Genomic DNA, 57,671 nt, shown 5'->3' with positions numbered 1-57,671 from the left:
CAGGCTCACCTATGCCGGGCTGAACGATCCCGGGGCGCAGCAATCCGCCCTGGCCTTCCAATCGATGCTCGAGGCCGTCGGGTTCACCGTCGATATCGTCTACGCCAACAGCATCAACGACCTCGTGAAACGAATGTATGTCCAGCACGACTACGACATCGGCTACGCCGGGTTCAACATTCTGGACGAATCGCCGTTCATCCGCATGTACGGCAACCTCAGCAGCGCCTCCACGTCGAATGTGCTCGGCTACGCCAACCCGGACATGGACGATCTGCTGCTTCGGTTGCAGACCGCACCGTCGGACGAGGCGCGGCTCGGCGTCGTCGAGGACATCCAGTCGCTGGTGAACACCACCGCCCCGATGGTGGTGGTCGGCTCCGGCAAGTACTTCGTCCCATGGAGTGAGAGTGTGAGTGGCGTCACTCCGAGCGCCGACGGCATCATGCTGTTCGGCGATGCGTGGATCGACCCGAATCACTCGTCGTAGCACCCCCGTTCAGTCGGCCTCGCGCAGCGATGCCCGACCGGATCTCAGGAAGGAGGCGGTGCGACGATGGCCAGGACAGTCCTCGACAAGGTGGTCGAGCTGATTATCGTGCTCTTCGTCGTCAGTCTCGGCACGTTCGCTCTCGTATCGTTCATTCCCGGGGATCCGTCTGTCGCGATACTGGGCGAGGGGCGCACACCGGAGGAATACGCGCAGGCCCGTGCGGAGATGGGGCTGGACGACCCCTTCCTGACGCGGTACTGGGACTGGCTGTCGGGTGCCCTGCGCGGTGACCTCGGCCGGTCGATGGTTCCGCCGCAGGGACCGGTGACAGACAGCATCGGTGCAGCCCTGCCGGTGAGTGTGCAGCTGGCAGTCATGGGCCTGGTGATCGCGCTGGTCGTTGCGGTGCCGCTGGCCATGTATTCGGCGCGCCACCAGGGCGGCTGGATCGATCGCGCGATCAGCGCCGGCACCTTCGGTGTGCTGTCGGTCCCCAGCTTCCTGTCGGGTCTGCTGCTGATCATGGTGATGGTCAACTACCTCGGGTGGTTCCCGCGCTCGCAGTGGGTGCGGGTCTCCGAGGGGCTGGGGCAGAACCTCTATCATGCGATCCTGCCCGCGATCGCCATCAGCTTGCTCGAGATGGCGATGTTCACCCGGATCCTGCGCAGCGATCTGGTGACGACGCTGAAGGAGAACTTCGTCCTCGTCGCCAAGGCGAAGGGTATGTCGAATACCAGACTGCTGTTCAGCGACGCACTCCGCCCGTCGTCGTTCTCCTTGATCACGATGCTCGGCATCGCGGTCGGGTCGATGATCGGCAGTACCGTCATCGTCGAGACCCTCTTCTCGTTGCCCGGTATGGGGTCATTGATCGTCCGCTCGGCTCAGCAGGGCGATATGCCGATGGTCCAGGGCACGGTCCTGGTCATCGCCGTCATCTATGTCGTGGCCAACAGCGTCATCGATCTCTCCTACGGATATCTCGACCCAAGGAGCCGGCGAGCCCATGTCTGAGCTGATCACTTCCGGGACGACGGCCGACGTCGAGGTGCCGGCTGTCACCGGCCGCGTTCTCGACGATGCGAACGCGGAGAAGCAGGCGAACGCGCCGGATAGTGCCGAACGCCGTAACCTGTACCGCATCGGCGTGATCCTCACCGCCGCCGGCCTGGTCGCCGTCGGCGTGGGCCTGGCGCCCATGCTGATCATGGGGGTACGGGTCGTCCTCTTTCTCGTCGGCCTGGTCGCGCTCTACATGGGTGTGCGGCGACTGGGGCTGGCCCGCTTCGGCTCCGACTTCGACCTGACATTCATTCTGTCCTGCGCGTGGCTGACGGTTTTGATCGCTGCTGCCTTACTGGCCCCGCTGCTGCCGCTGGCCGAACACGAGGACACCACCAAGACGCTCGGGGCGGACAGCTATGCCGCGCCGAGCCTGTTCTCGAATCATCCCTTGGGTACCAACAACTTCGGACTCGACATGCTCGCGCGATCGGTCTACGGTGCCCGGTCTTCGCTCATCGTCGCGGTAGCGGCCGTGCTGATCGGGATGATCGTGGGCGGCGCGATCGGCATCATCGCGGGCTACTTCGGTGGCAAGATCGACCGGATCGTCGGCGTCCTGACGAACTCGCTGCTCGCGATTCCGGCGCTGATCCTGTTGATCGCGCTCGCCTCGGTCCTCGAGCCGAACCTGCGCAATATCTCCTTCGCCCTGGCGGTCCTCGCGGTTCCGAGCATGCTCCGGATCGCCCGAGCCAACACGCTGGTGCTTGCGCAACGCGAGTTCGTCTTGGCGGCACGCGCGATGGGGGCCACCAAGTGGCGGGTGATGGTGCGGGAGATCGCGCCCAACGTCGCGCTGCCCCTCGCGTCGCTCGGCATGGTGATGATCTCGGTGATGATCGTCGCGGAGGCGTCGCTGAGCTTCCTCGGGCTCGGCATCGCGCCGCCGACCCCGACGTGGGGGAACATGATCTCGGAAGGGCAAGGCAACGTTTTCGAGAAGCACCCGTACATCGTGCTGGTGCCCGGCGTATTCCTGTTCCTGACGGTCTTCTCGTTCAACATGGTCGGTGAGAAGGCGCAGCAGCGCACCCGCGGAACCCGCGAGGTGAAACTGTGACCGGCGAACCACTTCTGACCGTGTACGGGGTGTCCACGAGTTTCCGCACGAAGCGGGGCCGGCTCCGCGCCGTCGACGGGGTTTCCCTCCGGCTCGCCGCCGGCGAGACCCTCGGCCTGGTCGGCGAATCAGGATCCGGCAAAACCGTTCTGGGACAGACCATCATGGGCCTGGTATCGCAGGACGGCAGCACCACCGTCACCGGCCGGGTGCGCTTCCTGGGGCACGATATGCAGGCGCTGACCCGGAAACAGCAGCAGCAGCTGTGGGGAAACGATATCGCGATGGTGTTCCAGGACCCGATGTCGGCGCTCAACCCGTTCAAGCGGATCGGGACGCACATCACCGAATCCTTACGCGCGCACCTCGGCCTGAACAAGGTCCAGGCGCGGGAACGCGCGATCGAACTGCTGCGCAAGGTCCGTATCCCCGAACCGGCGCGGCGGATCGACCAGTATCCGCACGAACTGTCCGGCGGTATGCGGCAGCGTGTGGTCATCGCGATGGCATTGGCCTGCGATCCCAAGCTGACCATCGCGGACGAGCCGACGACCGCACTGGACGTCACCGTGCAGAAGCAGATCCTGGAGCTGCTCGACTCCCTGCGCACCGAAATGGGCATGGCCGGGATCCTCGTCAGCCACGACCTGGGAGTCGTTGCGGGGCAGACAGATCGGGTGGCCGTGATGTATGCGGGGCAAATCGTCGAGACGGCGCCGACCCGGCAGCTGTTCGCCAACCCCAAGCACCCGTACACACAGGCACTGCTGGCGGCGGTGCCACGGCTCGAACAGCAACCGCATTCGCCCCTCGAATCCATAGAGGGGGGTCTGCCGGATATGACGAAGTCCCCGAAGGGGTGCTCGTTCGCATCGCGCTGCAAGTACGCGCAGTCCGAATGCCGGGAGCTGGCACCGTCTCTCACCGCCGCGCCGGACGCCGGCGATGCTCCCCACCCGCACGAGGTGGCCTGTTATTTCCCGTTGGGCGATGGCGGTGCCACCGGCCTCGGAGTACCCCGCGCCGGGCGCGCCCGCGAGCGTGAGCTGGAAGTGGAGAGCATCTGATGGCCGGTAGTGGAATTGCCCATCTGCGCCGCGAGGCCACGCCTGTGCTGTCCGTCGAGAACCTGATCGTGGAGTTCCCGGCCGGGCGGGGCCGGACGGTGCACGCGGTGTCCGGCATCAGCTTCGACCTGCTCGCGGGCGAGACCCTCGGCATCGTGGGCGAATCCGGCTGCGGGAAGTCCACCGTCGGGCGCGCCGTCCTGCAGTTGCCCGCTCCGAAGTCGGGCAGTGTGGAGATCGACGGCGTCGAGCTGACGACTCTGAGTCCGTCCGCGCTGCGATCGATCCGGGCGAAGATGCAGATGATCATGCAGGACCCGATCTCGTCGCTGAACCCGCGCCGCAAGGTCAAACATCTGGTGACCGAGGGGGCCCGGATGTGGGGAAAGCACAACAAGGAACGGATCGACGACCTCGGCCGGGACCTGCTGCGGTCGGTCGGGCTGGACCCCGACGTGGTGTGGGACCGGCTGCCCGGTGAGTTGTCGGGCGGCCAGTGCCAGCGTGTGTGCATCGCCCGCGCGATGATGCTCGAGCCCAAGGTGCTCATCTGCGACGAACCGGTGTCCAGCCTCGACGTATCGGTTCAGGCGCAGATTCTCAACCTGCTCGAACAGACGAAGGCCGAGTTCGAGCTGACGATGATCTTCATCGCGCACAATATGGCGGTCGTGAAGAACGTCAGCGACCGGGTGATGGTGATGTACCTGGGCAAGGTCTGCGAGGTCTCGCCCTCGTCGAACCTGGAGAACGCGGCGCGGCACCCGTATTCGCGCCTGCTGCTGGCGTCGATCCCCGACCCCGAACGGCATCGTGGTGCCCCGGGGGATGCCGAGCAGATCGAGGGCGACCTGCCGTCGCCGCTGAATCCGCCGTCGGGCTGCCGGTTCCGGACGCGATGCCCCCTCGCCACCGATCGCTGTGCGGCCCAGGAGCCGCAACTGCGGGCGGTCGATGCGAACCACTTCGTCGCCTGTCACCACGTCTGACCCCGGCCCCGACACCCATCTCCGAGGAGACCTGCATGGATTCCCTGTTCGACGACAACGATATGACCGGGCTGGCCGCCGCGATCGGCCGCGGTGACGTATCGGCCCGAGAGGTCGTCGAGTTCTCCCTGGCACGTCTGGAGGAACGCAACCCGGCCGTCAACGCCGTCGTCGCCACCCGTGGCGAGGAGGCGCTGGCCGAGGTCGACGCCGGGCTGCCCGGCGGCCCGCTACGCGGAATACCCTTCCTGATCAAGGATCTGCACGCCGACGTTGCGGGCATGCCGACCACCAACGGTTCGCGACTGTTCGCCGGCCGAGTCGCGCAGCGCGACAGCGAACTGGTGTCTCGCTATCGGCGCGCCGGGCTCGTCGTCATCGGCAAAACCAACACCCCCGAGTTCGGTCAGAACGCCAGCACCGAACCGGTACTGTTCGGGCCGACCCGCAACCCGCGCCGCCTCACCCACGGGGTGGGTGGTTCGTCGGGCGGCTCGGCGGCCGCGGTCGCGGTCGGCATCACGCCGGCCGCGCATGCCAGTGACGGCGGCGGCTCCATCCGGATCCCGGCGTCCGCCAACGGGCTCGTCGGTCTCAAACCGTCCCGCGGGCGGATGCCCGTCCGCACGCCGCTGGCCGCGCCGCTGGGGGTCGAACATGCGATCACCCGGAGCGTGCGGGACTCCGCGCTACTGCTCGACCTGACCTCCGGCCCCGCGGCGGGAGCGTCCATCGGCATCGCGCCGCCGGTGCGGCCCTACGTCGACGAGATCGGCGCCGATCCCGGCACCCTCCGGATCGGAATGGTCACGACCATGCCGAACGGTGAAGCGGTGCACGCCGATTGCGCTGCTGCGGCGGCCGGCGCCGCCGCGATGCTCGAGAAGCTGGGCCACCGCGTCGAGGCCGCGAATCTCCGGTTCCCGCAGGACGCCCTCCTGGCTACGATGCAGTATCTGATGGCCGCTCCGATGTCGGTGCAGATCGACCACCGCCTGGCCGAACTCGGCCGTGGCCTGAGCGACGACGACCTCGAGACGATGCCGCGCGTGCAGTACGAGCGCTGCAAATCCCGGTCCGTCACCGACCTGTCCTTCGCCTACTCGGAACTCGACCGCGCCGCACGGGAGATCGGTCAGTTCTTCGCCGGCTACGACGTGCTGCTCACCCCGACCCTCGGTAAACCCACGCCCCCGCTGGGATTGCTCGACGCCATGGATGTCGACGCGATATGGCAGCACGGCGGCATCTACGGCGCCCTGACCAGCCCGTTCAACACCGGCGGCCAGCCCGCGATCTCCCTTCCGCTGGGCGAGGATTCGACCGGGCTACCGCTCGGCACGCAACTCGTCGCCGCACACGGCCGGGAGGACCTGCTGCTCCGGGTCGCCTCCCAGCTCGAGGCGGCATACCCGTGGAGCACCGCCCCGGTCTGGCCGGCGACTGTCGAATAGGGTCGGTCTCACCGCCCGATCCACGGTGTCCACCATATGGTCCGAGCGCGGTGAGCGCGGCGGCCGACAGCTGGAAAACTGGATAGGTGAGGTCCTCGCTCATCCTGGTGCGCCATGCCCGGTCCGTACCGCCCACGCCGGACGGGCCCGGCGATTATCAGCGGCCGTTGACCGACAGCGGTAAGGCGCAGGCCGCCGGGCTCGCTGATGATCTCGCTGCCCGCGAGCCCCGGGTGATCGTGTCCAGCCCGTATCTGCGTGCTGTACAAACCCTTGAACCGGCCGCCCGGATTCTCGGCATGCCGATCCGCACCGACCCGCAGCTACAGGAGTGGGATTCGGGAATCGTGCCGGGTCCCGGCTACGAGCGCTACTACGAGGAAAGTTGGGCGTACCCGCGGCGGGCACACCCGGGAGGTGAAAGCCTGCACGACCTCACCGAGCGCGCGATCCGCACCCTGACCGGCCTTCTCGTCGACTGTGCCGGACGTCCTGCCCTCGTCGGTAGCCACGGCACATTCATATCCCGCGCGCTGCTCGGGTTCGGCTGCCCCGGCATCGACTGGGATTTCCACCGCGCGATGCCGATGCCGGCGATCTACCACCTGGAAATCGGCGCCCGCAGCGTCCGGGCTGCCGGGCCCGGCCTATGATCCTACGGCCGCCGCCGCCTTCTCTGTCGATGTGTCCTGTGTTTCACCTTCAACGATTACGCCGCGAACAGTAGACCCGGATCAGGAGAGTGGTGATCCGACGGATTCGCTGAACCCGGACTCGGCGTCGCTGTGCCGGGCTCCCCATTTATGCGGTGAGGATGGTTCTCGACGATGCGCAGCGGCAAGCCGCGAACGCGAATCACGTGCACAAGCCCGTTCCACCTACCTGGTGCTGCTCGAAGACGCACTAGGCTGTGCCGGTGGCAGTTGAACGAACTGCGGTCGAATCGGCCGCCGATGGACGCAAGTCTGAGATCCTGTCCGCGGCTGCTGAACTGTTCGCCGCCCGCGGGATCGATGCGACATCGGTGCGCGAGATCGGCGACAAAGTCGGACTCAACCCGGGCGCCCTCTACCACTATTTTCCATCCAAGAACGCCATTGCCAACGAACTCATCACCGGTTACCTGACGGATCTGCTGGCCGACTACCGGGCAGCAGGCCTCGACGAACTCGAGCCCCGGGCCCGGCTGAAGGCAATCGTCGACGTCTCCCTCGCCACGGGGGCCGCGCATCCCGGCGCCACGAAGGTGTATCACACGGAGTTCGCGAATCTGCGTATGCTGCAGGACTACGCGAAAGCCCGCGAGCTCACCAACAGTATCCAGCGACTCTGGCTCGATGCCATCGAGGCGGGCAAGGACGCCGGAGTCCTCCGGACCGACATTCCGTCCAAGGTCTTCCATCGCTTCCTGCGTGACGCCGTGTGGTTCAGTGTCTACTGGCGTAAAGCCGACGACCCGCTCGACGAACTGTCAGAACACTGCATCTCCCTGTTCCTCGACGGTATGGCGTTGCGGCACCAGTAGCGAAACCCCGTCTTTCACCCCGCCACAGTTCGACAGCATCGCGTCGGGTATCCAGCCGGCCCGCCGACGTCCAGCGCGTCGCTGCGACCCGGCGACCCGGCTCGACGCGCGGCGTCCGCAGTCTCCGGCACCACTTTGGTATCACGTGCCCGTACCTGGCTATTGAACGATCATTCAATTGCTGTTTCCGAGCTGGGAATTTTCAACCTATTTGGGCCAAAAGGTTGCAAAACCGGAGCGTTTGAACGATCATTCAAATCACCGCTCGAGCGGGCGTAGCGAGAAACAGGAAGGACCTGGAATCCGATGATCCCGGTCAATGCACACGGTCTGGACCTCGATTTCGGACGGCTGCACCACGTAGGCATCGTTGTCGACGACATCGAGGCGGCCGCCGAGCACTTCGCCGAGGTCTACGGGGTTTCGGTCGCCCTGGCCGACGAGTCGGAGTATCGCTGCCGGATCGACGGCGTGGCGCATACGACTGTCCAGCGGCTGGGGCTGACGGTGGACGGCCCACCTCATATCGAGCTCCTGCGCACGGTGCCCGGATCATCCGTATGGCAGCCGGCTCCGGGGGTTCACCACCTGGGTTTCGTGGTCGACGATCTGGCGTGCGCCTCCGCGGAACTCGCACGGCGTGGATCACCGCTGTGGGTGGGTGGTCTGCACGGCGACAAGTGTCCGTTCGGCACCGCGTATCACCGGGACCGGTTCGGCGTGACGATCGAACTACTCGATCGCCGCACCGAGGCACGCCTGGCTGCGCGATTCTTCGGTGAATGAACGACTCGGCGCGAGGCCGTCGACCGGCGGCGTCGAATACATCGAGACTGGTGGTGATGAAAGCGTGAGAATGCAGGGAAAGGTCGTACTGGTCACCGGTGCCGCCCAGAGCCAGGGCCGCAATCATGCGGTCGAGATGGCGAAAGAGGGGGCCGACGTCATCGCGGTCGATTCGTGCCGTCAGCTCGACATCGTTCCCTACCGCATGGGTACCGAGGACGCGCTGGCCGAGACCGCGCGCATGATCGAGGCCACCGGTCGTCGCGTCTGTACGGCGCGAGTCGACGTCCGGGACCGTCTCGGCCTCGAGCGGGCGATCGAGGACGGTGTCGCGCAGCTGGGTGGACTGGACATCGTGGTCGCCAACGCCTCGATCTGCACCGTGCAACCGCACCACGAGGTGACCGACGAGATCTGGCAGACCACCATCGATGTCAACCTGACCGGCGTGTGGAACACCTGCGCGGCATCGATCCCACACCTGGACGCCAACGGCGGCGGGAGCATCGTCATCACCGGATCGACGGGCAGCACCGTCGGCCTGCCCTTCTACACGCCGTATGTCGCGGCGAAACATGCCCTGACCGGCCTGTGCCGCTCGCTCGCACTAGAGCTGTCCCAGAGCAATATCCGGGTGAACATGATCAACCCCACAGGGGTGGACACCCCACAGGGCCACTCGAAGGTGCTCCCGCAACTGCTCCAGGATCGACCCGATCTCGCGCCGATCTTCGCCAACTCGTTGCCGGTCGAGCGCATCGAGGTATCCGACGTCACCCATGCGCTGATGTATCTGGCCTCCGACGACGCCCGCTATGTCACCGGCATCGCACTTCCGGTGGACGCCGGTTCGACCATCCGCTGAACCCTCGCAGGCCGCCCAGCCGGCGCGCCCTCATCGAAGGAGAGAAATGACCAGGGTCATCTATGCCCGCAGTGTCCACGACGAGCGTGAAGTCCAGGCATGTCTGGAGGTACTCCGCGGTGGACCGTACGCGATGAAAATCGGCAAGAACGTCGCCGAGATGGAGCGCAAGGTCGCCGAGCTCTACGGTAAGAAGCTGGGGCTGATGTGCAACTCGGGTTCCTCGGCGCTCTACCTGGCACTGGAGTTGCTCGATCTGCCGAGGGGTTCGGAAGTGATCACCTCCCCGCTGACCTTCTCGACCGACGTGTCGCCGATCGTCCGGGGCGGATGGATCCCCGTATTCGTCGACGTCGAGCCCGACACCTACAACGTCGACGTCACAAAGATCGAAGCACTGGTCACGGACAAGACCAAGGCGATCCTGCTGCCGAATCTCGCCGGCAACGCCCCGGACTGGGACGCCATTCGCGATATCGCCGACCGCCACGGGCTGAAGGTGATCGAGGATTCCTGCGACTGCATCGGCACCACCCTGCGTGGCACCAAAACGGGTAGTCGCTCCGATATCACCGTCACCAGCTTCGCGATGTCGCACATCATCACCTGCGCGGGCAACGGCGGGATGGTGTGCCTGGACGACGAGGCACTGCGCGACAAGGGTCTCATGTTGCGCCGTTGGGGTCGCCGCTCCGAGCCGCACCTGTTCGGATCGCAAGCGGCCCGAACCGGTCGTGTCTTCCGCGAGGACCTCGACGGTGTCGCCTACGACAACGACTTCATCTTCGATGTGCTGCCCTGGAACTTCGAGCCGTCAGAGCTCGGCGCGGCATTCGGGCTGGTGCAGCTGAGCAAGCTGGACATCAATTACCAGCGCCGGCACGAAATCTTCGACGCGTTCTCCGCCGCGTTCGGTGCCTACCCGGAACTGTTCCGGCTGCCCAAGCCACTGGCCGGCTTTCATACCGCGTGGCTGTGCTATCCGGTCACGATCCGCGAAGACGCCGGCTTCGAGCGCGCGGACCTCCAGCAGTCACTCGAGAGCGCAGGTATCGACACCCGGACTGTGTGGAGCGGCAACGTGACTCGCCACCCGATGATGCGCAACGTCGAATACCGAATTCCTGCCGATGGCCTGCCCTACGCCGACGAGGTCTTCGAACGCGGTATGACGCTGGGCATGAGCCACGGAATGAGCGACGAGGAACTCGATCATGTCGTGGCCAGCATTCATGCCTTTGCCGCCCGGCACGTGTCTGCGCGTAACTGAGGTAGGGGCGCGGCCGCTGACGGTCCGACATCGCGTCGGCGGCCGTTGAGCCAATTCACGACAGCTCCGACGGGAGGACTTTCTCATGACAGCACGACACGCGGTGGTGACCGGCGGCTCGAGTGGAATCGGCGCGGCTGTCGTCGAACGGCTCATCGAACGGGGTCTGATGGTCAGCGTGTTCGACCTGACCAGGCCTGAAGATCCACGCGACGACGTGCGGTACTTCGAGGTGGACGTGACCGACCGGGACGCGGTGCAGACCTCGACGGCCGAGGCCGCCGCGCGCGGGATCGATCCCGATGCTCTGGTGACCAGCCACGGAATTCGGGGAGCGTTCGCGCCCGCGCTGGATCTGGATCCGGACCGGGTTCGGCGCGTCTTCGACGTCCACGTGATGGGAACGCTCCTGGTGGCGACCGCATTCGCGCGGCCGCTGCTGGCCCGCCATGCTTCGGGCTCGATCGTGACGGTGTCCTCGACCACCGCCTACGGCGGGTGGGAGCGGCAGGCCGACTACGGGACGGCCAAGGCCGCGGTCGGGCAGCTGACCCAGAACCTGGCGATCGAGTGGGCTCCCCGCATCCGGGTCAACAGTGTCGCGCCCGGACACACCTCGACGCCGATGGTCCAGGAGATGATCGACCAGGGCTACGACATCTCCCGGATCGAGCAGCGCAGTCCGCTCGGACGCCTCTGCCGCCCGGCTGAGATGGCTCTATCGATCGAGCATCTGCTGCTCGACGCCAGCTTCGTCACGGGGGTGCGCATGCCCGTCGACGGCGGATGGACGGCCGTCGGAAAATGAGCACTCGCGCACCGCGCAGCCTCGGTGATCTCCGGCTGCCGGCCATCGGGTTCGGATCCATGACGATCACTCAGCTCCCGGGCTACGACGTGGAACGCGGGCGGCGAACCGTGCACGCAGCGCTCGACGCCGGCATCCGGCTCTTCGACACCGCCGACGTCTACGGGCCCGCCGGCGGCGGCGACGGCGTCAACGAGCGCGCGCTCATCGATGCCCTGCGGAGCCGGCCGGGCTCGCTCGACGATGTCATCGTCGCTACCAAGGGCGGACACCTCAGGTTCCCCGAAACCGACACGTGGTGGGTCGACGGCAGCTACCGGCATCTGCGTAAGGCGTGCATCGCATCGATCGGCCGGCTCGGCCTGGACCCGCTGCCGCTGTACCAGCATCACCGCCCCGATCCGAAGTTGCCGTACGAGGAGTCGATACTCGCACTCCGCGCGCTATGGGAAGAAGGTCTGGTGATGCGGGTCGGTATCTCGAACGTCGATGCCGGGCAGATCGACACGGCGCATCAGATCCTCGGCGACGCCCTGGTGTCGGTCCAGAACGAGTACTCGCCCGCGTGCCGGACCGCGGAAGCGGAGATCCGGGCATGTGAGGAACGTGGACTGGCCTTCCTGTCGTGGGCCCCGTTCGGCGGGATGCGGCACGCCAAAGCACTCGGCGGCACGGGATCACCCTTCGAGGCGATCGCCACCCGGCGTGGGGTCAGTGTCCACCGGGTGGCCCTGGCCTGGCAGCTCCACCGATCTCCGGTGGTGATACCCATCCCCGGCGCCTCGCGACCGGAGTCCGTCGTCGATTCGTTCGCTGCGACGGAACTGAGCCTGGATCCCGAGGAGCTCGCTGCGCTCGATCAACCCCGGCAGGCGTGACGCGGGGCCGAGCCGAACGCGAACACCACCGGCCATGCGAACAGATCCGCCGTTGTGACGGCAGCACACAGCTGTCGCGGAAGGAAACACGATCATGAGCAGGAAGATGCATCTCGCGCTGTTTGCACAGGGCGTCGGGGTCGCGCAATCGGTGTGGCGCTCGCCTCGCACCAGTCCGGAACGCATGCATGGCCTCGCCCACTGGGCGGAGGTCGCGGCGACCGCCGAACGTGGCCGCTTCGACGCGATTTTCGTCGCCGATGCGTTGAATCTTTCACCGGCGATCGCCACCGACGCGACCGACCGCCCCGATCCCGTCGCAGTACTGTCCGCACTCTCGGCCGTCACCGGGCGAATCGGATTGATCGGCACGAGTTCGACGACATACAACGACCCGTTCACCGTCGCCCGCCAGTTCGCGACCCTCGACCATCTCAGTAACGGCCGAGCCGGCTGGAACGTGGTGACCACGGCCATCCCGGCTGCGGCGCAGAACTACGGGTCGGCACGGCTGCCCGACCACGAGGACCGCTACGCACGTGGCGAAGAGTTCGTCGACGTCGTCAAAGCCCTCTGGGACGGGTGGGACGCCGACGCTGTCGTCGCCGATCGTGAATCCGGCAGGTGGACCGACGGGACCAAGATTCACCGCATCGATCACCACGGCGACTTCTTCGACGTCGCAGGGCCGCTGACCATTCCACGGTCACCTCAGGGACAGATTCCGCTGGCCCAGGCCGGGTCCTCTCCGACCGGTATGAAACTGGGCGCCCGCGTCGCCGACCTCGTGTTCACCACCCAGCACAGCCTGGACGAGGCCATAGATTTCGCGAACGGCATGCGCGCGCTGACGGCAGCGGCGGGACGCCCCGAAAACGCGGTCAGAGTCTTGCCCGGCATCACGCCGATCATCGGCGAGACCGACAAGGCGGCCCGCGATCTCGCCGTCGAACTGGGCTCGCTCATCGACGAGCAGACCACACTGAAATTCCTGAATCAGGCCTTCGGCGATATCGACCTCACCCGCTTCGACCTCGACGAACCATTCCCCGACCTTCGTGAATCGCTGCCGGGCAACGCGGGGGTTTCCCGCCCGAAGTTGTTCACCGAGATCGCGCTTCGCGAAGGGCTGACCGTCCGTCGGCTCGCCCAGCGCATCGGTCTCAGCATCGGTCATCGCACCGTCGTCGGCTCCGCCGATACGGTCGCCGACGATCTGCAGCGATGGTTCGACAGCGGTGCCGCGGACGGATTCATCGTCCTGCCCGCCGATCTGCCGGTGGGCCTCGAGGACTTCGTCGACAACGTCGTACCCAGGCTGCAGAGGCGGGGACTACTGCGGACGCACTATGCCGGGCACACCCTCCGCGACCACATCGATGAATGCTGAGTTCAGATGAAGAAAAGCGAATACACCGCGAGTTCCCCGGCCAGGCCCAGCCGAGTCGGTTCGTCGGACGAGGCTGCGGAAAAACGCAGACAGCTGCGCCGGGTAGCGCTGTCGAGTCTGCTCGGCACGGTCATCGAGTACTACGACTTCCTGCTGTACGGCACGATGGCGGCTCTCGTCTTCGGCACGCTGTACTTCCCCAGCTCGAGCGGGGCAGTGTCGACGATCGCAGCCTTCGGTACCCTGGCCGCGGGGTACGTCGCCCGCCCGGTGGGCGGTATTCTCTTCGGCCACTTCGGTGACAAACTGGGCCGGAAGTCGACGTTGATCGTCTCGATGACGCTCATGGGCACAGCCAGCTTCCTCATCGGAGTTCTGCCCACCTACGACCGGATCGGGGTGCTCGCCCCGATCCTGCTCGTGACGCTGCGTGTAGTTCAGGGCGTCGCGGTCGGCGGTGAATGGGGCGGGGCTGCCCTGATGGTCATCGAAAGTGCCGAGTCGCACCGGCGGGGCACGTGGGCAGGCATCATGCAGATGGGCTCGCCACTGGGGGCACTGTCCTCGACGGCCGTAGTGGCGCTGGTGACAACACTTCCCGACGACAGTTTCTACTCCTGGGGCTGGCGGGTGCCCTTCCTGCTCAGCGCGTTGCTGCTCGCCGTCGGCCTGTACGTGCGTCTGAGCGTGGTGGAGAGCCCCGTGTTCCGGGAGGCGAGCGAACACGCGCCGCTCGAGACGAAGAAGAGGATCCCGGCGCTCGAGGTGCTGCGGCGACCACGCTCGCTCATCCTGGCCTGCGCTGTCGGCATCGGACCGTTCGCGCTCACGGCGCTGGTCAGTTCGCAGATCCTGGCCTACACGAAGGGCATCGGTTACGAATCATCCGATGTAGTCCGCACGCTGATGCTGACTTCCGGACTGGTACCGCTGCTCTTCATCCCGCTGTTCTCGGCGCTGTCCGACCGGCTCGGCAGGCGCCCGGTGAGCCTGCTCGGTGCAGTCGGGGCCATCGCGTTCGCCTTCCCGCTCTACGCGATGGTCGACACCGGGTCACTCATTTTGTTGACCGCCGGCCTGGCATTCGCCCAGGTGCTCCAGGCCGCGATGTACGCGCCGCTCGCACCCATGTTGTCGGAGATGTTCGGAACCGGCGTCCGCTACACGGGGGTGTCCATGGGATACCAGCTCGCCAGCCTCATCGGCGCCGGCTTCACCCCGCTCATCGCCACCTCGCTGGTAGCCGCCAGTGACGGTTCGAGCCGGCCGCTGAGTATTCTCATCATCGTCGGAGCGGCCATCACCCTCCTCGCCCTCTCGCGGCTCTCCGAGAGTCGTGGAAGGGATCTCACCGCCCGCATTTCCTCGTCCAAGGTGTGATCCGGGCTCGTGGTCCGGCTTCCCCTGCTCCGCCTTTCGCGCAGCAGGATCACGGACTGCGCCGGATCCGGGAAGAAGTTGTCACGGCGTCGGTCCGCGAGATGGGGTGGCTCCATGCACCCGGATCCCGAGTAGGTCCAAGGCGAATCCGGCGTACTCGGCAGCGATCTGTTCGGGTGTTGCGGGCCCTTCGAGCCGGAACCATTGGGGTAGTGACGTGCACATTGTCGTGATGGCACGGCCCGCCACCCGGGCTCGGGTGGTGGTCAGGTTCTCCTCGTTCAGGGCGGTGTCGATGTCCTCGTCGAGGATGTACTGGAGTTCGTTGCGGGAGTGGGTGATCCGCTGCCGATTGTCCTGGGTCAAGCTGCGCATCTCGCTGGCTCCGATGAAGGCGAGTTCGCGGCGGTGGGTGTGGTACAGGGCGAGCGCTTCGACGACGTGGGATACGCGGGCTCGTCCGGTGTCCGCCTCGCGTCGTGCCGCGCGCACCCGCCAGTGCAATTCGTCCATGGTCAGGTCGAGTGCGCGGACCAGCAGTTGTTGTTTGTCGCGGTAGTGGTGGTAGACGCCGGGCACGCTCATGCCGGCGCGGCGTGCGATCGAACGCATGGTGGCACCGTGGTAGCCGGTTTCGACGAACGAGGAGATAGCGGCGGCGAGTACCGGGTCGATATCCAGGGGCGGGAACTTCCGCCAGTCGTTGTCCGGCTCGGCGTCCGGTTCGGTCATGGTTTCGCGCCGGCCGCTCGGCCGGGGAGTGCCATCGGGAGCGGGCGATTCCTGTTCGCTGACCAGCCAGGCCACGGTGGTGCCGAGAACGGCCGCCAGTGCGCGCAGTCGCGGGATGGATATGCCGGTCTTGTCGTTCTCCACGGCACTGAGGGTGGCGGGGCTGATCTCCAGCCGCTGTGCGGCCGCCCGCAGCGAGAGGCCGGCCGCGATCCTGGCCTGCCGCACTCTCGCTCCCGCGCTGTGCCGATCCTCATTCGGGTCATGCATGGAGTTCAGCTTATCTGAACAGTCGGCTTATGGTCTGACCGGTAATTGACAGCGCCAATCGAGGCATGCCACTCTGCTGGCATGGTGGTGGCCGAGCGATCGTTCGGCAAACGAGATGGAGGAGCCTGTGGCGATTGATCTGTCCCTTCCCGGCGAAGTGCAAGCGCTCGTCGATCGGACCCGTAGCTTCATCCGCGAACACGTCGTTCCGCTCGAGGACGCGCACGACGGTGATATCGCCGCGGCCGGTGGTGACGAGTTCCGGGTGGAGTTGCAGCGGGCGGCCCGGGACGCGGGAGTGTTCGCGCCACACGCGCCGGTCGAGTACGGCGGGCACGGCCTGGGGATGTCGGATCGGGCGCCGGTCTTCGAGGAGGCGGGGTACTCCCTGTTCGGGCCGACAGCGCTGAATATCGCCGCGCCGGACGAGGGCAATGTGCATATGCTCGCGCATATCGCGAACCCGGAGCAGAAACAGCAGTATCTCGCGCCGCTCGCGCACGGCGAGGTGCGGTCGGCGTTCGCGATGACCGAGCCGGCACCCGGCGCCGGGTCGGATCCTTCCGCGCTGGCCACTCGTGCGGTCCGGGCCGAGGGCGGTTGGCGGATCAACGGCACCAAGTGGTTCATCACCGGCGCGGACGGTGCGGGTTTCTTCATCATCATGGCGCGCACTTCCGGCGAGCCGGGGGAGCGGGGCGGTGCGACGATGTTCTTGGCCCCGGCCGATACCCCGGGCATCCGGGTGGGGCGTCATCTCGACACTCTCGACCGGTCGATGGTCGGCGGCCATTGCGAGGTGTTCTTCGAAGATCTGCTGGTTCCGGACGATGCGGTCCTGGGCGAGGTCGACCGCGGTTTCGAATATGCGCAGGTGCGCCTGGGCCCGGCGCGGATGACGCATGTGATGCGGTGGCTCGGTGCCGCCCGCCGGGGCCATGATGTGGCGGTGGCCCAGGTGGCCAGGCGCGAGGGATTCGGTTCGAAACTCGGGGATCTCGGCATGATTCAGAAGATGGTCGCCGATAACGAGATAGATATCGCCGCCACCCGCGCGCTGCTGACCCGCGCCTGCTGGGAACTCGATAGCGGCGAACCCGCCGCTGATGCCACCTCGATCGCGAAGACCTTTGCCGCCGAGGCGATCTTCCGGATCGTCGACCGCAGTATGCAGATGTGCGGGGGTCTCGGGGTTTCCGGTGACCTGCCGCTGGCGCGGCTCTCGCGCGAGGTGCGCCCGTTCCGCATCTACGACGGGCCCTCGGAGGTGCACCGGTGGGCGATCGCCAAACGCACGGTCGGCGCCGCCAAACGCGCACTGCGGGACAGCGAATGAACCTGCCCGGTATGGATGTCGCCGCGCTCGAGCGGTTCCTGCGTGAGCAGGGTATCGAGGTGCGCGGTGAACTGCACGTGGAACTGATCAGCGGTGGCCGCTCGAATCTGACCTTCCGCGCGGCCGACGACGTCTCGCGGTGGGTGGTGCGCCGCCCGCCGGTGTCCGGGCTCACCCCGTCGGCCCACGATATGGCACGCGAATACACGGTGACCGACGCGCTCCAGCAATCCGCGGTGCCCGTGGCGAGAACGATCGCATTCGATGCGGAAGGCACCGTGCTCGGGGCGCCGATGACGATCGTCGAATTCGTCGACGGGGCCGTGATCCGTGATCAGGACGATCTCGCGGCGCTCAGCGACGAGCAGGTCGGGGCCGGTGTCACCGAGCTGGTGCGAGTGCTCGCCGAGTTGCACGCGGTGGATCCCGCGGCGGTGGGCTTGGAGAAGTTCGGTCGCCCGGCCGGATTCCTCACCCGCCAGGTCAACCTCTGGGCCGCTCAATGGGAACGGGTCAAGACCCGCGATCTCGCCGATGTCGCGGCCCTGCACGCGGCGCTGGTGGAGGCGGTGCCATCGGAATCGGCGGCGTCGATCGTGCACGGCGACTATCGCATCGACAACACCATCCTCGACGCGGCCGACCCCGGCCGAGTCCGCGCCGTGGTCGACTGGGAACTGTCCACTCTCGGGGATCCGCTCACCGATGCCGCGCTGATGTGTGTGTACCGGACGCCGATCTTCGACCTGGTCCTCGGCTCCCGGGCCGCCTGGACCAGCGACCGGATGCCCGCACCCGACGTGCTCGCCCAGGCCTACGCCACCGCCTCGGGTCGCGACCTCGGCCATTGGGGCTTCTACCTCGCCCTCGCCAATTTCAAGCTCGGCGTGATCGGCGAAGGGATCACCCACCGGGCACGACACGGTTCCGCCGCGGGTTCGGCCGCCGGACGAGCGGCCGAAGCCACCCCGGAGTTCATGGCGGCCGGATTGCGCGCACTGAAAGGAGGCGGGAAATGACCGGCGGCACCCCGAAAACCGCACTCATCACCGGCGCGACCCGCGGAATCGGCCTCGGTACAGCGACACTGCTGGCTCGGCAGGGCTACGCGCTGACCCTCACCGCACGCGATTCCGAACGCCTCGACGCGGTCGGTATCGAGCTGCGCGCGGCCGGCGCCGCCGATATCGTGACGGTCGCGGCGGATATGGCCGACAGTTCCGGGATCGAACGGGTGTTGGCCGCACATGCGCAGCGCTTCGACGCCATGTCCGCGCTCATCCTCAACGCCGGAGTCGGTACCGCAGGCCCACTCGCCGATGCCTCGATGCGCCGCTTCGACAAAACCCTCTCCGTGAACCTGCGCGCCCCGGTGCAGCTCATCCAAGGTGCGCTGCCGATGCTGCGGGCCGGTGCGGCGACGGACCGCGAACACGGCGCAAGGGTGATCGCACTCGCGTCGATGGCCGGGGTGTACGCCGAGTCCGGATTGGCGATTTACGGTGCGGCGAAGGCGGCGCTCATCTCGCTCATCGCGACCCTGAACGCCGAGGAATCACCCAACGGTGTCACGGCCACCACCATCGCACCCGGCTACGTGGACACCGAGATGAGCGCATGGATTCACGACCGCATCCCACCCGAACGGATGCTGGCCGTCAGCGACGTCGTCGAGATGGTCGACGCGCTGCTGCGGCTGTCCGCCCGCGCGGTGGTACCGAATATCGTGATGTCCCGCGCTGGAACCGACGGCTACCACGCATAGTACGACCGCTTCTCGCCAATTCTATGAGCACCGGATTGCGGAACGCCTGCGCTTCGAGGAGGCGAGGCCGGCTGACCGCCGCCACCCAGATCGATGCCACCTATCCTTGCTGTCCTTCTCAGCCGGGGCGCGTCCTCTGGCCATCTCCGCACTTTCCCGAGACGCCCACCATGATCGGCGGGCAGCGAAATCCCGCGGCGCTTATGCGTGAAACCGCGACGGTGCCGTATGAAAGGCGCGGGTGAAGGCGTAGGAGAACGCGGCCGGTGTGGCATAGCCGAGCTGTCCGGCGACCTCGGTGACGCTCTGGTGGCGCAGGAGCGGTACGGCGGCGAGGAGCCGGGCGCGGGCGCGCCATGCGGCGGGACTCATTCCGCTCTCTTCACGAAACCGGCGCGTGAAGGTCCGTTCGCTCATCCCGGCATCGCGTGCCCATTCAGCGTTGCCGACAGCGAGGCCAGGGCCGGCGAGGTAGCGTCGGCACAACTGGGCAAAGGGCGCCGCTTGCGGGAGCGGGATGTGCAGGGGTACTTCTGCGAGCCGGGACAGCTCATGCAGGATCATCTCCAGCAGCACCCCGTCACGGTCGCCCAGTCCGCCGCGGGGGTCGATGTCGGCCGCGGCCAGTAACAGTTCCCGCAGAAGGGACCCGACCTCGACGACCCGGCATTCGTCCGGCCACCACGGAACGGCTGCGGGGGCGATGTAGAGGCTGTTCGTCTCCACGTCGAGCATCCGCACCTGATGCCGCGTGCCCGGCGGGATCAGCACCGCTCGCTCGCCGGGAACGGTCCATGCGCCGTGGTCGGTCTCGACCAGCATCGTTCCCGTCGCTGCGTAGAGGAACTGCGCACGACGGTGCTCATGCCAGACCAGCAAGTGGCCCGGTGGATACACAGTGGCGATCGGCAACACGGCCACCGGCAGTGCATCGACCTCCGCGAGCGTCATGTTCCGCACGGATTCAGGCTAATGGCCGAAACTCGATGCTATGGGCCCGGCACTCGAATGCGGGTGACGCAACTGTTCGCTGGGATGGGTTCAGTGACAATTCTTGTGCTTGTCCTTATCGGCGCGCTCACCGGCCTGACCACGGTGCTGTTCGGCTTCGGTGGCGGGTTCGTCACCGTCCCCGTGATCGTCTGGGCCGATGCGGCTATCGGCTCCGCCGCGGGCACGGTGGCGGTGGCAACGTCGGCGATCGTCATGGTTGTCAACGCGGCGGTCGCCACTGCAGCCACACCCCGCCCGATCCTCGCTCGTCTCCGTAGCCGGGGCTCGCTCCTGGGCTTGCTCGCCATGGGCGGGCTCTCCGGTGCCGTGCTCGCACTGGCGGTCCCGGTAGAAGTGAGTTCCTGGGGATTCGTGGTCTACGTTGCGGTCACGATCATCGACGTGCTCGTTCGCCCCGGGTTCCTTCGCTCTGCCGGCACCGCTGACGACGATGTCTCGCGGCCCGCGATCCCGACCACACTCGGCGCGCCGATCGGCACGATCGCGTCGTTCCTCGGTGTCGGCGGCAGTGTGATGACCGTCCCGCTCCTGCGTCGCAACGGTCTCCCGATGGGCCAGGCTGTAGCGCTCGCGAACCCGCTGACTCTCGCGATCAGTATCCCCGCTGCCGTCGTGTTCCTCGCCGCCCGCCACGCGGCGGACATCCACGGTGCGGTGTTCGTGGTCGGGATCGTCGATCTCGGCGCCGCAGCGTTGCTCCTTGCGGGGGCGGTCCCGATCATCGTGGTGCTGCGTCGGCACCCTCCGAGCATCCCTGACCGGGTGCATGCCTGGGTCTATATCGGTCTGCTCGCCGTCGTGCTGACGGCAATGCTCCTCCCGCTGATCTGAGCAGCGACCGGCCCGTGCCCGTTCGAGGCGAGCAGCCCGATCCGACCTCGACCGTATGGTCCACCGCCTCGCCTTCCCGGCGTCTTGCCGGCCGAGTTGTGTGGCACGCGTCGACGTGGCCTCCGCGCGGGGGCTGTCTACTGCAGAAGTGATACAGGCGGGTGTGGGCTTCTCTGGGTTGGTGCTCTGTGGCGTTCGGGAGTTGCGCTCAGCATTCGAATCGACAAAGTGATGCTTGACCCGACAGGGTGATGTCTGTAACTTCGGTGAGACCTGGATCACTCCTCCGGTGGGGGTGGTCCCAGGGAGGCACGCGGCGGACGCGCTGTCTCGCCGCGTAGATCTGTCAGCCGTCCCCGGTCGAATGCCGTGGATGCCGCTGCCGGTCGGGTCTTTCGTCACTGCCAACTCGGGAGCCACCGATGTCCACGGAGTACTTTGAATCCCCATTACCATCCGCACGAACGATGCGACGGGTCACGTGGGCTGCCGCCGCAGGCAATACGATCGAGACCTACGACTACGCCGTCTACGGGTTTCTGGCCGTCGTCCTGGCGAAGCTCTTCTTCCCGAACACCCAGCCCGGCATTGCGCTGCTGTCCACATTCGCAGTCTTCGGCGTCGCTTTTCTTGTGCGGCCGCTCGGTTCCTTGCTGTTCGGCACAATCGCCGACCGTTTCGGGCGGCGCACCTCACTACTCGGCACACTCGCGCTTGTCACGGGTGCGACCACGATGATCGGGTTGCTGCCCACGGTCGACTCGATCGGGATCTGGGCCCCGGTTCTGCTGGTCCTCATGCGCCTGTTGCAGGGTTTGGCGGCGGGAGGGGAGTACAGCACTGCCATGGTCTACGCTGCCGAGTTCACCCCGCAGAACCGGCGCGGCGCGATGACCAGTCGCGTCCAGCTCGGCAGCGTGGTCAGCTTGCTGCTGGCCGCGGGGGCGATACTGCTGCTCAACACCGTTCTTACCGCTGAGGCGATGACCGCGTGGGGCTGGCGAATTCCGTTTCTGCTCGCGCTGCCGATGGGCTTGTTCGGTATCTACATTCGTACCCGGCTCGAAGAGTCGCCGGAGTTCCAGGCGATGGCGAAGGCCGGTGAGGTCCCGTCCTCACCTGCGAAGGAAGCCTTTGCCCGACACTGGAATTTGATCATACTGGTCTTCGGGGTCGCGGCTTTTCAGCAGATCGGATATTACGTCGCCTTCACCTACGCCCAGTCCTACATCATCGAGCTGGGCTTTACGCACAGCCAGGCCACGCTCGCAACGGCAATCAGCATCGCAGTTGCTGTCGTGCTTGTCGCGGTCGGTGGACCTATCGCTGATCGGGTGGGCCGGTGGCCGATGCTCCTGGGGCTTTCCGGCGCGATGATCGTGGTCGTATATCCACTTTTCACCGGCCTCTCCTCGGCTGAGAGCGTGCCGGTACTCATTCTGATGACGGTGGCACTGGGTATTCTGCCGGCGCTGTATACGTCGGTAGCTCCGGCGACCTATATCGAGATCCTGCCCGCCGAGGTGCGCGGCACGATCTTCGCGGTCGGGTTCGCCTTGGCTGCCGCATTATTGGGCGGGCCTGCCCTTTACATCAGTCAATTCCTCATCGAAACAACGGGCGACGAGCGCGCGCCGGCCTTCTTCGTGATGCTCGGTGCGGTGCTCAGCCTGGTTGCGGCGCTGGCGGTCCGCCGCCGGCGGCCGACGGTGCTGCTCGCTGACCGAATGCCCACTGCCGTGCTGTCCGACCGTGCGTCAGAGGGGACGTCCTGATGGCCGTGGTGCTCGGCTACGAGGCGATTGCCCAGGTGGCCACGACCGCGACGCCGATCTCACGCCAGATGAGCCTTCAGTTCGCGGTAGCTGCCGCACTGGTCGACGGGCGGCTCGAGCCGAGCCGGTACGAGGGACCGATCGAGAGCCGGCTTGCTGAGCTTGCCGCGCGGACGCGGGTGGTGGTCGGGCAGGCCGGGGCAGTCAGTTCTGAACGAGTGGACCTCGCACCTGCGGGCGTCCTCGACAAATTTCCAGGGAAGGCGATCCGGTGCGCGCCGCGGTCCTGAGTCGCACCGGTGGGCCCGGGATCTTGGATGTGATAGAGGTGCCCCGCCCCGGCCCGGGGCCGGGACAGGTGCTCGTACAGGTAACCGCCTGTGGGATCTGCGGTCACGATCAGGCCGACCGGGCAGGCCTGCTGAAGATCCCGCTACCCGCGGTGCTGGGTCACGAGATCTCCGGCATCGTCACGGACGTCGGTATCGGGGTGACCCGGTTCGTCCCCGGTGACCGGGTCGCGGGCAAGCAATTCGGAACTTGCGGGCACTGCTCATCCTGCCGTGACGGTGATGAGCTGCGCTGCCCGGAGCGTACTTTCACCTACGGCGGATACGCCGAGTACGCGGTGCTGCGTGAGACTTCCCTGCTCGCTGTGCCGCCCGAGGTCGATCTCGTCGCCGCGTCGGTGGTGGCCTGTGCGGTCGGCACCGGTTTGCAGGCGCTGCGCAACCGCGCCGCGGTGCGGCCAGGGGAGACAGTGCTGGTCACGGGCGCGGGTGGCGGATTGGGGCTGCACGGACTGCAGATCGCGGCGGCACTCGGTGCCCGTCCGGTCGCGCTGACCGGCGACGCCGAGAAGGCCGCATCGCTTCGCGAGCTCGGTGCGGATGAGGTCATCACGACGGGGGACACCGCGTGGCAGGAGATCCTCGGCGTCACCGACGGTCGGGGAGCCGACGTCGTCCTCGACAACGTGGGACATCCAGAGGTCTTCCGACAAGCCTTCCGCGCGCTCGCAGACCGCGGCCGCTATGTCCTGACCGGGCAGGTCGGCGCCTCCCCGCTACGAGTACACCCTGCTTTCGTTTTCGCCAAGGATGCGGTGATCACCGGGTCCGGCTCGACCTCGATGGACGCATTCACCGAAGCGCTTGCGATGGTCGCGGCGGGCCGGATCACCCCATTGGTGGCCCGGTACCCGCTCGACGATGTAGGTCGCGCGTTCCGCGATCTCGACAACCGCCGGGTGACCGGACGCGCGGTCCTGATTCCGGCCACGGGGGCGCCGTGATCGAAAAGGCCGGTCGCCCCGGGTTCGGTCCGCACGGCACGGCGCGCACCGAACCCGGGGCTGTCGGGTCGCGATTTCTCGGCCCGGCGGCGATCCAGTCGAGGCGGGGTTACGCGGGCGCAGTCGGAATGAGGTCGCGTGCCTCTCGCACTTTCCGGTGATACTCCGCGACGCTGTCCAGCTTGATGTGTTCGTATCCCCGGATTTCCTGAGGCATAGTCAGAATGGCCTCGATGTGGTCGGCATTTTCCGGTGTGGCGAGCGGTACTATTTCCGCGGTGAGTGCCGTGAATTCCTCGATCAGTGCTCGCTCGACCTTCCGCACATGGGCGTAGCCGAAGAAATCGAGCCGAGTGCCCCGGAGCCCGCGGCTGCGGCGCAGAATGTGCAGCGCGAGCTTGAACCACGGCCCGAGCGAGAGTTTGTTCTTCAGTCCCATCGCGCGGAAAACAGGCGGATGGAGCTTGTATCGGTAGGTCGCGTCGTCACCGAATTGTTCACGCACCGCCCGGTCGAATTCGGGATCCAGGTAGTGACGTGCTGTCTCGTATTCGTCCTTATAAGCCATCAGTTTGAACATCGACTCCACGGACGCCGCGGTCAGCGCGCCCGGAGTCCCCAGTGCTCGAGCTTCTCGAGCCGCAGTGCTGTCGACGAAGGCGACGAAGGCGAGTGCGTATGCGACATTCTGGTAGTCCGCGAGGTCGGCCGCCAGGAATCCGACACGATCCTTCAATGCTTCGCTGATGCCGTCGAGCCCGGTGAGTGCCCGGCGCAATTCATCCCAGTCGCCGGCCTTTCGGGACTTCTTCGGCCGGGGTTCCGCAATCGTGCCGGTGTTCGGTTCGAGCACATGTCTGCGACCGACTGCGATCGCCCTCCGGTTCGCGGCCACCGCGACTCCGTTGAGTTCGATTGCCTTCTCGATCGACGCCAGAGGGATCGGCAGGGCACCGGCTTGCAGCGCTATCCCTATGAGCACCATGTTGGCCAACTGGTCGGTTCCGAATTCGCGGTGTGCGATATCGCGCGCGTCGGCGTAGACCGAGTCGTCTGCGCGGCTGATTGCGTCGAGAGATCGCCGGATCGATTCCACCGAGGGAAAGTCGGTGCCCGGTTGGAGGATCATCGAGCCCGTGGGCACCTGTGCCGTCGAGATCACCGCGATCGTTCGCCCGCCGGCCGCGGCGGTCGAATTTTTTTCGTCGGCTGCCACCAGCAGATCGCAGCCGAGGTACAGATCGCATTCACCGTCGGCGAGTTTGTTGGTTCCGGTGATCGGGTCGGCCGAGAATTTCAGATCGGAGACGACCGCGCCCCCCTTCTGTGCCAGCCCCAGTTGATCGAGGCCGCGGACATGCAGGCCCGCGAGCGCGCCCGCGGTCGCGAGAATCTGCGCCGCGGTGACCACTCCAGTGCCCCCGACACCGGTGATCCGTACGTTGAATGCCTCCGGGCTCACCTTCGGTGCCGGTTCAGGCAGTTCGGGTATACCCGGCTCGGGGGTTTTCTTTCGCGAGGAGGTGCCGGGTTCGACAGCGACGAACGACGGGCAGTCGCCGTCGAGGCAGGAGTAGTCCTTGTTGCAAGACGCTTGATCGATGCGGGTCTTTCGCCCGAACGCGGTCTCGACGGGCTGCACTGACATGCAATTCGACTTCTGCCCACAATCCCCGCAGCCCTCGCACAACCGTTCGTTGATGAATGCGCGCGTCGATGGCTCCGCGACAAGTCCGCGTTTGCGTTTGCGCCGCAACTCGGTTGCACATTCCTGGTCGTGGATGAGTACTGTCACCCCTGGTGTTGCGGCCAGCTTCTCCTGGATCGGGATCAGCTCTGCCCGGTCGAGCACCTTCACCGAACGAGGCAGCTTGATCTTGCGGTACTTCCCGATCTGGTCGGTGGTGATCACGACACGAGAGACTCCTTCGGCCAGCAGCTCCTGGACGATCTGGGGGACGGACATCTTTCCCACGGCCGTCTGTCCGCCGGTCATGGCCACGGCATCGTTGTAGAGCAGCTTGTAGGTGATATTCACCCCGGCAGCCACCGCGGCGCGGATAGCAAGGCTCCCGGAATGGTGGAATGTGCCGTCACCGAGATTCTGGAACATATGTTTATCGCTGACGAATGGTTCCATCCCGATCCATGTCGCGCCCTCGCCGCCCATCTGGCTGAGGGAGGCGATATCGCCCACACGATCTTCGGGCATCAGCTTGGCCAGTGTGTGGCAGCCGATACCGGCGCCGACTATCGAACCTTCCGGTACGACGGTGGAACGGTTGTGGGGGCAGCCCGAACAGAAATAGGGGGTGCGGGTCAGCAAGGGCAGCGTCAGCCGTGTCGGCCGTCGCTCGGCGTTCATCAACCCGAGCCCTGCCACTTTTCCCGGAATCACTGTACGGATGCGTTGCGCCAGGGTCTGCGCCAGCACTTCGGGCGGCAGATCGGAATCCGCGCGAAGGAGCGGACGAGAGTTCTCATCTCGCTTCCCGATCACTCGAGGTGCGCCGGGAGTTCCGTACAGCACGTCCTTCACGGCCAATTCCACGAATGCCCGTTTCTCCTCGATGACGATGACCTCATCGAGGCCGGTGCAGAAGTCGCGTACGGCATTTCGGTCGAGCGGGTTGATCACGCCCAGTTTGAGGATCCGGACACCGGATCGTTCGAGATCGGCCTCGGAAATCCCGATGCGCTCGAGCGCCTGGAGGGTATCCCGGAAGGGCGCGCCGGCGGTGATCACGCCGAGCTTCGCTCGACTGTCACCGATCACTCGATTGATCTTGTTGACCTGGACATACCGCGTCGCGAGTTCGTACCGCTCATACATGAGGCTCTTTTCCAGCCGAGCGAGATTCGGCTGCAGGAAATCCGCGGAAACCCGGTGTGTGAACTCGGTGTCGTCGACGACCCGGCTGGGCGTGGTCGTGGATACTCGCGTGTGGTCGAGTTGCACCGTCGCTGCGCCGTCGACGACATTCGTGGCGAGTTTCATACCGACCCACAAGCCGCTGAATCGCGACATCGCGATCGCGTGTAATCCGAAGTCGAGTACCTCCTGAGGGTCCGCGGGAACGAAGGTCGGCAGGCCGAGCTCCGCCATCGCTGTCTCCGAACTACTCGGTACCGTGGACGATTTCGCGATCGAATCGTCGCCGACGAGAACGAGGGCTCCGCCGTTGGGTGCGGCCCCGCCGAGATTCGCGTGGCGCAGCGCATCGCTTGCCCGGTCCAGTCCCGGCGCCTTGCCGTACCAGACGCCGATCACGCCGTCGTATTCGCAGTTCGGCGAGGCGGCGGCCAGCTGCGAACCCTGCACGGCATTGACTGCCAGCTCTTCGTTGACGCCCGGCCGGAAGACGATGTCTTGCTGGTCGAGGAGTTCACGCTGCCGGATGAGCTCCAGGTCGTAGCCGGCGAGTGGTGAGCCTTCGTAGCCGCTGATCAGGATTCCCGAACGCAGTCCCGCCGCGGTATCCCGGCGGCTCTGCTCCAACGGCACGCGGACCAGCGACTGCAGACCCGTCAGGAACAGCTCTCCGTCCGCCATGTTGTATCGGTCGCTCAGAGTGAAATCTCGCGTGTGCAACTCGGTCACAACCGCCTCCTGTCTGCCGAGCCGCACTGCCCGGATGTTTGGATATCTTTGTGACATTCTTCCGTGGCTCACGGTGGGATACCACGGCGAAATCCGCGAATTATCGGTGTGCGCGACCGCTATGATTGTGAGAGTTACACAAAAGGAGGTAATCGTGAGTCAAGCTTCTTGGGGGCCGGTGGCCGGTGTTGTCGACTCGGTGCTCGACCGGCTCGACACGATCACCGATGACGCCGTCGCCCGGATTCGCACCGAACTCGCCGACTTCGCCCTGGTTCCCTACGACGAGCACCGGGAAGCCGTCCGAGAGCAGCTCCGGCGCAGGCTCATAGCGTTCGGGGAACGGCGAACTTGGAACCAGGACGATCTCGGCGAGGTGCGGGCGCTGGCCCGGCGTCGCGCTCGCCAGGCGATCGCCCTCGATGTGGTCATCAGGGCATACCACGTCGGTGACCGAGAGCTCTGGCGGCACCTGAGTACGGCGCCCGGGCAGGTACAAAAGCTGCTGCCGGAACTGGCTTCCCTCATGCTCGAATCACTGCAATCGGTGACATCCACCCTTGCCCTGGCACACGGATCCGAGACCCGTGCCCGTGATCGAATACAGATGGCGGTGTCGCAGCGGCTGATCGACCTGCTCAACACCGATACCCCCGATGCCGAAGCCACCCGGCTGGCGGAGTATCTCGGGTTCGACTCCGCCCGGCCCTTCATCGGGCTTGCGTACGTCCCGGGGAGCGGAGGATCGGACAGCGCCCCCGAAACCGGACCGCAGTTCGCGGACGGGTTGACCATCGCTCGCGGGGGGATCGGTGCTGTCCATGTCCTTGTGGTCCAAGCCGACGACAACAGCATTGCTCACGTGGCGGAGTCGCTCGCGACCGCCGCCTTCAGAGTCGGTGTCGGTTCCGGTCATCCCGGGGTCGCCGGAGCCGCACGGTCCTTGCGGCAGGCTCAGCTGGCCCTGTCCGCGACATCTGCCCGCAACGCCGTCAGCAGGTTCGGCGCGGATTGGCTGATCAACTGTGTGATGAGCCGCGCCGACCTCCTCGATCACGATGTCTACCATGCCGCCGAGGTCGCCGACGCACATCCCTCCCTGCGTGAGACAGTCATTGCTTTCGCGAAGGCCGATATGTCGATAACCCACTGTGCGCGAGGTAGTCACCTGCACGCCAACACGGTTGTCTACCGACTCGGCCGCTGGCGCGAACTGACCGGCTGGGACGCCCGCACCTTCACCGGCCTCACCCGGTCGATCGCAGCATGCGCGCTCGCGGACTCACCGGCGATCCCACCGACGCATTGACCTGAGCGATCGAACTCGCCGGCGGAGGTGGACTGTGACGACCTACTCAGCTTGCGACGAGCCGACTTCAGCCGGGTCCCAGGAGGCGCTGCCGACAAGTAGCGGTGGAGGTACGCCAGGTCCGGGAGAGGATGGGTCCGGGCTGTCCGCACACGACGTACAGGATTGCGTTTCGGAGTGCCCACGCTCATGTAGCGGGTTCCTGCAAAGTTGTGCAATGGATGCCTCCGCCTCCTGCGGCGATTCCGTCGATATTGATCTGCACGACTTCACGATCGCCGAACAGCCGCTGCAGGGTGTGGCGAGTGGCCTGGTCGGTGGTGGGATCACCGAATTCTGGGGCGATGACCGCGCCGTTGCAGACATAGAAGTTGGTATAGCCGGCGGCGAAATCGTTGTCAGCAAAGGATCCACGCACTATCGAGGGCCCTTCGAGGACCTCGACCTGTAGCGGTCGTCCGTGTACGTCCGTGGCTCGATGCAGGATGTCGAGGTGACGGCGGGTGATGTCGTAGTCGAAGGAGTCCGGATCGTTGTCCAGGCCCGCGACCACGATACCCGGGCGGGCGAAGCGGGTGTAGAAGTCGGTATGCCCATCCGTGATGTCCTTGCCGATCGTGCCGGGCAGCCAGATCACCTTCTCGATCCCGAGCAGGTTGGCCAGTTCTTCTTCGACGTCGTGTTTTTTCCAGCCCGGATTGCGGTTGTTGTTGAGCACGCAGCTTTCGGTGATGATCGCTGTTCCCTGACCGTCGACCTCGATGCCGCCACCTTCGAAGACGAGCTCGGTGCGCAGTGGTGCCACACCCGCGTGCTCGATAACGCACTGGGCGACTTCCGCGTCACGGCGGTGCTCTTGCTTGTTGCCCCAGCCGGTGAAGTTGAAGTCGGCAGCGGCGCGCCCGGTGCTGCCCGTCACGAACACCGGCCCGGTGTCACGTATCCACAGGTCGTCGATTTCCGCAGCGATCAATTCGACGTTCGTTCCGCTCACCAAGCTCTGCGCCAGTTCGAGCTCCCTTGGCCGGACCAGCATCGACACGGGTTCGAACCGGGCGATTGTGGTGGCGATCGCGGCGAGGTTGCGTTGGACCTCCGGCATCAGTTCGCCACCCCAGATGCGTTCGTCGGCGCCGAAGGCCATCCACGTCCGTGCGTGCAGCCCACTTTCCTCGGGCATCATCCACGTTCTCCCGTTTTCGCGTGAGCGATTTGCGCCACCAGCGCTGCGCGCAAGTTCTGCGCCGGCGCATCCTCCGGTCATCACTACACCGCTGACCGCGGCAATCTGCACGAATGTGCGCCGACGCATGCCGTATTGCTCCACTCTCTCGGCCCGGACGGCCTCGGGCCGGCTGGATGGCCGATGGGATCCTCACAAGGCTTCGAACGCCGGCGGTTGTGGCGGCTGCACCTCGAATGACATAGGAACCGCTACGAACGCCGTGTCGACTCGCCCTCCATGGCGACGTGATCCCGGATGCGGGTGAGCAAGGGCGTGCGCCCGGATAGCCCGGACGAGGTCGTGGTGATCGACGGGCCGTCCGTCGGATTGTGATCAGGGCTTGAGAATGAGCTTGCCTGTCGATGAGCCGCTTTCGAGGAGGCGATGAGCTTCGGCGGCATCGGCCAGGGGCATGGTATGGATCGGGGGTCCCGAGATCGTGCCCTCGGCGATCCAGCCTATCAGTTTCCCCACAGCGCCGATCGTCACCTCGGGGCGTAGCGCAAACCACACGCCCAAGTTGAACCCGGTCAGCGACTGGCCGGGTGCGGGGTCGTAGATCAGCGGGGTGAGGGCGTCGCCGTCGAGGTGATGCCCTTCCAGCCCGGTGACCGCTCCGTAGGTGATCAGTCGGCCGAAGGGGGCGAGCGCTGCGAGGGCTGTCGGGAGGTGCTTCGGGCCGGTCATCTCCAATGCCACGTCGACGCCCTTGCCTTCGGTCAACGCACGAACCTGATCGGGCCAGTCCGGCCGACGGTAGTCGATGGCATGGTGCGCGCCTTGGCTCAGCGCGATTTCACGTTTCTCCGGGGTCGACGCACCGGCGATTATCTTCTTGGCGCCGAGAGCTTTTGCGATCTGGACTGCGTAACTACCCACTCCACCGGCAGCGGCCGGGATGAATACAGTCTCCCCCTCCGCGAGTCCAGCCACCTCGGTCAGGATCAGTGTCGCGGTCGATCCGACAGCCAGCAGGCCGGCCGCCAGGTCGGAATCGACTCCTGGAGGAAGAGGGATCACATTGGCCTGTTGTGTGACCGCCAGCTCCGCGTAACCACCGTTGGAGTACCGCCCGACTGTTCCGAATACCGGTGTCCCGACCTCGAGTCCTGCCACATTCTCGCCGATAGCGGCGACAGTGCCGGCCACCTCCATGCCAGGAGTGAACGGCATCGGTGTGGGCTCGGGATACCGATCGCCACGACGACGCGCGATGTCGGCGAAGTTCACCGCGGCCGACTGGACGCGTATCACCACCTCACCGGCTGCCGGTACCGGGTCTGGAACTTCGACGTACTCCAGTACGTCGGCGGTGCCGGTCTCAGTCATCAAAATTGCCTTCATGGTCGTTCTCCTGTTTATTCGACAGTTGGTTTTCGTGGCTGCCGGCGCGGCGAAGAATGCGCCGGGTTTTCCTGGTCGGGCATAGAAGAAATGCATAAGGTCAGCCGCTGAGCAGGCGCGGGCGTAACCTCCGGATGCCGTTGCGCGGGGCTGCTTGTCACGGATAGTCAGATTCGCATCAGCTGCTCTGCGTTGCGGTGCGCGATCGCGTTCCGCTGATCGTCGTCGAGATCGGCGTGGATCAGGAACTCCGATACATCGTCTCGCACCAGGTAGGGGAAGTCTTCGGAGTGAATGATCCGGTCGGCGCCGACTTCGGCCAGCATGTAGTTCATCTGGTTGTGGGTGTACATACCCGACGGAGTCACCCACACGTGGTCGCGGTAATAATCGCTCACTGTGCGTTCGAGGTGGCCGGTCTTTGCGAAAGTTCCGTCGAGGCGGTCGAGCCACCCTGCGGCGAATTCGCCCCAGTGGCCGCTCAGGAGCTTGAGCCCGGGGTGACGGTCCAGAGCTCCGGACAAGATGAGCCTGAGTATGTGGATCCCGGCCTCCATATGCCAGCCGAAGGCATGGGTGGCCAAGGTGAATTGGACTGATGCCGGCCAGTTTCCAGAGTAGTAGCCGGCCAACGTGGGATTGCCCGGCATACCAGGATGTACATAGATCGGGAGGTCGACCTCCTCGGCGGCGGTCAGGATCGGATCGAAGCGCTCGTCGTCCAGGAATCGCCCGCCGCAGGTCCCCGTGACCAGAGTTCCTACGAAACCGAGTTCGTTCACGCATCGTTTCAGCTCGTCGGCTGCCGCCGCCGGATTGTGCAGGGGGATCGTGGCGAATCCGCGAAACCGGGTCGGATGCTCTGCAATCTGCTGTGCCAGACGGTCATTGACCCGACGGCAGAGATCGACGGCCTCGGGGCGGTCCAGGTTGTTCGGGCTGAACGCGCCGTGCGATACGACTTGGACATCGATCCCGGCCTTGTCCATATGGGCAAGGCGTTTACCGCCGAGCTGTTCGGCCGACTCCCGATCGGGCATGAACTCTGCCTGGATGAAGTCGGCGAATCCGTCATCGGGCTCCACCGGCAGCGGTCCCGATAGCGCCCGCACTTCGGCGCTGACCTCGGGGTGGTGGAAGTGTTCTTCGATAGTGATGACGCGCATCGATTTCATGATTGATAGGGTAATCAAGAAAATGGATTGTGTAAACAACTTTGCTACGACCGCCCGGCGTAGTCCGAGCCGCCGACGCGATAACGGCTGTGCAATGCTGAGAGTGGCCGAACCTAGGAGGAAAGATCCATGTCAGCTGCATCGTCACGTCGAAACGGTCGAGGCGGCAAACTGGCGAAGTCGGTGGAGCCGTCGCAGCGGGGCGCCGCTACGCGAGACGTGATTTTGGAGACGGCCATCGACTGCTTCGCGCGCTCCGGTTATGAAGGCACTTCCATGTCGGCCGTGGCGCGGAGTGCCGGCGTCGCCCAGCCGTTGATGCATTACTACTTCGCGTCGAAGGATGAGCTCTGGCGAGCCGCGATCAGCAAGGCGTTCAGCGAGATGCTGGTGCAGCAAAAACTCAACCATGAACTGGAGGAGTTGGATCCCGTCTCGGCGTTGCAGGTCTTGATTCGCCGGCATATCTCCTTCCTCGCCAGGCACCCCAACGTCGCGCCATTGCTGGCGAGCGAGGCCCAGTTCTCCACCGATAGGGTCAACTGGCTGACCGACACCTATATCGCTCCTTTGGAACAGCATCTGTCCAAGTTGATCGAGCTCGGTCGGCGAGACGGCCGGATCCGCGACGATCTTCCGATTCCGTTCGTGGCCCGCTTCATCGTCGGCAGCGCCTCCGCGTTCTTCATGACGAGTGCCTTGATGGAGCGGATGTACGGTATCGACACAGCCGACCCGGATGCCGTCGAGACGTACACCCGGGTCACGATCGACCTGACATTGAAGGGGCTTCTGACTACCGAACAGGATTGATCAGGATGGCCGCGTAGCTCCGATATCCGCCGGCGGGTGTGCGACGACACGGTTGCTCAGTGTGCCGATCCCCTCGACCTCGATATCGACGATATCGCCGGGCTCGAGGAAACGGCCTGTCGCCGCTCCGACCCCGGCGGGTGTACCCGTGCAGATCAAGTCCCCCGGTAGTAACGTGACCATTCGCGATACCGCCGACACAAGCGTCGGAATATCGAAAATCAGATCGCTCGTCCTGCCCTGTTGCCGGATTTCTCCGTTCACTGTGGTCGTCAAGCCGACGTCCAGCGGTAAGGAAAAGGAGTCCGTCGTCACCACAGCGGGACCGATCGGCTTGAACGTATCCAGCGCCTTCGAGAAGCCGAGGCCCGCCGAGCCCGCTTCCCGAAGTGCGGCTGCCTGTAGGTCTCGGGCCGATACATCGTTGACACAGGTCAGCCCGCCGACGAAGTTCCACGCATCCTCGGCCGGCACGTTGTATGCGGCACGGGCGATCACTACACCTACCTCTCCTTCGTAATCGACAAAATCCGGTGCCGCCGGCGGCAGGACGATGTGGTCCCCGGGGCCCGTCACCGGCCCACCGTCGACGCAGAAGAACGTCGGCGAGGCCGGAATCTCCGCGCCGGTCTCCGACGCATGGGCGCGGTAGTTCAGGCCGACCACAACGATCCGGCACGGCCTGCCGATCGGGGCCAACAGTTCGACTTCGTCGAACGCGACCTGTGCCCGGACGGGCGCTGTCGCGGCCTGCTCGGGGCCTGCTTCGAACAACGCTGCCACGTCCGGGTAGGGCAGGTCGAGTAGTAGTAGGCCGTCGTCGCTGTTGCGCGCGAGTCCTCGAGAAGTTCTGTAGAGGTGCATCTGTTCCCTGTCTTCCAGGCGGTTGGTGATGGGCCGTTTCGGGTGGCGCGTGCCCGCTCGGGGGTTGACGCCGTGGACAAGCCGTCCTAAATTGATAGTACTATCAAGAAGAATGATATGGTCAACAAACTCGGGGGAGAACGGGAGATCGCAGTGTCACAGGAGGCTTCGCCGCACGCCGTGGAAGCCGCGGCGCCGATCAGTCCGGCACGGCTCGCGCACGTCGTTCTGCGCACGACTCGCTACGAAGAAATGCTCACTTGGTACAAGACGGTGCTGGCTGCTCGCACGACATTCGAGGCGCCGGGTGCGCTGTGCTTCTTGACTTACGACGAGGAGCATCACCGCGTCGCAGTGGCCAATGTGCCGACATTGGTGGAGCGCCCGGCGATGTCCGCAGGCCTCGAGCACGTTGCCTTCACCTACGCCACACTCGGACACCTCGTGGCGACCTACGAAAGACTCAAAGCGCTGGGAATCGAGCCGTATTGGACGATCAACCACGGGCCGACGATCTCGTTCTACTACCGAGACCCGGACAGCAATCAGATCGAGCTGCAGGTAGACAATTTCGCCACTATCGACGAGACCAACGCCTTTCTTGCCGTGGAATTCCCCAAGAATCCCATCGGTGTGGAGATCGACGCCGATGATTTCGTACGAAGGTTCCACGATGGGGTTCCCGAATTCGAATTGCGCAAGCGGCCCGACACCGGAGCGGGCGGCTTCGATGCCGTCCGCACGATATGAGGGGCAATCGTATGCGCAACGAACCCGGCCTTGTCGTAGACAGTGAAACACGTCGTGCGATCGAAGCTCTAACCACCGAATACTCCTGGCTCGTCGACCATGGACACGCCGACCGAGCAGCGGATCTTTTCACCTCTGACGCGGTCATGTCCGTGGCGGGAAGTGAGGTCAGCGGGATCGTCGCCATTCGCCGGCATCTGGAACAGCGTGCGCACAACCAGGACATCCTGTCTCGACATATCGTGTCCAATATCCGGCTGACCCGAGAAGATGCCGACCAGGTCCGGGGAACGATCATCATGACCATCTACCGGAAAATCGGCGAAGCCGAACGACCGCAGGTGATCATCGGCGATGTCGATGACGTGTACCGACTCGAAAAGGACGGACGCTGGCGCCTTGCGCAACGCAAGTTGACGCCGGCTTTCGTCATCGACGGCCTCTGATGTCGGCGGCCGGTCATATATCGATCTACCCATGCCGTTTCGGCGCCCGAAAGGAAGAATGTAGTGCCACGCTGTGATGTACCAGTACTGATCGTAGGCGGCGGTAGTACCGGACTGATGATGTCCATCATGTTGTCGGACTACGGAATCGAGCATATGCTCATCGAGCGCCACGATTCGACATCCGATCTTCCCAAAGCTCACTACCTGAATCCGCGCACGATGGAGATATTCCGGCAGTTCGGCATAGCCGACGCCGTGTACGCGCAAGGTATCCCACTGAAAGACATGTCCAAGGTCGAGTGGCGGACAACGCTGACCGGCGCGGGTCCACACAACGGGAAACAGATATTCGAGATGGAATGCTTCGGTGCCGGCAGTTCCACCGCAGAGTACCGGCGCAATTCTGTATGTCCGCCTACCAATCTTCCGCAACTTCGCCTGGAACCGCTGTTGCGAGCCGCAGCACATGACCGAAGTTCCGGAGCAGTGAAATTCGGGCACGAACTACTGAGCCTGGCGGACAACGGTCAAGGCGTCGAGGCGCTGGTGCACGACCGCGCCGGCGGCGAGGAATACTCGGTACACGCGGACTATGTCGTCGGTGCCGACGGTGGAAAAACCATAGGCCGGCTCCTCGGAATAGGTATGGTCGGTGCTTCCAAGATCTTCGAGACCGTCACCGCGCATATATCCGCAGACCTTTCGCGCTGGTGGAACGAGGGAGTCATCATCTCCCACTTCCTGCCCAGCGGTGGACGCCTGGTCCCGATGGGGCCCTCGTGGGGCCCGAAATCAGAGGAATGGACTGCGCACTTCGCGGTTCTCCCGGGCGAGCCCGTACCCGACGACGCAGCGATCGTCGGAAAGATCGGTGAGCTGGTCGGTGCCGATATAGACATCTCGGTGAAGAAGATCAGCCACTGGTGGGCCGAATCCGTACTCGCGGAACGCTATCAGGACGGCCGCATTCTTCTCGTCGGCGATTCCGCTCATCGTCTTCCGCCGACGACGGGCCTCGGCCTCAACAGCGGGATCCAAGACGTGCACAATCTCGCCTGGAAACTCGCGGCTGTCCGTCGCGGCCATGCTTCGCCACGCCTCCTGGACAGCTACGGGACAGAACGTCAGCCAGTCGGCCTCCGCAATGTCGAGTGGGCCATGTTCGCCGCACAGAACCACCTCGCCATCGACGCCGGGTTCGGGCTCATCCCCTTTCCGTTGCCACCCGAAGTGAACGATTTGATCATCAACGGATTCTTCGCCGACGGTCTGGTAGGTGAGGCGCGTCGCTCCCGCTTCCGCACGGTCGCCGAAACGCAGCGTATCGAGTTCAGCGCACAAGAACTCGAGATGGGCTACGACTATGCGACCGGGGCCCTGGTACCGGACGGGTCCGCATCGACACCCGGTGATCCTCTCGGGCAGGTCTATACTCCCACGACCCGCCCGGGACATCGGCTTCCCCATTCCTGGCTGGAGCACGCCGGCGAGCGGATTTCGACCCATGACCTCGTCGGTCCCGAAGATGCCGTCGCGCTGATCACGGGGAGCCGGGGCGGTACGTGGGTCGACGCGGCAAGGGAAGTGGCCGAGAAGCTGGCCATCACCATCGCGACAGCTCAAATAGGCACAACGCACCGCGACGTGGACGGGCAATGGAGTGCTGTGCGTGAAATCGAGGATGACGGTGTGGTTATCGTCCGCCCGGACAACCATGTCGCCTGGCGTAGCATGTCGAGCAACGAGCAGCCTGTCGCGGCTCTCACCGCTGCGGTTGAAACGGTCCTCGCGCGGTGACCGACGAGCGCGACCGGGCGTCGGGCGCGGGCGCATCGCGGTGGCGGGTCGACCCGGCCACATCCCGGATTTCGTTCGAAGCCCGCTGGATGTTCGGGGCGCGGATGGCGCGCGGAGCTTTCGAGCGATTCGCTGGATGGGCAGCACTGCACGACGACGGGTCGCTGGACGGAGAACTGACCATGGACCCGTCCAGCGTGAACACCGGTATTCGGCTACGAGATCGACATCTGCAGAACAGGCTGTTTCTCGACTCCGGCAACTATCCCGTTATCACTTTCATATCACGTGACATCCGCCTCCACGGTCCATCGCTTACGGGTGCGGGACGCCTCGTGGTCCGCGATCGAGGTGTCGAAGTACCTCTGCGCGGAGCAGTTCGCATCGATGCCGAGCAGTTGACCTTGTCCGGCAGTGCGACTCTGGACGTGCGCCGATTCGGATGGCCCACAGCATTGGGCTACATCGGCCGCTCGCTCGTCGTGGACGGTGCCATATCACTGGAGCGTCATGCCTAACTCCGACGCGAACACTTCCCGGAAGGCTGCCGCGCTCCCGAAGGAGTTCAACTGGCTATGAAAACAAGCGCCCTACACCAGCCGAACCATAACGGTCACCTTCTTGTCGGGGCCTTGCGCCGTTATGCGGATTCGCCGATGCTTTCGTCCCGGTCCACCACGCTGTCGGGGCGTCGATTAGGTGAAGAAGTCAGCCGTTATATTCAAGCATCCGAGTCGCTGGGTGCGGGGTCCGATTCGTCGGTGGCCCTGCTTTCGCGAAACCGCCCTGAGGTCTTGATCGATATCGCCGCCATGCATATTCGCGGCTATCGGCGCGTGGCCTTGCATCCGCTCGGTTCGCTGGACGACCACGCCTACATTCTCGAGGACTCCGGTGCCACCGCACTGATCGTCGACCCCACACCCGAGTACGTGCAGCGCGCGCTGGCCCTCATGGATCGTGTCGAATCACTGCGCCAGATCTTGACGTTCGGCCCGGTGCCGCGGGAGTTGGCGCATGTCGCGACAGACATAGTCGGCCACGCGGCGACATTCCAGCCGCAACCGCTGGTCGCCGCCGCGTTGTCACCGCATCACGTCACCAGCCTGGTGTACACCGGCGGCACCACCGGGAAGCCGAAGGGCGTCCAGCTGACTGCACAGAGCTACTTCAGTATGACGACGATCCAGCTGGCCGAATGGGAGTGGCCCAGCCGCCCCCGGTTCCTCAGCTGTACGCCTCTCTCGCATGCTGGTGCGGCCTTCGTCACCCCCGTATTGGTGAACGGTGGAACGTTCCTCTTATTGCCGAAGTTCGACGCAGCCGCCGTGCTGGAGACAATCGAGAAGAAGCGAATAACAGCACTGATGCTCGTCCCGTCGATGATCTACGCGCTGCTGGATCATCCCGATCTCGACAAGCGTGACCTCTCGTCGCTCGAGATCATCTATTACGGTGCATCCGCAATCAACCCGGCACGGCTGGCGGAGGCGCTCGACCGCTTCGGTCCGAAACTCGCCCAGTTCTACGGCCAATCCGAAGCTCCGATGGCGATCACCTACTTGTCCACGACCGAGCACGACGAACGACGGCGCAGCTCCTGCGGCCGGCCGACACAGTTCGTACGATGCGCCCTGCTGGGCGACGACGGCGAGCCGGTGCGCCGAGGCCGAGTGGGGGAGATCTGCGTCAGCGGTCCATTGCTCAGCGACGGCTATCGGAATCAGCACGAGATCACCGCGGCTACCTTCCGCGATGGTTGGTTGCACACTGGAGACCTCGCTCGCGAAGACCGCGACGGTTACCTGTACATCGTGGACCGGATCAAGGACATGATCGTTACGGGCGGCTTCAATGTCTTCCCACGGGAGGTGGAGGACATCATCTCCGAACACCCAGCCGTGGAACAGGTCTGTGTCGTCGGAACCCCCGACGACAAATGGGGGGAAGCAGTGACCGCGGTGCTCGTGCTCCGCCCCAGCGCTCGCCGTGACGACGAGTTCATTCCGGTTCTCAGTTCCGAGCTCCGGGAGAACGTGCGAGGTCGCAAGGGCCCGGTGCACACGCCGAAGCGTTTCGTGGTGGTCGATTCCATACCGCTGACCGGCTTGGGAAAGCCGGACAAGAAAGCGGTTCGAACAATCCTCGAACACATATCGGCAGCCGGGTAACCAGCCGATCGACATCACACCATCCCGGCTACTGCCAACGATGACAGGAGTACGCATATGACCGCGATCGAGATCACAGCCAGACCGGCCGTTCCCGCCCGGCACTGGATCAACGCGGAATGGACCGAATCTGCCGTTACGGGGCAGTCCGTCAATCCGTCAACCGGGGAAGTGGTCGGAGAATTCCGAGACGGAGGTGCCGACGAGGCGGCCGCCGCCATCGCCGCCGCCGGCGCCGCCTTCACGGCACGGCAATGGTCCCGCGACGTAAATCTGCGGGCGCGTGCGATATCTCAGATCGCCGACGGCATCGAAGCGCGGTCCCGGGAACTGGCATCCAGGCTGAGCCAAGAGAACGGCAAACTCCTGTGGCAGGCCAATTTCGAAGTCGATACCGCAGTTCAGTGGATGCGTTACAACGCTGCCGCCTGCCTCATCAACTCGGATACCGGCCGACATGCCGATATCACCCCGGACGTCCACTTCCGTTCCAGTCCTGAACCGCTCGGCGTCGCCGGGATCATCACCCCCTGGAACGCCCCGATCACCCTTACCGCGCGGGGGCTGGGCCCAGCGCTGGCCGCAGGGTGCACAGCTGTCGTCAAGATGCCGGCACAGACAGCCTTGACCAATACTCTTTTCGCGGAAGCAGTCGCGCAAAGCTCTATTCTCCCGGCCGGCGTGGTGAACATCTTCACCGAGTCCGGCAGCTCGGGCGCGGAGCTGCTGGTGAGCTCTCCGGATGTTGCGGTTATCAGCTATACGGGCAGCACGTCGGTCGGCCGTAAGATCGTCGAGGCGAGCGCCCCCCGGCTGAAGAGACTCAATCTCGAGCTGGGCGGAAAAACGCCGCTGATACTCCTGGACGACGCAGATCTCGATGCGGCCATTCCCACCGTGGTGTCTGCTGCAACGATGTTGAACGGTCAGTTCTGTGTCACCGGGTCACGGGTACTCGTACACCGCGCTATCGCCGACGAAGTCCGTACTCGGCTCAGTGCGGCACTGGCGGCAGTACAACCGGGTCCGAGTGATGACCCCGCCAGCCAGATCGGGCCGCTGATCGACAGGGCGAGTGCCGTGCGGGTCGACCGGCTGGTAGAAGCTGCCATGGCCCATGCAGTACCGCTGGTCAGAGGTGGACTCGTTACCGACGGGCCGTTGGCCGCCGGCGCGTTCTACCGGCCCACCCTACTCGAGGTCGAGCGGCTCGATATCCCCGTAGTCCAAGAGGAAATATTCGGACCGGTGCAGACATTCGAGGTATTCGATTCCGATGTGGATGCAATTCATCGAGCGGACGCCACCGAGTATGGGCTGGGAGCAGCGATTTTCACCCGGAACTCCGGTCGTGCGCGCGCGATCGGCCGTGAATTGCAGACTGCGGGCGTGTGGATCAACACGTGGGGACTGCTCAACGAGAAGTTCGAGCAAGGGGGATACAAGGCAAGCAGCAACGGAGGGTTCCTCTGTGGTCCGCGCGCACTCGAGCAGTTTCAGCAGATCAAGGTGTACGGGGAATTCACGTCCGTCCAGAGCTGATGGAGAGGGCACTAACCAGATCTTGTCGACAGAGGAACATTCATGAAGTCGCAACCTTCGCTGTCCGGCCTGACGATTCTCATGTCCGGTGGCAGCCGCGGTATCGGATCGGCCATTGCCGTGCGTGCAGCCCGTGCCGGCGCAAACATTGCGTTCGTCGCCAAGACCGACGTTCCGGATAAACGATTGCCCGGCACCGTCCACACCGCTGCCGCTGAGATCGAGAGCGCTGGTGGCCGAGCACTTCCGATCATCGGCGATATCCGCGACGACGAGACGATCACTCGGGCGGTGACACAGACTGTCGATCGATTCGGCGGTATCGACATAGTCGTCAACAACGCCTCGGCAATTACGCTGAGCGGCATCGGAGAGCTCTCACTCAAACGCTACGACCTGATGCAGGACATCAATACCCGCGGAACCTTCGCCCTGACCTCGGCGGCGCTACCACACCTGCTGGAATCTCGCCACCCTCATGTACTGACGCTGTCTCCGCCGTTGAACCCGGATCGCCGCTGGCTCGCCGAGTATGCGCCTTACACAGTCAGCAAATACGGTATGACCATGCTGACCCTCGGGGTCGCGGAGCAATACCGTGAGCGGATTGCGGCGAATTGCCTGTGGCCGCGCACCCTGATCGCCACCGCCGCGGTACAGAATATCGTCGCCGGTGCCGAGGGGATGCGTGCGGCCCGCCGCCCTGAGATAATGGCCGATGCGGCCGCGATCGTCCTCGGTCTCACCGCGGCCCAGGCCACGGGGCGGTGCTTCATCGACGAGGATGTTCTCACCGAGGCCGGAATCTCGAATCTGGACCGCTACCTTCACGACGGTGCGACCGCGACGAACCTCGTACCCGATTTGTTTCTCTGACTATGTGAATTGGAGAATGCACCAAACCGGGGGTTCGGTGCACGACATCAAAGGCATCACAGGGTCTGCTGCACAGCTGGTCTCTTGCGAACAGTTCGCTCGGCGACGAGGACCGGGGCGATGACAGCGGCACTGAACTGGTACCGCGCGGCGGGCAGTTCGTGGAGTTCGGTTCCCACGGCAGAACGATTGAATCGGGCGGTGTGGCGCTTGCGTCGGACGGTTCCGAGGGCCCGTGCCCGCGCACCTTTCCTGCCTCCCACGGTCGAGCGCAGCATCCGCGCTCGCGGACTCACGGACGACTCCACCGATGGCGGTGCCCCCGGAGGGCCCTCCGACGTGACCACGCAGTGCTCACTTCATCCCTGCGCAGCGCTGCCGAGAACTCCTGCTTCGACCAGATCGGTGACCTCCGACTCCGGCAACCCGGTGACCCGGGTGAGGACGTCTGTGGTGTCCTGTCCGAGCTTCGGTGCGGCTCCGCAGTGTAGGTGCCGGTGGTCGAACAGGGCTGCCGTGCCGGCCGCCAGGTAATTCCCGACGCCTGCCTGGTCGAGCTCGGCGAAGAGCGGGTTGTCCTGGACATCCGGTGAGGCGAAGGTTTCGGCGAAGGTCCGGTAGCGCTCGTGGAGGACACCGCATCTACGCAGGGCGGAGGTGATCCGGTCGGCGGTGTGTTGTGCGAACCAGTCGGCGAACAGCGCGGTGAGCAGATCGCGGTAGCGGAACCTGTCGGCGTCCTGTGTGAAGTCCGCGCCCAGCGCCGACTCGAGCGCCGCTACGGCTGCGGTGGTGCCGGTCGCCGCTATGAGCCCGCGGAAATGCCTCGGAGTGAGGGCGACGATCATGAACCGGGAACCATCGGCGGCCACGAAATCGGTTCCGTAGGTTCCGTACACATGGTTGCCGGTCCGGGGTCGTTCGGTGCCGTTGACCTGAATTTCGGTGAGGTACCCGAGTGTTCCGGCAAGCGACAAGGCGATGTTTTCGAGAGGAAGTGTGATGTGGGTGCCCGCACCGGTTTTCGTGCGGTGCAGCACTGCTGCGGTGAGCGCGAATGCGGCGTAGAAGCCACAGGCGATATCCCATGCGGGCAGTGTGTGGTTGACCGGTTCCGGATTGTCGGCCGGGCCGGTGAGGAACGGGAACCCGGCGGCCGCGTTGACGGTGTAGTCGACGCCGGGTGTGCCGTCGCGCCGGCCGAGGATCTCGAGGGTGATGACATCCGGCCGGTCCCGTTCGAGGACGTCGTGTCCGAGCCATTCCCGTCCGCTGGTGTTGGTCACCAGGATGCCGCCGCCGTCGCCCGGTGCTGTGATCAGCCGCTGGATCATGCGCTGCCCTTCCGGGCTGCGCATATCGCAGGCGACGGATTGTTTGCCCCGGTTCAGGCCGGTCCAGTAGATACTGGTGCCGTTGCCGGTGGCCGGCAACCTGGTGTGGTCGGCCGCACCTCCCAGCGGATCGACACGAATCACATCGGCGCCCAGTTGTGCGAGGGTCAGCCCGCACAGCGGCGAGGCGACGAAACTGGATACCTCCACGACTCGAAGTCCGGATAGGGGGAGCTTTTCGGAGTCGAGGGACATGAAATTCCATCCTGTCGGTCGTGGGCTGCAGCGTGAGCCGTGGATGTATCGGTGCTCTGCGTTCAGTTTCTGGGCCGGTACTCGCGGAGCAGGCCCCGGCTGATGATGGTCTTCTGGATCTCGCTGGTCCCTTCACCGATCAGCAGGAAAGGCGCTTCACGCATCAGCCGTTCGATCTCGAACTCCTTCGAGTATCCGTAGCCCCCATGGATTCGGAACGATTCCTGGGTGACTTCGGCGCAGTATTCGCTGGCAAGTAGTTTTGCCATACCCGCACTGATATCGTTGCGTTCGCCGGCGCTCTTCAGACGCGCGGCATGGACCATCATGAGGTGTGCGGCCTCGATTTTGGATGCCATTTCGGCGAGTTTGAAGGCGATGGCCTGGTGTTCGGCGATCGGTTTCCCGAAAGTCTTGCGTTGCTGCGCGTAGTCGATGGCCAGTTCGAATGCCCGGATAGCGACCCCGCAGGCACGCGCCGCGACATTGACGCGGCCGACCTCGACGCCGTCCATCATGAAGGCGAATCCCCGATTCGGTGCATCGCCGAGGATCTGGGCGGCCGAGATCCGAAAACCATCGAAGACGGCTTCGGTCGTATCCACGCCCTTGTATCCCATTTTCTCGATTTTTGCGGGAATTGTCAGGCCGGGTGCGACCTCGCCGAAACCCTCGGGCTTCTCGACCAGGAAGGTGGTCAGTCCTCGGCTGGGTTTCGGGTCGTCCCCGCCGGTCCGCGCGAGCAGCGCAATGAGGTTGGACGAGGCGCCGTTCGTGAGCCACATCTTGGCGCCGTCGATGATGTAGTCGTCGCCGTCGGGCCGGGCGCGGGTTTTGACGGCCGCGACGTCGGAGCCCAGATCCGGTTCCGACATCGAGAACGAGCCCCGGATCTCGCCGGCCGCCATCAGCGGCAGATACTTGCTCTTCTGTGCCGGGGTGCCGTGCCGAGCGATCATATGCGCGACGATGAAATGTGTGTTGATCACCCCGGAGACGCTCATCCAGCCGCGGGCGATCTCCTCGACTACCAGCGCGTAGGTGAGCAGTGACTCGCCCAGCCCTCCGTACTCTTCGGGAATGGTCAGGCCGAACAGGCCCATTTTCTTCATGGCCTCGACGATTTCCGCGGGGTAGCGGTCGGCTCGCTCGAGCTCCGGTGCGTTGGGAATGATTTCCTTGTTCACGAAAGCGCGTACGGTGGCCAGAATCTCGGTCTGGACGTCGGACAGTCCCGCAGTCTGTGCAAGCACGTTGTTCCTCCTTCGGAAGCCGGTTCAACCGACTCGTGCGGCGCCGGCGTAGATCGACTTGTACTCGAGGTAACCGTCCAGGGCTTCCGGTCCGAGTTCGCGTCCGATGCCGCTGCTCTTCATGCCGCCGAAGGGCGCACCGAGGTCCTGCATGTAGTAGTTCACGCCGATGGTGCCCGTGCGGACCCTGCGTGCCACGGCGATACCGCGGTCCTCGTCGGAAGTCCACACCGATCCGCCGAGGCCGTACTCGCTGTCGTTGGCCAGCCGGACGGCATCGTCGTCATCGTCGTAGGGCGTCACGGTGACAACCGGCCCGAAGATTTCTTCCTGTGCGATGCGCTCTGAGTTGTCGACATCGGCGAAGACGGTCGGTTCGACGAACCAGCCATCCGGCAGGCCGGCCGGCCGGGCACCGCCGGCCACAAGCCGCGAGCCGGATTTCTTGCCCAGGTCGATGTAGCCGAGCACGCGCTCCAACTGTGCTTCGCTGGCCATCGGTCCGCAGGTCACCGCGGGGTCCAAGGGGTTGCCCAGCACCATATCGCGCGCGTACTGGGCGACAGCGTCGACGACTTCGGAGTAGCGGGAACGCGGCGCGAGCACGCGCGTCTGCGCAGTACATGTCTGCCCGTTGTTCTGGAATGTGGCGTCGCCCAGCCCGGCGACGAAGGTGGCGAGATCGGCGTCGTCGAGCACGATGGCAGCGGACTTACCGCCGAGTTCCAGGGTGCAGCGACGGATCAGCCGGCCGCATTCGGCGCCGATGAGCCGTCCGGCACCGGTGGACCCGGTGAAGGCGATCTTGTCCACCAGTGGATGCGACACCAGCGCCGCACCTGCCTCCCGCCCCGCCACCACGATGTTCAGCACGCCCGGCGGCAGACCCGCCTCGGTGGCGGCCTCGCCGAGAACGTAGCCGTCGAGCGCCGTTTCCGGAGCCGGTTTCAGCACGACCGTGCAGCCCGCGGCGAGCGCCGGAGCGATCTTCATCATCGCCAGAACCTGCGGATAGTTCCACGGTGTGATCGCCCCGACGACACCGACCGGTTCACGACGCACCAGGGTGGACCCGGCCTGGCTGGGCCGGGCCCGTTCCAGGGGAGTGGACTCGATGGTGTCGGCATACATCTGGAGCAGTCCCGCGGGCGCTGCACCGTTGAAGGCGTGGGACAGCGCGATGGGCATACCGTTCTCCCGGCTGACCAGGGCCGAGGTATCGTCGGCCCGGGCAGCGAGCGCGTCGGCGAACCGGCGCATGATGGTTGCTCGCTCAGCAGCTGTCGTGCTGCCCCACGGACCGTGCAATGCTCGTTCGGCGGCGCGGACGGCGACGTCGATATCGGCTGCCGACCCGAGAGCTGCCGTCCCCAACGGTTTTCCGGTGGCAGCTTCCAGGGATACCTGAGTATCGCCCGCCCGCGGTGTCACCCACTGTCCCTCGATGTAGAAGCGGGTGCGGTCGAGTTCGGTGCTGTTCATGGATATCTCTCCTCGAGTGATCGATTACTGGATGGTCGATTCGGCGGGGTGTGGCGGGCCGGAACCTTGTCGGCCGGTCAGAACTGCGGCGCGCACGGTGCGATCACTTTTCCGGGGTTGAAAATGCCGTGTGGGTCGAGCGCCTGTTTCACCGCTGTGTGCATGCCCAGAACCGGCTCGGTCAACTCCCGGGTCAGCCCGTTGCGTTTCAACAGCCCGACACCGTGTTCGCCGGTGACCGTGCCGCCCAGCTCGATCGCGGAATCGAGTATGCGCTCGAAGGCATATTCGGCTCGTCGCCGCGCGTCGGCGTCGTCGGCTGGGACGATCAGTAGCGGGTGCAGATTCCCGTCACCGGCGTGGGCAACGTTGGCGATGGTGATTCGGTCCTGTTTCCCGATGGCCTCGATTCTGGTGAGCATCTCGGGAACGGAGGCACGGGGTACGCAGACGTCTTCGGTGAGGACGGGCCCGAGTCGTTCGAGAGCCGGGTACGCGAGCCGGCGGGCCGCGAACAGCGCTTCGGCCTCCTGGACGTCGGACGAGATCGCCGCCCAGCTCGCACCCGACTCGGTGAAACAGGCCAGAACTGCCGCGGCTTCCTCGTCGCCGCCGGCCCCCGGGGTATCGGTGCGCGCGAGCAATACGGCATCCGCTTCGTCGGACAGCCCCATATTCTTCCATGCGTCGACGGCGAGCAGGGTATGGCGATCGATGAGTTCGAGCGCCGACGGTATGAGACCTGCCATCCCGACCGCCGCTACTGCGCGACCGGCGGCGGCCAGTGAGCCGAAGTAGCCGGCGATCGTGCGTTCCGGCGGGCGTGCCGGGCGCAGACGTACTGTTACCTCGGAGATGATGCCGAGTGTTCCCTCTGAACCGACCATGAGACCCGCCAGGTCATAACCTGCGACTCCTTTGGCGGTGCGGCGGCCGAGCCGCACCAGCTCCCCGCGACCGTTGACCACCTGCATGCCGAGTACGTAATCGCGGGTGACGCCGTACTTCACGCAGCAGAGACCCCCGGCATTCGTCGCGACATTCCCGCCGATGGTCGACCACGGGGCGCTCGCCGGATCCGGCGGGTACCACAGGCCGTGCTCGGCGCATGCCTTCCGGAGATCGTCGTTCACGACACCGGGTTCGACGACGGCGAGTTGTTCTGTCTTGTCGATCTCTTTGATCGTTGTCATCTGTTCGGTGCACAGCACGATGGCGCCGTCGACCGAGTTGGCGCCGCCGGACAGACCGGTTCCCGCGCCACGGGCCACCACCGGTGCACGGTGTTCCAGGCAGGCGCGAACGATCTGCTGAATCTCTTCTGCGCTCCGCGGCCGCACGACGGCCGCCGGCCGGCTGTGCGGGGCCCATACGGCTTGGTCGTGTGCGTAGCTGTCGAGAATGCCGGGGTCGTCGATGGTCCGGCCGGGTGGAAGCGCGCGGCGCAGGTCCTCGATCACAGCGGTACTCATCGCGAACATTCGCTGACCACCGGTCCGAACTCCGGCAGGGCCGTGTTCTCGCCCACCGGCCGGAATAACACCGAAACAGCTTCGCCGATAACCGGGTCCGTGTCGCCGGCCCATGTCGTCGTGATGTTGGGTCCGCTGTCGAGCCGGACCTGTACCACGATGTAGGGAACGTCGTCACCGGCGAAATACTGTTTGTGGAACCGGATCCAACTGTTGACACGACCGGCTCCCGGATCGGTGTCCCAGCCGATATCGCTGCTGAAGTCGTGGGGACATACCGGCCCGGGTGGCCAGAATCGCCGATGGCAGGTGCCGCATCGGGGGATACGCAGTAGGGAATTCGCCGCCCTGTCGAGGTGCTCGATGTCCTCGGGGTAGCGGAGGGGGAGTGGGCGTCGGTCCGACACTGTCTGATCACCTGTCCTTCGTGAAAATGAGCGAATCCCCGAAAGGAGTGGCCCACTGGACGGTTTCGCAGTCGGCCACTTGCCGGGGCCCGGCCTGACCACGCAGCTGGCGGGCCGCCTCGACCATGTGACCCCACCCGCAGATATGTGCCTCGGACAGCAGACCGCCGGCGGTATTGGCCGGGAGCTCACCGCCGAGCTCGATCCGGCCGTTCTGCAGCCAGTCGAGGGCCTGTCCTTCGCCGGCGAATCCGAAGCGCTCGAGCACGAAAACCAGGTTGGGTGAGAAGGCGTCGTACAGCTGTAATGAGTCGATATCGGCCGGCCCCGTCAACCCCGCCTGGCTGTAGACGGTGTTGTACTCGACGCGCCGGGTGTCGCTCTGCGAGAAGACCCCGAGTCCGGGCGGTGCGAAGATGAACTCGTTTCGACCGGCGTGCAGTCCTTGTATTCCGGCCACGACCACAGCGGGCCGGCGCAGGTCGCGGGCACGTTCGACGGTGGTGACGAGCAGACATCCGCCGCCGTCGCTGAGCAGAGCGAAGTCCGGCCGGCGCAACGGTTCGACGACGAAGGGCTGGCGCAGGTAGTCGTCGGCTCCCAGGGCATCGGTCATCTGCGCCGCCGGGTTCAGCCGGGCGTGCTTGCGGAAAGCGATCGGCACCGCGGCGATGAGCTCCGGGTCGTAGCCGTATCGGGCGCAATAGCGTTGGAAGGCCATCGCTGCACCGGCGCCGGGGGCCGTCATACCGTAGTGCGGCAGTTCCCCGTGCGACCCGCCACCTTGGCGCATACCTTCGAGATCTCCGGCTCCACCGACCATGCCGAGACCGGAGAAAGACACGCCCGCCACACATGCCGCGATATCGGACATTCCGAGGGCAACCGATTGCACCGCCGCTTGCAGAGCCGGCCCGACGAAGCGTCCATGGGTCCATGTCTGCACCGCGGCCCGGATTCCGAGCCCGAACGCTTCGGCCATCCGGTCGTAGTCGACGGCCAATGGATAGCCGACATTGGTGAACAGCCCGTCGACTTCGTCGACGCGCACGCCGGCATCATCGAGTGCCAGCCGCAGGGCTTCGGCGGCGAAATCCAGTGCGGTGCGGGGGGAGCGCCGGGAGACTTCGGTCATCCCGATCCCGACTATGGCTACCTGTCGGAGCGGACCGAGTGGCACAGCGGAAGTTCCTTTCCTCGGTGAAGGCGGATCAGATGATGGCGTGGGCGTTCGCGGGGCTGCCCACTCCGCGTGGCAAGGGAAGGACTCCGGATACCAGCAGGAATTCGTAGTGACCGCGGTCAGCGCACGCGGCAGCCAGCTTTTCGAGATTCCACAACTCGCCCAGCGCCATGCCCTGCAGTGCGATCAGGCGGCGGTGCAGGAATCCTTTCCGCCGGTCGACCGGGAAGACTTCCACGCCGACGTTGTCGGCAGCCACCGCGGCGAACTCGTTGTCCCAGAGATAACCGGCCATCTGTTTCGATGAATCCAGCCCCGGGCAGGCGAACCCGGCACCGATCGTGTCCCGCATACGGAGCCGGTGTTGTAGGGGGCGCGTGCGATACCACTCGGTCCAACCGGTGCGAATCACGAGTATGTCGCCCGACTCGAAGGTCGTCCCCTGGGCGGCCGCTGCCGCGTCGAGCATGGCTGCGGTGATCACGACCGGTTCGTCCGGAACGATCGGGGTTCCCATGTCGGCGAGGTAGCGGGCGATATCGACCAGAACTCCGCGCCCGCCGAACCCGTGGGCTGCCCAGTGATCGACTCCGAGGGTGTCGGTGGTCGCGAGGTCGGACTCCTGCCGGCCACCCCAGTAGCCGTGCCGCCCGGCACGGATATGCCTGAGCCCGTCCCATTGGGAGGAGCCCTGCAGATAGAAGTGGTCGAGCCGATCGTCGTGCCCGGCGGCGGTGTCTTCGACGATGTGGTCGTAGGGGCTGCGTTCGCCGAACAAGCCTGGATTCGGCTCGTCCAACGGCAGGCACAACGAGATCATCTCGCCGGTCCGGACGGTGCGGGCCGCGGCGAGCCGCTGCCGGGGTCCGATGAGGTTGAGCGTGCCGATTTCGTCGTGGCGGCCCCATACATCCCAGCCGTGGTGTTCGTCGCGGTCCGGTAGTACCGGAAGCTCGGCGAAGCGCGGCGTTCGCCGGGTTGTTTCGGCCGTGCTCATCGCACGCCCTCGGTGAGCATGTCGCGCAGTTTCAGCTTGCTCACCTTGCCGGTGGCGGTCTGCGGTACCGCCGCCGACTCCATCACGACGAAACGGCCGGGCACCTTATAACTGGCGGCACGAGCGCGGATGTACTCGGTCAGCGTGCGGGCAAACGCTTCATGGTCACCGACGGCGACGGCCGGCACCACAACGCAGGCCATCTCCTGGTCGCCTTCCCCGGTCTCCAACCCGAATACGTACGCCTGGTCCACCGAGCTGTGGCCGGATATGATCTCCTCCACTTCGAGCGGTGCGACGTTTATGCCTTTGATCTTGAGCATTTCCTTCCAGCGCCCGCCGAAGGACAATCTGCCGTCGGCGTCGAGCGCACCGAGATCACCGGTGCGGAACCAGTCGTCCGCGGTCCGTGTGCCGGCGTTGATCTCGGCGCCGCCCAGATAGCCGGGGATGACACAACCGCGGATCTCGATCTCGCCCACCGACCCGGGCGGGCACGGGGCGCCAGTGGGGTCGATGATCCGAATTTCCTGGGTGGGAAGGGATTTCCCTTGCGTATTGAGCTTGCTGGCGAGATCGTCGTAAGCGTCGGACATGGTGACGAACCCGTATGACTCGGTCAGCCCGTAGGCACTGCACGCTTCGGTGATGTCGAGGCCTTCGATCGCCAGTCGCTTGTCCTCGGCATTGAATCCGACGGGCCCCGTCCGCAGCGATGAGATATCCCGTCGTCCGAAACTGGGGGAAGCCAGCAGGGCCCGCACGGCGGTGGCCAGGCCGTAGAACACCGTGCAGCGCTCGGCCTCGATGAATTCCAGGGCCGCATCGCCTTCCACCTTCTCCTGGATACAGAGAGTGATCCCGTGGGCCAGCGCGACAGGAAGGGCGTTACACGCGCCGTACCCGAAGAACAACGGCATCGCGAACCACAGTCGATCACCGGGCACCACACGCATGCGATCACCCATCGCGCGACCATTTCGCAGCAGTTTGCCGTGCTCGAGTGGAACCGGTTTCGGAAGTGCTGTGCTGCCGCTGGTGTAGAGAATCATCGCTGGGTCCGACGGTCCACAGGTCTGCGGTGGGCAAGGTCCGCGCTGTGCAGCAGGCGGAAAGGGTTCGGTGGCCGGCCACAGTAATGCCCCCAGGTACGGCTCTCCGCGTGTGGCGGATGTGTATGTTCCGGGATATCCGGCGGCGGCGAGTTCGGCGGGGATGTCCTTGCCGAAGACGAGGTGCTCGGTCACGATCAACCGCAGGTCCGCGGAGGCGATCAGATGTGCCAGTTCGTTGGAGCGATACCACGTGTTGATCGGGACGGCAGTCAGTCCCGCGCGCTGGGCGCCCAGCACGGCGACGAGCCAGCGCAGACCGTTCGGTAGCAGTACTCCCACCCGTTCACCGGGTCGCAGGCCGGCCGCGGCCAGAGATCCGGCGAAATCGGCACAGCGGGAATTCAATTCGGCGAAGGTCAGTCGCCCTTCCGGCGCCACCACGGCTTCTGTATCGGCGAATGATGCGGCCAGCGCGGCCATCGCCTCGGGGAAGGTTTCGGGCCGACCCATCTGGATCTCGTTCACTTGACTGGTCCTGTCTTCCGGATGCGGAGCACATCGGTGGGCATGCCACCGGTCGGAGAGGCGGTTCGTCATCGGATCGATGGCACCGCGCGGAGATCGGCGTAACCGCGCAACAGGAACCCGGCTTCGAAAGGCCGGTCCGGCGGCGGTTTTTACCGTTTCACCATCTGTGAGGGACGTTACGCGCAACAGGATGGTGTGTCAAGCAACAGTATGTTGAGTGAATTGCCGGGGGTGCGGGGCGATTGCTTCCGCGAATAGGCGCCGATAACCGGCAGGCCGCCAGGGCGGTATGCCGGTCTCGGTCTCACGCCGTGGTGACGGAGGGGGCTGATCGTCGTGTGGGTGAACTGGGCTCCGGTTCTCGACTACGTGATAGTGCGGGGACTCGTCGAGCGTGATGTGTCCGCATGCCGAAGATCCTGGGCGGCGCGGCGGTCAGGAGCTACAGTCCTTCTTCAGGTTCAGCGCGTCGCCCCACAGTCCGGTCACTACATCGAGCAGGGCCTCGCGCTCCAGTACGAAGACCTTCTGCACGATGCATCGAAAGCACAGCTGATCGAGCTGGACCATCAGTAGTTCGATGCGCAGTTGCCGTTCGTCGCGATGCTCCGGCGGAACCGTCTGCAGGTATCCGTCGAGTTCATGGGCGAGCTGGTCGATCTGGTCCTTCCAGCGCGCGGCGACCTCCAGGTCTCCGGCCATGGCCTCGTGGATCGCGGGCAGCAGTTTCGCGTGGTCCTCCCACCAGGTCAAGGCGTTGTCGAGCCAGTTTCGCAGTGCGGACTCGGTGCCCTCCTCGAGTGCGACGTTCAGCAGTGACCAGTAGCGTGCGCTCTGCTGCTCGCGGACGGCCTCGTAGACCTCGTTGAAAACCTCGGCTTTGTTGGCGAAGTGAAGGTAGAGGGTGGATCGATTGATCTTCGCGGCCTTGGTGATATCTCCGATGGACGCTTCCCCGTAACCGCGCTCTTCGAAAACCGTGCGTGCCGCATGCAGTATTCGCCGGCGTGTCATCAACCGCTGCTGCTCACGCACCGGGAGCAGCTCTGTCGTCTCAGTCGATGCAGTGTTGTCCATGCTGCGAGCGTAGCCCCGGGGGGAGTTGCCGACATGACGCAGCGTCGGTCGACGCCCTGGTGGCTGATGTAACCGGACCGCTTCCGGCTGACTCGACATAGTGATGGTTGACACAACGCCCTGTCGTGCTTAGGCTCGCTTCCGGACATACGCACTTGCCAGTGCACGCAGGTCGCCGCGCAGACAACCCGGCCGATCGCCGCGAGCCGAGACCCCGACCGATACCGCAACGCGCTACTCGATATGCGGCCGGAGTCTCCGATTCGAACCGGTTCGTCGGCGAGGTATCCCAGCCTCCCCGCCCGTGCGGCCGATTCGGCCGCCGGGGGCCGAAGCCCGCGACGACCGCGCGGCACGCCTCGGCATATGGAGCGCGGAATGTCATCGATATGAGGGAGTCACCATGTCCAGAGTCAACGCCAGATTCCGAATCCCGGTACTGGCACTGTGTTTCGCCGGGTTGGCATTCGAAGGGTATGACCTGGTCTCCTACGGGACAGTGTTGCCCCAGCTGGTGTCCCCACAGGGCTGGGATATCGGGCCGGCGATAGCGGGGCTGATCAGCACTCTCACGGTCGTAGGTATGTTGATCGGCTCGCTCGTCTCAGGTGCACTGGCCGATTTCATCGGCCGGCGCATGCTGACCATCGCCTCGTGCGGCTGGTTCTCCGCGTGGATGGCAATCTGCGCTGTGGCGCCGACGGCAGAAACGCTCGGCGGAGCCCGCTTCATGGCAGGGCTGGGTATCGGCGCGTTCGTTCCCCTCGCGGCGGCGCTCGCGGTCGAGTTCGCGCCGGAGGGGAAGGGGAACCGGTACAGCGCCATCGCCTGGTCCGGATACCCCGTCGGAGGTGTTGTTGCCGCGCTCGTCGGCGTGGTGGCGCTGGAGCCGTTGGGCTGGCGCTTTCTCTTCGTGCTCGGTGCTCTGCCTTTGGTCACACTGGTGCCACTGATGTATTTCGCCCTTCCCGAATCCTCGGCAACGCGCCGGCCTGCCGACTATGCAGATGCCTCGGAGGATGACCGGAGCTCCGGCACTGCGCGGGGCCCGAAAGCGCTGTTCGTCGACGGAGTATGGGTGCGGACCATCGTCTTCGGGCTGATGAGCGCGAGTGGGTTGGTGCTGACCTACGGATTGAATACCTGGCTTCCGCAGTTGATGCGGGCGAACGGATACGAACTCGGGTCGGCATTGACCTTCCTGATAGCTCTCAATCTGGGTGCGGCCACAATTCCGCCGCTACTCGCCAGGCGTGCCGACGCCTCGGGGCCGCGGACGGTGATGATCGCAGTTTTTCTCGCGGCCGCAGCAAGCATTCTCGCGCTGAGCATCGCGCTTCCGCTGGGTTTTGTTTACGTCCTTGTATTCGTCGCCGGCGCCGGAACTCTCGGAGCGCAGCTGCTGATGTCCGGTTTTGTGGCGACGGACTATCCGGATAATTCCCGAGTCGCGGCACTGTCGTGGATTTCGTGCGCTGGTCGAGTCGGGGCCCTGGGCGGTCCGACGTTGATCGGATTCCTCGTCGCCGCCGGTAGCAGTGTCGAAACAAGCTTCTACGTCTTTGCGGGATTCGGAATTCTCGGCGCGATACTCGCTGCCGCGATTCCGCGACGCCCGCAAGTGCGGGTTGTCACCGATGCCGATGGAACGGCCGCGCGTTCCGAAGTCTGAACCAGGAAATGGAGTATTTTAGATGACTGGCAACTCTTCCTTCGACGTCGTCGCCGATGGATATTCGTTCACCGAGTGCCCCCGCTACCACGATGGTCGGGTCTGGTTTGTCGATATGCATCTGAACCAAGTGATCTCGGTTCGGCCGGACGGTTCGGATACACGCAGGATCGAGGTGGCGAGCGCGCCCGGAGGCATCGGGTGGTTGCCCGACGGACGTCTCCTGGTGGTCCTCATGCAGGAGCGAAAGATCCTCCGGCTCGACAATGATGAACTGGTCGTGCACGCCGACCTCGCCGATTCGGTCGCATCGACACTGAACGATTTGGCAGTGGACTCCGCCGGCCGATGCTACGTCGGCGAAACCGGTTTCGACCCCCACGCCTACCTCTCCGATCCGGAAGATATCGACAACGTATGCCACGGCAGGTTCACCCCGCCGGCAACCAGCCGGCTCTTTCTGGTCGAAATGGACGGCGCATACCGGGAGGTGGCTTCCGGGCTGGCGTTCAGCAACGGCATCGTCGTCGACGAAACCCGGAAGTATCTCTTCGTTGCCGAGTCGTTCGGCGCGCGGCTGACTCGCTTCCGCCTTGCGCCCGACGGCAATCTCACCGAGCGAAAGGAGCTGTTCGTCGACTTCGCGCCGGACGGCATCGGAATGGATGTATGGGGATACATCTGGGTATCGGATGTATTCGGCCGCGCCGCAGTTCGTATCGACGCGCAGGGCCGGGAAATCGAGCGGGTACGGTCCGGTCAACTCGTCCTGGCCTGCGCGATCGGTGGTGCACACGGGGATCAGCTCTACCTGTGCGCCTCGCCTGCGCTGGACCGCACAGAATGCCTGCGGTTGCGCGAATCACGGATCGAGGCAGTGACCATCGATTCGCCGACACGTGTCGCGAAGTGATCGGCAGGATTCATCGTGATTGCTACATGCCGACGAGCAACTCTGGTGGCGCCCGGTTCGGATGAGCGTAAAGCTCGTAAGGCACTCGATACATCTGTCGACGAGGTCGTCCTCGATCTCGAAGATGCTGTCACTGCCGGTCGCAAGGACGAGGCCCGGGAGTTCGTGGCCGGACTGGTGGGCGAGTACGGACCCCGGCGGCCGGTCTCTGTCCGGGTCAACGGACCGGACACCCGATGGTTCGGCCGTGATCTGTCCGCGCTCTGTGCAGTGGCGGATGCCCTGGCTTCGATCGTGATTCCGAAAGTGGAATCGACAGCGGATCTCGAGGCCGCCGACCGGATACTCGCCGAGGCCGGCAGCGCGGACGTGCGGCTGCAGGCCCTTGTGGAAACCCCCGCCGGAATTCACCATATCGACCGGATCGCTGCCGGTGCCCGGATCGAGGCCGTGATCATCGGATACGCCGATCTGGGTGCCGCACTGGGCCGGTCGCCTGCGGCCCCGCCCGAACAGTGGCTCTATGTTCAGGACCGGGTACTACACGCTGCGCGTGCGGCGGGAGTGCAGGCAATCGACGGCCCCTTCCTCGGAATCACCGACGACCCGGCGTTCCGCCGCGCCTGCCACTGGGCCGCGGATCTCGGGTTCGACGGCAAATGGGTTATTCATCCGGCGCAGGCCGGCACCACGCTGGAATCGTTCACTCCGAGCGTTGCACAGGCCGACTTCGCCAGGCGGGTACTGTCCGCACTCCAACAAGCGGAGGAACAGGGGGCGGGAGCCGTTCAACTCGACGGTCGGATGCTCGACGAAGCTCTCGCTGTTGCGGCCCGTCGTACGCTGACCAAGATCGGAACCTGACGATGAGAACTCTCGACCACCAACGGACTGTTGTCGTCGGCGGCCCCTACTTCGACCGGTTGTCCATCGGGCAGGTCTTCGAGGCTGCCCCCACTGTCACCTTGACCGACGGGCTTGCTGCCGCGCACCGAGCGATCGTCGGCAATCGGCTACGCCTGACGCTCGACAGGTCGCTGGCGGCAACGGTCGCCGGTGGCCCGGTCGCGCACCCCGGGCTGGTCACCGATATCGCGATCGGGCAATCGACTCTGGCCACCCATCACGTCATAGCAAACCTCTTCTACCGTGGCCTGCGGCTGCATCGCCTGCCACTGATCGGTGACACGCTGTCGACCACCACCGAAGTCGTCGGCCTGAAAAGCAACTCGATCAGACCCGGGCGCCCGGCCACGGGTCTGGCCGTACTGCGCATCAGCACAACGGACCAGCACGGACGTACCGTGCTGGATTTCCACCGGTGCGCCATGCTGCCGATCGACCCCGCGGTCGATCCGGCCGAGGTAACCCGCACCGATGATCTGTCCACGATCGGCGAATCGAACACAGCGGACTGGGCAGTGCCCGAAGGAATCGATCTCGATGCCTACCGTTCCGCAGTGCCAGGACCGCATTTCGACCCTTCACTGGCCGGGGTCAGGTTCACCTCGAGTGGCGATGTGGTCAGCAGCGCACCAGAACTGGCCCGGCTCACCCTCAACATCGCCGCCACACACCACGATGAACGGACCAGCGCAACCGGTCGCCTCGTCTATGGTGGTCACACCATCGGCATCGCTCTCGATCAGGCGGCACGGGCGTTGCCGAACCTGGTAACCGTGCTCGGTTGGCAATCCTGCGATCACACGGCACCAGTCGCTGAAGGAGACACCCTCACCAGCGACCTGTACGTCGAGGGCACTTCGATACTGCCGACAGGCGGAACCCTCGACCTGCGATCGGTCGTCTTCTCCCATCGCCGGGATGCACCGCCACAGCAGGTACTGGACTGGCGCTTCACCGCTCTGTTCGCGTGACATCCGCACCTACCAGGGCATCGAAAGCCCTCGACGGAGACCTTTCACTCGGCGAGGGCTAAGAGGACGTCTTACGTGGTGAGTTTCTTGTAGCAGGTGAGAGCTGCGGCGAGTTGTAGAAATGCTGCGAAGAGGTGGCCGTGTCGTTCGTAGCGGATCGTCAGGCGCCGGTATCCGGTCAACCACGCAATGGTCCGTTC

The 57,671-nt window shown here is 65.0% G+C and carries 52 protein-coding genes and 1 pseudogene (1 of these 53 running past the window's edge); 35 read left to right on the top strand and 18 right to left on the bottom strand.

Annotated elements, in window-relative coordinates; translation table 11 throughout:
• From QH196_RS25905 to QH196_RS25835, 15 genes are all read left to right on the top strand, one after another.
• Window positions 1–490, top strand: partial view of an ABC transporter substrate-binding protein gene (locus tag QH196_RS25905; protein WP_280418444.1) — the final stretch only. Its footprint begins 1,121 nt before the window's first position; 490 of the gene's 1,611 nt are visible here — the last part of the coding sequence; its start codon lies off the left edge, out of view; it ends in the stop codon at window positions 488–490.
• A gap of 66 nt (window positions 491–556) precedes the next feature.
• On the top strand, window positions 557–1,510 hold the full coding sequence (locus QH196_RS25900) for an ABC transporter permease (RefSeq protein WP_280418443.1): 954 nt from the start codon (window positions 557–559) through the stop codon (window positions 1,508–1,510).
• Window positions 1,503–2,621 (top strand): ABC transporter permease, encoded by a 1,119-nt coding sequence (locus QH196_RS25895; RefSeq protein ID WP_280418442.1) that lies wholly within the window; start codon window positions 1,503–1,505, stop codon window positions 2,619–2,621. Before QH196_RS25900 ends, QH196_RS25895 begins: the two co-directional genes overlap by 8 nt.
• Entirely contained in the window at window positions 2,618–3,688 is a 1,071-nt protein-coding gene (locus tag QH196_RS25890) for an ABC transporter ATP-binding protein (RefSeq protein ID WP_280418441.1), read from the top strand. The genes QH196_RS25895 and QH196_RS25890 overlap by 4 nt, the downstream gene beginning before the upstream one ends.
• Complete coding sequence (locus QH196_RS25885; protein ID WP_280418440.1) at window positions 3,688–4,677, top strand: ABC transporter ATP-binding protein; 990 nt, start codon at window positions 3,688–3,690, stop codon at window positions 4,675–4,677. The genes QH196_RS25890 and QH196_RS25885 overlap by 1 nt, the downstream gene beginning before the upstream one ends.
• A 35-nt stretch (window positions 4,678–4,712) precedes the next feature.
• Window positions 4,713–6,131: an amidase gene (locus tag QH196_RS25880; RefSeq protein ID WP_280418439.1), complete on the top strand. Its 1,419-nt coding sequence runs from the start codon at window positions 4,713–4,715 to the stop codon at window positions 6,129–6,131.
• Between the two features lie 86 nt (window positions 6,132–6,217).
• Entirely contained in the window at window positions 6,218–6,784 is a 567-nt protein-coding gene (locus QH196_RS25875) for a histidine phosphatase family protein (RefSeq protein WP_280418438.1), read from the top strand.
• Window positions 6,785–7,047: 263 nt separating this feature from the next.
• Window positions 7,048–7,656 (top strand): TetR/AcrR family transcriptional regulator, encoded by a 609-nt coding sequence (locus QH196_RS25870; RefSeq protein WP_280418437.1) that lies wholly within the window; start codon window positions 7,048–7,050, stop codon window positions 7,654–7,656.
• A gap of 306 nt (window positions 7,657–7,962) precedes the next feature.
• Window positions 7,963–8,442, top strand: coding sequence for a VOC family protein (locus QH196_RS25865; protein ID WP_280418436.1), 480 nt, complete (start codon window positions 7,963–7,965; stop codon window positions 8,440–8,442).
• A 70-nt stretch (window positions 8,443–8,512) separates the two neighbouring features.
• Window positions 8,513–9,307 (top strand): mycofactocin-coupled SDR family oxidoreductase, encoded by a 795-nt coding sequence (locus QH196_RS25860; RefSeq protein ID WP_280418520.1) that lies wholly within the window; start codon window positions 8,513–8,515, stop codon window positions 9,305–9,307.
• 46 nt (window positions 9,308–9,353) lie between these two features.
• The gene (locus QH196_RS25855; protein ID WP_280418435.1) at window positions 9,354–10,577 is read left to right on the top strand and encodes a DegT/DnrJ/EryC1/StrS family aminotransferase; all 1,224 of its coding nucleotides are present in this window, start codon (window positions 9,354–9,356) and stop codon (window positions 10,575–10,577) included.
• An 85-nt stretch (window positions 10,578–10,662) separates the two neighbouring features.
• Entirely contained in the window at window positions 10,663–11,385 is a 723-nt protein-coding gene (locus QH196_RS25850) for an SDR family NAD(P)-dependent oxidoreductase (protein ID WP_280418434.1), read from the top strand.
• Window positions 11,382–12,263 carry an aldo/keto reductase gene (locus QH196_RS25845; protein WP_280418433.1) on the top strand — a complete coding sequence of 294 codons (882 nt, stop codon included), beginning with the start codon at window positions 11,382–11,384 and terminating at the stop codon, window positions 12,261–12,263. The genes QH196_RS25850 and QH196_RS25845 overlap by 4 nt, the downstream gene beginning before the upstream one ends.
• 94 nt (window positions 12,264–12,357) lie before the next feature.
• Window positions 12,358–13,653 (top strand): LLM class flavin-dependent oxidoreductase, encoded by a 1,296-nt coding sequence (locus QH196_RS25840; protein ID WP_280418432.1) that lies wholly within the window; start codon window positions 12,358–12,360, stop codon window positions 13,651–13,653.
• A 6-nt stretch (window positions 13,654–13,659) separates the two neighbouring features.
• Entirely contained in the window at window positions 13,660–15,033 is a 1,374-nt protein-coding gene (locus tag QH196_RS25835; RefSeq protein WP_280418431.1) for an MFS transporter, read from the top strand.
• An 81-nt stretch (window positions 15,034–15,114) separates the two neighbouring features.
• Here QH196_RS25835 and QH196_RS25830 read toward each other — a convergent pair whose 3' ends face one another.
• Window positions 15,115–16,035, bottom strand: coding sequence for a TetR family transcriptional regulator (locus QH196_RS25830; protein ID WP_280418430.1), 921 nt, complete (start codon window positions 16,033–16,035; stop codon window positions 15,115–15,117).
• Window positions 16,036–16,162: 127 nt separating this feature from the next.
• Here QH196_RS25830 and QH196_RS25825 point away from each other — a divergent pair, with 127 nt between their 5' ends.
• From QH196_RS25825 to QH196_RS25815, 3 genes are read left to right on the top strand one after another with little or no spacing between them, the layout of a single operon-like run.
• Window positions 16,163–17,371: an acyl-CoA dehydrogenase family protein gene (locus QH196_RS25825; protein ID WP_280418429.1), complete on the top strand. Its 1,209-nt coding sequence runs from the start codon at window positions 16,163–16,165 to the stop codon at window positions 17,369–17,371.
• A complete protein-coding gene (locus QH196_RS25820; RefSeq protein WP_280418428.1) occupies window positions 17,368–18,390 on the top strand; it encodes a phosphotransferase family protein in 1,023 nt (340 codons plus the stop codon). Before QH196_RS25825 ends, QH196_RS25820 begins: the two co-directional genes overlap by 4 nt.
• Entirely contained in the window at window positions 18,387–19,136 is a 750-nt protein-coding gene (locus QH196_RS25815) for an SDR family NAD(P)-dependent oxidoreductase (RefSeq protein WP_280418427.1), read from the top strand. Before QH196_RS25820 ends, QH196_RS25815 begins: the two co-directional genes overlap by 4 nt.
• Window positions 19,137–19,337: 201 nt before the next feature.
• Here the strand turns inward: QH196_RS25815 and QH196_RS25810 are convergent, their stop codons facing one another.
• On the bottom strand, window positions 19,338–20,096 hold the full coding sequence (locus QH196_RS25810) for an AraC family transcriptional regulator (RefSeq protein ID WP_280418426.1): 759 nt from the start codon (window positions 20,094–20,096) through the stop codon (window positions 19,338–19,340).
• A 90-nt stretch (window positions 20,097–20,186) separates the two neighbouring features.
• On the opposite strand from QH196_RS25810, the gene QH196_RS25805 reads away from it, so the two are divergent.
• The 4 genes from QH196_RS25805 (at window position 20,187) to QH196_RS25790 (ending at window position 24,050) form a co-directional block, all read left to right on the top strand.
• Window positions 20,187–20,981: a sulfite exporter TauE/SafE family protein gene (locus QH196_RS25805; protein ID WP_280418519.1), complete on the top strand. Its 795-nt coding sequence runs from the start codon at window positions 20,187–20,189 to the stop codon at window positions 20,979–20,981.
• Window positions 20,982–21,403: 422 nt separating this feature from the next.
• The gene (locus QH196_RS25800) at window positions 21,404–22,756 is read left to right on the top strand and encodes an MFS transporter (protein ID WP_280418425.1); all 1,353 of its coding nucleotides are present in this window, start codon (window positions 21,404–21,406) and stop codon (window positions 22,754–22,756) included.
• The gene (locus QH196_RS25795; RefSeq protein ID WP_280418424.1) at window positions 22,756–23,046 is read left to right on the top strand and encodes a hypothetical protein; all 291 of its coding nucleotides are present in this window, start codon (window positions 22,756–22,758) and stop codon (window positions 23,044–23,046) included. Before QH196_RS25800 ends, QH196_RS25795 begins: the two co-directional genes overlap by 1 nt.
• Window positions 23,028–24,050, top strand: a complete 1,023-nt coding sequence (locus QH196_RS25790; RefSeq protein WP_280418423.1) for an alcohol dehydrogenase catalytic domain-containing protein — start codon at window positions 23,028–23,030, stop codon at window positions 24,048–24,050. The genes QH196_RS25795 and QH196_RS25790 overlap by 19 nt, the downstream gene beginning before the upstream one ends.
• 109 nt (window positions 24,051–24,159) lie before the next feature.
• On the opposite strand, the gene QH196_RS25785 is transcribed toward QH196_RS25790, so the two are convergent.
• On the bottom strand, window positions 24,160–27,651 hold the full coding sequence (locus tag QH196_RS25785) for an indolepyruvate ferredoxin oxidoreductase family protein (RefSeq protein ID WP_280418422.1): 3,492 nt from the start codon (window positions 27,649–27,651) through the stop codon (window positions 24,160–24,162).
• 154 nt (window positions 27,652–27,805) lie between these two features.
• Here QH196_RS25785 and QH196_RS25780 point away from each other — a divergent pair, with 154 nt between their 5' ends.
• Complete coding sequence (locus QH196_RS25780; RefSeq protein ID WP_280418421.1) at window positions 27,806–28,960, top strand: PucR family transcriptional regulator; 1,155 nt, start codon at window positions 27,806–27,808, stop codon at window positions 28,958–28,960.
• 187 nt (window positions 28,961–29,147) lie between these two features.
• On the opposite strand, the gene QH196_RS25775 is transcribed toward QH196_RS25780, so the two are convergent.
• From QH196_RS25775 to QH196_RS25765, 3 genes are all read right to left on the bottom strand, one after another.
• Window positions 29,148–30,272, bottom strand: a complete 1,125-nt coding sequence (locus QH196_RS25775) for an agmatine deiminase family protein (protein ID WP_280418420.1) — start codon at window positions 30,270–30,272, stop codon at window positions 29,148–29,150.
• A gap of 246 nt (window positions 30,273–30,518) precedes the next feature.
• The gene (locus QH196_RS25770; RefSeq protein ID WP_280418419.1) at window positions 30,519–31,625 is read right to left on the bottom strand and encodes a quinone oxidoreductase family protein; all 1,107 of its coding nucleotides are present in this window, start codon (window positions 31,623–31,625) and stop codon (window positions 30,519–30,521) included.
• A 71-nt stretch (window positions 31,626–31,696) separates the two neighbouring features.
• Window positions 31,697–32,743: an amidohydrolase family protein gene (locus tag QH196_RS25765; RefSeq protein ID WP_280418418.1), complete on the bottom strand. Its 1,047-nt coding sequence runs from the start codon at window positions 32,741–32,743 to the stop codon at window positions 31,697–31,699.
• A 90-nt stretch (window positions 32,744–32,833) separates the two neighbouring features.
• On the opposite strand from QH196_RS25765, the gene QH196_RS25760 reads away from it, so the two are divergent.
• A complete protein-coding gene (locus QH196_RS25760) occupies window positions 32,834–33,517 on the top strand; it encodes a TetR/AcrR family transcriptional regulator (protein ID WP_280418417.1) in 684 nt (227 codons plus the stop codon).
• Here QH196_RS25760 and QH196_RS25755 read toward each other — a convergent pair whose 3' ends face one another.
• Window positions 33,518–34,381, bottom strand: a complete 864-nt coding sequence (locus QH196_RS25755) for a fumarylacetoacetate hydrolase family protein (protein ID WP_280418416.1) — start codon at window positions 34,379–34,381, stop codon at window positions 33,518–33,520.
• Window positions 34,382–34,498: 117 nt separating this feature from the next.
• Between QH196_RS25755 and QH196_RS25750 the strand changes: the two genes are divergently transcribed.
• From QH196_RS25750 to QH196_RS25720, 7 genes are all read left to right on the top strand, one after another.
• Entirely contained in the window at window positions 34,499–35,131 is a 633-nt protein-coding gene (locus tag QH196_RS25750; RefSeq protein ID WP_280418415.1) for a VOC family protein, read from the top strand.
• 11 nt (window positions 35,132–35,142) lie between these two features.
• Complete coding sequence (locus QH196_RS25745) at window positions 35,143–35,577, top strand: nuclear transport factor 2 family protein (protein ID WP_280418414.1); 435 nt, start codon at window positions 35,143–35,145, stop codon at window positions 35,575–35,577.
• 63 nt (window positions 35,578–35,640) lie between these two features.
• The gene (locus tag QH196_RS25740; RefSeq protein ID WP_280418413.1) at window positions 35,641–37,377 is read left to right on the top strand and encodes an FAD-dependent monooxygenase; all 1,737 of its coding nucleotides are present in this window, start codon (window positions 35,641–35,643) and stop codon (window positions 37,375–37,377) included.
• Window positions 37,374–37,895: a YceI family protein gene (locus QH196_RS25735; RefSeq protein WP_280418412.1), complete on the top strand. Its 522-nt coding sequence runs from the start codon at window positions 37,374–37,376 to the stop codon at window positions 37,893–37,895. Before QH196_RS25740 ends, QH196_RS25735 begins: the two co-directional genes overlap by 4 nt.
• 57 nt (window positions 37,896–37,952) lie before the next feature.
• Window positions 37,953–39,548: an AMP-binding protein gene (locus QH196_RS25730; protein ID WP_280418411.1), complete on the top strand. Its 1,596-nt coding sequence runs from the start codon at window positions 37,953–37,955 to the stop codon at window positions 39,546–39,548.
• A 57-nt stretch (window positions 39,549–39,605) separates the two neighbouring features.
• Window positions 39,606–41,090, top strand: coding sequence for an aldehyde dehydrogenase family protein (locus QH196_RS25725; protein ID WP_280418410.1), 1,485 nt, complete (start codon window positions 39,606–39,608; stop codon window positions 41,088–41,090).
• A gap of 42 nt (window positions 41,091–41,132) precedes the next feature.
• Window positions 41,133–41,966 carry an SDR family oxidoreductase gene (locus tag QH196_RS25720; RefSeq protein WP_280418409.1) on the top strand — a complete coding sequence of 278 codons (834 nt, stop codon included), beginning with the start codon at window positions 41,133–41,135 and terminating at the stop codon, window positions 41,964–41,966.
• 56 nt (window positions 41,967–42,022) lie between these two features.
• Here the strand turns inward: QH196_RS25720 and QH196_RS25715 are convergent, their stop codons facing one another.
• The 10 genes from QH196_RS25715 to QH196_RS25675 all read right to left on the bottom strand — a co-directional run bounded on the left by QH196_RS25715 (window position 42,023) and on the right by QH196_RS25675 (window position 53,009).
• Window positions 42,023–42,145 (bottom strand): hypothetical protein, encoded by a 123-nt coding sequence (locus QH196_RS25715; protein ID WP_280418408.1) that lies wholly within the window; start codon window positions 42,143–42,145, stop codon window positions 42,023–42,025.
• A gap of 180 nt (window positions 42,146–42,325) precedes the next feature.
• Window positions 42,326–43,555: a CoA transferase gene (locus QH196_RS25710; protein WP_280418407.1), complete on the bottom strand. Its 1,230-nt coding sequence runs from the start codon at window positions 43,553–43,555 to the stop codon at window positions 42,326–42,328.
• 62 nt (window positions 43,556–43,617) lie between these two features.
• Entirely contained in the window at window positions 43,618–44,808 is a 1,191-nt protein-coding gene (locus QH196_RS25705) for an acyl-CoA dehydrogenase family protein (RefSeq protein ID WP_280418406.1), read from the bottom strand.
• 24 nt (window positions 44,809–44,832) lie between these two features.
• On the bottom strand, window positions 44,833–46,290 hold the full coding sequence (locus tag QH196_RS25700) for an aldehyde dehydrogenase (protein ID WP_280418405.1): 1,458 nt from the start codon (window positions 46,288–46,290) through the stop codon (window positions 44,833–44,835).
• A gap of 77 nt (window positions 46,291–46,367) precedes the next feature.
• Window positions 46,368–47,762 (bottom strand): FAD-binding oxidoreductase, encoded by a 1,395-nt coding sequence (locus QH196_RS25695; RefSeq protein WP_432279558.1) that lies wholly within the window; start codon window positions 47,760–47,762, stop codon window positions 46,368–46,370.
• On the bottom strand, window positions 47,759–48,169 hold the full coding sequence (locus QH196_RS32585) for a Zn-ribbon domain-containing OB-fold protein (protein WP_432279557.1): 411 nt from the start codon (window positions 48,167–48,169) through the stop codon (window positions 47,759–47,761). Before QH196_RS32585 ends, QH196_RS25695 begins: the two co-directional genes overlap by 4 nt.
• Window positions 48,170–48,176: 7 nt before the next feature.
• Window positions 48,177–49,304 carry a thiolase family protein gene (locus QH196_RS25690; RefSeq protein WP_280418403.1) on the bottom strand — a complete coding sequence of 376 codons (1,128 nt, stop codon included), beginning with the start codon at window positions 49,302–49,304 and terminating at the stop codon, window positions 48,177–48,179.
• A 76-nt stretch (window positions 49,305–49,380) separates the two neighbouring features.
• Window positions 49,381–50,349, bottom strand: a complete 969-nt coding sequence (locus QH196_RS25685) for a cyclase family protein (protein WP_280418402.1) — start codon at window positions 50,347–50,349, stop codon at window positions 49,381–49,383.
• On the bottom strand, window positions 50,346–51,929 hold the full coding sequence (locus tag QH196_RS25680; RefSeq protein WP_280418401.1) for a class I adenylate-forming enzyme family protein: 1,584 nt from the start codon (window positions 51,927–51,929) through the stop codon (window positions 50,346–50,348). Before QH196_RS25680 ends, QH196_RS25685 begins: the two co-directional genes overlap by 4 nt.
• Before the next feature lie 438 nt (window positions 51,930–52,367).
• Window positions 52,368–53,009: a TetR/AcrR family transcriptional regulator gene (locus QH196_RS25675; protein ID WP_280418400.1), complete on the bottom strand. Its 642-nt coding sequence runs from the start codon at window positions 53,007–53,009 to the stop codon at window positions 52,368–52,370.
• Window positions 53,010–53,412: 403 nt separating this feature from the next.
• Here QH196_RS25675 and QH196_RS25670 point away from each other — a divergent pair, with 403 nt between their 5' ends.
• Genes QH196_RS25670 through QH196_RS25655 form a run of 4 tightly spaced genes read left to right on the top strand, consistent with a single transcriptional unit; the run spans window position 53,413 to window position 57,471 of the window.
• Window positions 53,413–54,681, top strand: a complete 1,269-nt coding sequence (locus tag QH196_RS25670; RefSeq protein WP_280418399.1) for an MFS transporter — start codon at window positions 53,413–53,415, stop codon at window positions 54,679–54,681.
• 22 nt (window positions 54,682–54,703) lie between these two features.
• Complete coding sequence (locus QH196_RS25665) at window positions 54,704–55,594, top strand: SMP-30/gluconolactonase/LRE family protein (protein ID WP_280418398.1); 891 nt, start codon at window positions 54,704–54,706, stop codon at window positions 55,592–55,594.
• A gap of 15 nt (window positions 55,595–55,609) precedes the next feature.
• Window positions 55,610–56,458, top strand: coding sequence for an HpcH/HpaI aldolase/citrate lyase family protein (locus QH196_RS25660; protein ID WP_432279556.1), 849 nt, complete (start codon window positions 55,610–55,612; stop codon window positions 56,456–56,458).
• 2 nt (window positions 56,459–56,460) lie between these two features.
• The gene (locus QH196_RS25655; RefSeq protein WP_280418397.1) at window positions 56,461–57,471 is read left to right on the top strand and encodes a MaoC family dehydratase; all 1,011 of its coding nucleotides are present in this window, start codon (window positions 56,461–56,463) and stop codon (window positions 57,469–57,471) included.
• Between the two features lie 71 nt (window positions 57,472–57,542).
• Here the strand turns inward: QH196_RS25655 and QH196_RS32580 are convergent.
• A pseudogene (locus QH196_RS32580) lies at window positions 57,543–57,671 on the bottom strand (transposase); the annotation flags it as partial.

The sequence above is a fragment of the Nocardia carnea genome (assembly GCF_029868325.1).
GTDB classification, from domain to species: domain Bacteria; phylum Actinomycetota; class Actinomycetes; order Mycobacteriales; family Mycobacteriaceae; genus Nocardia; species Nocardia carnea_C.
The sequence above is the reverse complement of the archived record's forward strand: the minus strand, read 5'-3'. Positions and strand labels throughout refer to the sequence as shown.

Coding starts and splice junctions, on each gene's coding strand:
- QH196_RS25900 (WP_280418443.1), top strand. CDS start 557: ATGGCCAGGACAGTCCTCGACAAGGTGGTCGAGCTGATTATCGTGCTC.
- QH196_RS25895 (WP_280418442.1), top strand. CDS start 1,503: ATGTCTGAGCTGATCACTTCCGGGACGACGGCCGACGTCGAGGTGCCG.
- QH196_RS25885 (WP_280418440.1), top strand. CDS start 3,688: ATGGCCGGTAGTGGAATTGCCCATCTGCGCCGCGAGGCCACGCCTGTG.
- QH196_RS25880 (WP_280418439.1), top strand. CDS start 4,713: ATGGATTCCCTGTTCGACGACAACGATATGACCGGGCTGGCCGCCGCG.
- QH196_RS25865 (WP_280418436.1), top strand. CDS start 7,963: ATGATCCCGGTCAATGCACACGGTCTGGACCTCGATTTCGGACGGCTG.
- QH196_RS25860 (WP_280418520.1), top strand. CDS start 8,513: ATGCAGGGAAAGGTCGTACTGGTCACCGGTGCCGCCCAGAGCCAGGGC.
- QH196_RS25855 (WP_280418435.1), top strand. CDS start 9,354: ATGACCAGGGTCATCTATGCCCGCAGTGTCCACGACGAGCGTGAAGTC.
- QH196_RS25850 (WP_280418434.1), top strand. CDS start 10,663: ATGACAGCACGACACGCGGTGGTGACCGGCGGCTCGAGTGGAATCGGC.
- QH196_RS25845 (WP_280418433.1), top strand. CDS start 11,382: ATGAGCACTCGCGCACCGCGCAGCCTCGGTGATCTCCGGCTGCCGGCC.
- QH196_RS25840 (WP_280418432.1), top strand. CDS start 12,358: ATGAGCAGGAAGATGCATCTCGCGCTGTTTGCACAGGGCGTCGGGGTC.
- QH196_RS25835 (WP_280418431.1), top strand. CDS start 13,660: ATGAAGAAAAGCGAATACACCGCGAGTTCCCCGGCCAGGCCCAGCCGA.
- QH196_RS25830 (WP_280418430.1), bottom strand. CDS start 16,035: ATGCATGACCCGAATGAGGATCGGCACAGCGCGGGAGCGAGAGTGCGG.
- QH196_RS25820 (WP_280418428.1), top strand. CDS start 17,368: ATGAACCTGCCCGGTATGGATGTCGCCGCGCTCGAGCGGTTCCTGCGT.
- QH196_RS25815 (WP_280418427.1), top strand. CDS start 18,387: ATGACCGGCGGCACCCCGAAAACCGCACTCATCACCGGCGCGACCCGC.
- QH196_RS25800 (WP_280418425.1), top strand. CDS start 21,404: ATGTCCACGGAGTACTTTGAATCCCCATTACCATCCGCACGAACGATG.
- QH196_RS25795 (WP_280418424.1), top strand. CDS start 22,756: ATGGCCGTGGTGCTCGGCTACGAGGCGATTGCCCAGGTGGCCACGACC.
- QH196_RS25775 (WP_280418420.1), bottom strand. CDS start 30,272: ATGCGTCGGCGCACATTCGTGCAGATTGCCGCGGTCAGCGGTGTAGTG.
- QH196_RS25770 (WP_280418419.1), bottom strand. CDS start 31,625: ATGCATTTCTTCTATGCCCGACCAGGAAAACCCGGCGCATTCTTCGCC.
- QH196_RS25760 (WP_280418417.1), top strand. CDS start 32,834: ATGTCAGCTGCATCGTCACGTCGAAACGGTCGAGGCGGCAAACTGGCG.
- QH196_RS25755 (WP_280418416.1), bottom strand. CDS start 34,381: ATGCACCTCTACAGAACTTCTCGAGGACTCGCGCGCAACAGCGACGAC.
- QH196_RS25750 (WP_280418415.1), top strand. CDS start 34,499: ATGGTCAACAAACTCGGGGGAGAACGGGAGATCGCAGTGTCACAGGAG.
- QH196_RS25745 (WP_280418414.1), top strand. CDS start 35,143: ATGCGCAACGAACCCGGCCTTGTCGTAGACAGTGAAACACGTCGTGCG.
- QH196_RS25730 (WP_280418411.1), top strand. CDS start 37,953: ATGAAAACAAGCGCCCTACACCAGCCGAACCATAACGGTCACCTTCTT.
- QH196_RS25725 (WP_280418410.1), top strand. CDS start 39,606: ATGACCGCGATCGAGATCACAGCCAGACCGGCCGTTCCCGCCCGGCAC.
- QH196_RS25720 (WP_280418409.1), top strand. CDS start 41,133: ATGAAGTCGCAACCTTCGCTGTCCGGCCTGACGATTCTCATGTCCGGT.
- QH196_RS25710 (WP_280418407.1), bottom strand. CDS start 43,555: ATGTCCCTCGACTCCGAAAAGCTCCCCCTATCCGGACTTCGAGTCGTG.
- QH196_RS25700 (WP_280418405.1), bottom strand. CDS start 46,290: ATGAACAGCACCGAACTCGACCGCACCCGCTTCTACATCGAGGGACAG.
- QH196_RS25695 (WP_432279558.1), bottom strand. CDS start 47,762: ATGAGTACCGCTGTGATCGAGGACCTGCGCCGCGCGCTTCCACCCGGC.
- QH196_RS25690 (WP_280418403.1), bottom strand. CDS start 49,304: ATGACCGAAGTCTCCCGGCGCTCCCCCCGCACCGCACTGGATTTCGCC.
- QH196_RS25685 (WP_280418402.1), bottom strand. CDS start 50,349: ATGAGCACGGCCGAAACAACCCGGCGAACGCCGCGCTTCGCCGAGCTT.
- QH196_RS25675 (WP_280418400.1), bottom strand. CDS start 53,009: ATGGACAACACTGCATCGACTGAGACGACAGAGCTGCTCCCGGTGCGT.
- QH196_RS25670 (WP_280418399.1), top strand. CDS start 53,413: ATGTCCAGAGTCAACGCCAGATTCCGAATCCCGGTACTGGCACTGTGT.
- QH196_RS25665 (WP_280418398.1), top strand. CDS start 54,704: ATGACTGGCAACTCTTCCTTCGACGTCGTCGCCGATGGATATTCGTTC.
- QH196_RS25655 (WP_280418397.1), top strand. CDS start 56,461: ATGAGAACTCTCGACCACCAACGGACTGTTGTCGTCGGCGGCCCCTAC.